Source organism: Comamonas sp. MYb69 (assembly GCF_037479315.1).
Lineage (GTDB): Bacteria > Pseudomonadota > Gammaproteobacteria > Burkholderiales > Burkholderiaceae_C > Comamonas.
This window is the reverse complement of record NZ_JBBGZG010000019.1, coordinates 1-57,300: the sequence shown is the minus strand read 5'-3', so window position 1 is coordinate 57,300 and position 57,300 is coordinate 1. Positions and strand designations below refer to the sequence as shown.

General features: G+C 63.0%; 51 protein-coding genes, 3 tRNA genes and 2 pseudogenes (1 of these 56 only partly in view). 23 read left to right on the top strand and 33 right to left on the bottom strand.

Annotated features, from left to right (window positions below; translation table 11 throughout):
- The 8 genes from WH303_RS21620 to WH303_RS21585 form a co-directional block, all read left to right on the top strand.
- Nucleotides 1-181 carry the 3' portion of a LysR family transcriptional regulator gene (locus WH303_RS21620; protein WP_339521063.1) on the top strand. 737 nt of this gene lie to the left of the window's left edge, so only the last 181 of its 918 coding nucleotides appear in the window; its start codon lies off the left edge, out of view; its stop codon occupies nt 179-181.
- Between the two features lie 4 nt (nt 182-185).
- Nucleotides 186-1,178 carry a Bug family tripartite tricarboxylate transporter substrate binding protein gene (locus tag WH303_RS21615; protein WP_339521062.1) on the top strand — a complete coding sequence of 331 codons (993 nt, stop codon included), beginning with the start codon at nt 186-188 and terminating at the stop codon, nt 1,176-1,178.
- Between the two features lie 323 nt (nt 1,179-1,501).
- The gene (locus WH303_RS21610) at nt 1,502-2,227 is read left to right on the top strand and encodes an OmpW/AlkL family protein (RefSeq protein WP_027010678.1); all 726 of its coding nucleotides are present in this window, start codon (nt 1,502-1,504) and stop codon (nt 2,225-2,227) included.
- A 214-nt stretch (nt 2,228-2,441) separates the two neighbouring features.
- Nucleotides 2,442-3,026, top strand: a complete 585-nt coding sequence (locus WH303_RS21605; protein ID WP_339521061.1) for a DJ-1/PfpI family protein — start codon at nt 2,442-2,444, stop codon at nt 3,024-3,026.
- Nucleotides 3,027-3,095: 69 nt separating this feature from the next.
- Entirely contained in the window at nt 3,096-3,533 is a 438-nt protein-coding gene (locus WH303_RS21600) for a hypothetical protein (RefSeq protein ID WP_339521060.1), read from the top strand.
- Nucleotides 3,534-3,642: 109 nt separating this feature from the next.
- On the top strand, nt 3,643-4,437 hold the full coding sequence (locus tag WH303_RS21595) for a MetQ/NlpA family ABC transporter substrate-binding protein (RefSeq protein ID WP_339521059.1): 795 nt from the start codon (nt 3,643-3,645) through the stop codon (nt 4,435-4,437).
- A gap of 79 nt (nt 4,438-4,516) precedes the next feature.
- Entirely contained in the window at nt 4,517-5,296 is a 780-nt protein-coding gene (locus WH303_RS21590; RefSeq protein WP_339521058.1) for an enoyl-CoA hydratase-related protein, read from the top strand.
- Nucleotides 5,297-5,304: 8 nt separating this feature from the next.
- Nucleotides 5,305-6,531, top strand: coding sequence for a CaiB/BaiF CoA transferase family protein (locus tag WH303_RS21585; protein WP_339521057.1), 1,227 nt, complete (start codon nt 5,305-5,307; stop codon nt 6,529-6,531).
- Nucleotides 6,532-6,574: 43 nt separating this feature from the next.
- Here WH303_RS21585 and ftrA read toward each other — a convergent pair whose 3' ends face one another.
- Nucleotides 6,575-7,540, bottom strand: coding sequence for a transcriptional regulator FtrA (gene ftrA / locus WH303_RS21580; RefSeq protein WP_339521056.1), 966 nt, complete (start codon nt 7,538-7,540; stop codon nt 6,575-6,577).
- A 92-nt stretch (nt 7,541-7,632) separates the two neighbouring features.
- Between ftrA and WH303_RS21575 the strand changes: the two genes are divergently transcribed.
- On the top strand, nt 7,633-8,031 hold the full coding sequence (locus tag WH303_RS21575) for a rhodanese-like domain-containing protein (protein WP_312989871.1): 399 nt from the start codon (nt 7,633-7,635) through the stop codon (nt 8,029-8,031).
- A 122-nt stretch (nt 8,032-8,153) separates the two neighbouring features.
- On the opposite strand, the gene WH303_RS21570 is transcribed toward WH303_RS21575, so the two are convergent.
- From WH303_RS21570 to WH303_RS21555, 4 genes are all read right to left on the bottom strand, one after another.
- Nucleotides 8,154-9,134 (bottom strand): siderophore ABC transporter substrate-binding protein, encoded by a 981-nt coding sequence (locus WH303_RS21570; protein ID WP_339521055.1) that lies wholly within the window; start codon nt 9,132-9,134, stop codon nt 8,154-8,156.
- A gap of 69 nt (nt 9,135-9,203) precedes the next feature.
- Entirely contained in the window at nt 9,204-11,258 is a 2,055-nt protein-coding gene (locus WH303_RS21565) for a ligand-gated channel protein (RefSeq protein ID WP_339521054.1), read from the bottom strand.
- Between the two features lie 395 nt (nt 11,259-11,653).
- The gene (locus WH303_RS21560; protein ID WP_339521053.1) at nt 11,654-13,723 is read right to left on the bottom strand and encodes a ligand-gated channel protein; all 2,070 of its coding nucleotides are present in this window, start codon (nt 13,721-13,723) and stop codon (nt 11,654-11,656) included.
- Between the two features lie 342 nt (nt 13,724-14,065).
- A complete protein-coding gene (locus WH303_RS21555; RefSeq protein WP_339521052.1) occupies nt 14,066-15,391 on the bottom strand; it encodes a DUF445 domain-containing protein in 1,326 nt (441 codons plus the stop codon).
- 171 nt (nt 15,392-15,562) lie between these two features.
- Here WH303_RS21555 and WH303_RS21550 point away from each other — a divergent pair, with 171 nt between their 5' ends.
- A complete protein-coding gene (locus tag WH303_RS21550) occupies nt 15,563-15,814 on the top strand; it encodes a DUF3297 family protein (protein WP_133858265.1) in 252 nt (83 codons plus the stop codon).
- A gap of 152 nt (nt 15,815-15,966) precedes the next feature.
- On the opposite strand, the gene hmpA is transcribed toward WH303_RS21550, so the two are convergent.
- Nucleotides 15,967-17,142 (bottom strand): NO-inducible flavohemoprotein, encoded by a 1,176-nt coding sequence (hmpA, locus tag WH303_RS21545; protein ID WP_339521050.1) that lies wholly within the window; start codon nt 17,140-17,142, stop codon nt 15,967-15,969.
- A 141-nt stretch (nt 17,143-17,283) separates the two neighbouring features.
- On the opposite strand from hmpA, the gene norR reads away from it, so the two are divergent.
- The 3 genes from norR to WH303_RS21530 are packed head-to-tail and all read left to right on the top strand — an operon-like array spanning nt 17,284 to nt 19,532.
- On the top strand, nt 17,284-18,903 hold the full coding sequence (gene norR, locus WH303_RS21540; RefSeq protein ID WP_339521049.1) for a nitric oxide reductase transcriptional regulator NorR: 1,620 nt from the start codon (nt 17,284-17,286) through the stop codon (nt 18,901-18,903).
- Nucleotides 18,904-18,930: 27 nt separating this feature from the next.
- The gene (locus WH303_RS21535; protein ID WP_339521048.1) at nt 18,931-19,236 is read left to right on the top strand and encodes a hypothetical protein; all 306 of its coding nucleotides are present in this window, start codon (nt 18,931-18,933) and stop codon (nt 19,234-19,236) included.
- Nucleotides 19,218-19,532 (top strand): hypothetical protein, encoded by a 315-nt coding sequence (locus WH303_RS21530; RefSeq protein WP_339521047.1) that lies wholly within the window; start codon nt 19,218-19,220, stop codon nt 19,530-19,532. Before WH303_RS21535 ends, WH303_RS21530 begins: the two co-directional genes overlap by 19 nt.
- A gap of 58 nt (nt 19,533-19,590) precedes the next feature.
- Here the strand turns inward: WH303_RS21530 and WH303_RS21525 are convergent, their stop codons facing one another.
- The 3 genes from WH303_RS21525 to WH303_RS21515 form a co-directional block, all read right to left on the bottom strand.
- Nucleotides 19,591-20,007 (bottom strand): FKBP-type peptidyl-prolyl cis-trans isomerase, encoded by a 417-nt coding sequence (locus WH303_RS21525; RefSeq protein WP_339521046.1) that lies wholly within the window; start codon nt 20,005-20,007, stop codon nt 19,591-19,593.
- Between the two features lie 82 nt (nt 20,008-20,089).
- On the bottom strand, nt 20,090-21,226 hold the full coding sequence (locus tag WH303_RS21520) for a pyridoxal-phosphate-dependent aminotransferase family protein (RefSeq protein WP_312989947.1): 1,137 nt from the start codon (nt 21,224-21,226) through the stop codon (nt 20,090-20,092).
- A gap of 106 nt (nt 21,227-21,332) precedes the next feature.
- Entirely contained in the window at nt 21,333-22,061 is a 729-nt protein-coding gene (locus tag WH303_RS21515; RefSeq protein WP_339521045.1) for a YggS family pyridoxal phosphate-dependent enzyme, read from the bottom strand.
- An 83-nt stretch (nt 22,062-22,144) separates the two neighbouring features.
- On the opposite strand from WH303_RS21515, the gene WH303_RS21510 reads away from it, so the two are divergent.
- From WH303_RS21510 to WH303_RS21495, 4 genes are all read left to right on the top strand, one after another.
- A complete protein-coding gene (locus tag WH303_RS21510) occupies nt 22,145-23,188 on the top strand; it encodes a type IV pilus twitching motility protein PilT (RefSeq protein ID WP_021027363.1) in 1,044 nt (347 codons plus the stop codon).
- 107 nt (nt 23,189-23,295) lie between these two features.
- Nucleotides 23,296-23,904 (top strand): cyclic nucleotide-binding domain-containing protein, encoded by a 609-nt coding sequence (locus tag WH303_RS21505; RefSeq protein ID WP_339521044.1) that lies wholly within the window; start codon nt 23,296-23,298, stop codon nt 23,902-23,904.
- A 73-nt stretch (nt 23,905-23,977) separates the two neighbouring features.
- Nucleotides 23,978-25,114, top strand: coding sequence for a PilT/PilU family type 4a pilus ATPase (locus WH303_RS21500; protein ID WP_021027361.1), 1,137 nt, complete (start codon nt 23,978-23,980; stop codon nt 25,112-25,114).
- A gap of 76 nt (nt 25,115-25,190) precedes the next feature.
- Entirely contained in the window at nt 25,191-26,117 is a 927-nt protein-coding gene (locus tag WH303_RS21495) for an NAD(P)-dependent oxidoreductase (protein ID WP_021027360.1), read from the top strand.
- A gap of 218 nt (nt 26,118-26,335) precedes the next feature.
- On the opposite strand, the pseudogene WH303_RS21490 reads toward WH303_RS21495, so the two are convergent.
- The 3 genes and pseudogenes from WH303_RS21490 to WH303_RS21480 all read right to left on the bottom strand — a co-directional run.
- A pseudogene (locus WH303_RS21490) lies at nt 26,336-26,995 on the bottom strand (BON domain-containing protein); the annotation flags it as partial.
- Entirely contained in the window at nt 26,995-27,594 is a 600-nt protein-coding gene (locus WH303_RS21485) for an SIS domain-containing protein (protein ID WP_339521043.1), read from the bottom strand. The pseudogene WH303_RS21490 and the gene WH303_RS21485, both read right to left, overlap by 1 nt.
- A 188-nt stretch (nt 27,595-27,782) precedes the next feature.
- Entirely contained in the window at nt 27,783-28,229 is a 447-nt protein-coding gene (locus WH303_RS21480) for a YraN family protein (protein ID WP_339521042.1), read from the bottom strand.
- Between WH303_RS21480 and rsmI the strand changes: the two genes are divergently transcribed.
- Nucleotides 28,220-29,152, top strand: coding sequence for a 16S rRNA (cytidine(1402)-2'-O)-methyltransferase (gene rsmI / locus WH303_RS21475; protein WP_339521041.1), 933 nt, complete (start codon nt 28,220-28,222; stop codon nt 29,150-29,152). The two genes, WH303_RS21480 and rsmI, sit on opposite strands and share 10 nt — an antisense overlap.
- Nucleotides 29,153-29,173: 21 nt before the next feature.
- Here rsmI and WH303_RS21470 read toward each other — a convergent pair whose 3' ends face one another.
- The gene (locus tag WH303_RS21470; protein WP_312989951.1) at nt 29,174-30,439 is read right to left on the bottom strand and encodes an Hsp70 family protein; all 1,266 of its coding nucleotides are present in this window, start codon (nt 30,437-30,439) and stop codon (nt 29,174-29,176) included.
- Between the two features lie 330 nt (nt 30,440-30,769).
- Between WH303_RS21470 and panC the strand changes: the two genes are divergently transcribed.
- Nucleotides 30,770-31,618, top strand: coding sequence for a pantoate--beta-alanine ligase (gene panC, locus WH303_RS21465; protein WP_339521040.1), 849 nt, complete (start codon nt 30,770-30,772; stop codon nt 31,616-31,618).
- Between the two features lie 444 nt (nt 31,619-32,062).
- Nucleotides 32,063-34,072, top strand: coding sequence for a DUF5979 domain-containing protein (locus WH303_RS21460; protein ID WP_339521039.1), 2,010 nt, complete (start codon nt 32,063-32,065; stop codon nt 34,070-34,072).
- Nucleotides 34,073-34,212: 140 nt separating this feature from the next.
- Here WH303_RS21460 and WH303_RS21455 read toward each other — a convergent pair whose 3' ends face one another.
- The 4 genes from WH303_RS21455 to WH303_RS21440 all read right to left on the bottom strand — a co-directional run bounded on the left by WH303_RS21455 (nt 34,213) and on the right by WH303_RS21440 (nt 37,614).
- The gene (locus WH303_RS21455; protein WP_339521038.1) at nt 34,213-35,175 is read right to left on the bottom strand and encodes a DUF7933 domain-containing protein; all 963 of its coding nucleotides are present in this window, start codon (nt 35,173-35,175) and stop codon (nt 34,213-34,215) included.
- 1,018 nt (nt 35,176-36,193) lie between these two features.
- Nucleotides 36,194-36,568: a hypothetical protein gene (locus WH303_RS21450; protein WP_021024631.1), complete on the bottom strand. Its 375-nt coding sequence runs from the start codon at nt 36,566-36,568 to the stop codon at nt 36,194-36,196.
- Between the two features lie 91 nt (nt 36,569-36,659).
- Nucleotides 36,660-37,211: a DNA-directed RNA polymerase subunit alpha C-terminal domain-containing protein gene (locus WH303_RS21445; protein ID WP_084635577.1), complete on the bottom strand. Its 552-nt coding sequence runs from the start codon at nt 37,209-37,211 to the stop codon at nt 36,660-36,662.
- 106 nt (nt 37,212-37,317) lie between these two features.
- Complete coding sequence (locus tag WH303_RS21440) at nt 37,318-37,614, bottom strand: hypothetical protein (RefSeq protein ID WP_339521037.1); 297 nt, start codon at nt 37,612-37,614, stop codon at nt 37,318-37,320.
- A 186-nt stretch (nt 37,615-37,800) separates the two neighbouring features.
- Here WH303_RS21440 and WH303_RS21435 point away from each other — a divergent pair, with 186 nt between their 5' ends.
- From WH303_RS21435 to WH303_RS21425, 3 genes are all read left to right on the top strand, one after another.
- A complete protein-coding gene (locus WH303_RS21435; protein WP_339521036.1) occupies nt 37,801-38,160 on the top strand; it encodes a helix-turn-helix domain-containing protein in 360 nt (119 codons plus the stop codon).
- 189 nt (nt 38,161-38,349) lie between these two features.
- Nucleotides 38,350-38,676, top strand: a complete 327-nt coding sequence (locus WH303_RS21430) for a helix-turn-helix domain-containing protein (RefSeq protein ID WP_339521035.1) — start codon at nt 38,350-38,352, stop codon at nt 38,674-38,676.
- An 87-nt stretch (nt 38,677-38,763) separates the two neighbouring features.
- On the top strand, nt 38,764-39,249 hold the full coding sequence (locus WH303_RS21425; protein WP_339521034.1) for an NUDIX hydrolase: 486 nt from the start codon (nt 38,764-38,766) through the stop codon (nt 39,247-39,249).
- 54 nt (nt 39,250-39,303) lie between these two features.
- Here the strand turns inward: WH303_RS21425 and WH303_RS21420 are convergent.
- The 16 genes and pseudogenes from WH303_RS21420 to WH303_RS21345 all read right to left on the bottom strand — a co-directional run.
- Nucleotides 39,304-39,379, bottom strand: a tRNA-Phe gene (locus tag WH303_RS21420).
- A 128-nt stretch (nt 39,380-39,507) separates the two neighbouring features.
- Nucleotides 39,508-39,583: transfer RNA gene (locus WH303_RS21415), tRNA-Phe, on the bottom strand.
- A 52-nt stretch (nt 39,584-39,635) separates the two neighbouring features.
- Entirely contained in the window at nt 39,636-40,328 is a 693-nt protein-coding gene (locus WH303_RS21410; protein WP_339521033.1) for a response regulator, read from the bottom strand.
- 39 nt (nt 40,329-40,367) lie between these two features.
- Complete coding sequence (locus WH303_RS21405; protein ID WP_339521085.1) at nt 40,368-42,635, bottom strand: sensor histidine kinase; 2,268 nt, start codon at nt 42,633-42,635, stop codon at nt 40,368-40,370.
- Nucleotides 42,636-42,655: 20 nt separating this feature from the next.
- Nucleotides 42,656-43,252: a DUF4390 domain-containing protein gene (locus WH303_RS21400; RefSeq protein ID WP_158400413.1), complete on the bottom strand. Its 597-nt coding sequence runs from the start codon at nt 43,250-43,252 to the stop codon at nt 42,656-42,658.
- 10 nt (nt 43,253-43,262) lie between these two features.
- Nucleotides 43,263-44,672, bottom strand: a complete 1,410-nt coding sequence (gene rsmB / locus WH303_RS21395) for a 16S rRNA (cytosine(967)-C(5))-methyltransferase RsmB (RefSeq protein WP_339521032.1) — start codon at nt 44,670-44,672, stop codon at nt 43,263-43,265.
- 270 nt (nt 44,673-44,942) lie between these two features.
- Entirely contained in the window at nt 44,943-49,172 is a 4,230-nt protein-coding gene (gene rpoC, locus WH303_RS21390; protein WP_021025384.1) for a DNA-directed RNA polymerase subunit beta', read from the bottom strand.
- A gap of 19 nt (nt 49,173-49,191) precedes the next feature.
- A complete protein-coding gene (rpoB, locus tag WH303_RS21385) occupies nt 49,192-53,304 on the bottom strand; it encodes a DNA-directed RNA polymerase subunit beta (protein WP_312990044.1) in 4,113 nt (1,370 codons plus the stop codon).
- A gap of 270 nt (nt 53,305-53,574) precedes the next feature.
- Entirely contained in the window at nt 53,575-53,949 is a 375-nt protein-coding gene (gene rplL / locus WH303_RS21380) for a 50S ribosomal protein L7/L12 (protein ID WP_021025386.1), read from the bottom strand.
- Nucleotides 53,950-53,986: 37 nt separating this feature from the next.
- The gene (gene rplJ / locus WH303_RS21375) at nt 53,987-54,505 is read right to left on the bottom strand and encodes a 50S ribosomal protein L10 (protein ID WP_021025387.1); all 519 of its coding nucleotides are present in this window, start codon (nt 54,503-54,505) and stop codon (nt 53,987-53,989) included.
- A 242-nt stretch (nt 54,506-54,747) separates the two neighbouring features.
- Nucleotides 54,748-55,443, bottom strand: coding sequence for a 50S ribosomal protein L1 (gene rplA, locus WH303_RS21370; protein WP_021025388.1), 696 nt, complete (start codon nt 55,441-55,443; stop codon nt 54,748-54,750).
- Between the two features lies 1 nt (nt 55,444).
- Nucleotides 55,445-55,876, bottom strand: coding sequence for a 50S ribosomal protein L11 (gene rplK, locus WH303_RS21365; protein ID WP_021025389.1), 432 nt, complete (start codon nt 55,874-55,876; stop codon nt 55,445-55,447).
- 102 nt (nt 55,877-55,978) lie between these two features.
- On the bottom strand, nt 55,979-56,572 hold the full coding sequence (gene nusG, locus WH303_RS21360; RefSeq protein ID WP_021025390.1) for a transcription termination/antitermination protein NusG: 594 nt from the start codon (nt 56,570-56,572) through the stop codon (nt 55,979-55,981).
- Nucleotides 56,572-56,955: a preprotein translocase subunit SecE gene (gene secE / locus WH303_RS21355; protein WP_021025391.1), complete on the bottom strand. Its 384-nt coding sequence runs from the start codon at nt 56,953-56,955 to the stop codon at nt 56,572-56,574. Before secE ends, nusG begins: the two co-directional genes overlap by 1 nt.
- A gap of 88 nt (nt 56,956-57,043) precedes the next feature.
- Nucleotides 57,044-57,119, bottom strand: a tRNA-Trp gene (locus WH303_RS21350).
- 13 nt (nt 57,120-57,132) lie between these two features.
- Nucleotides 57,133-57,300 (bottom strand): annotated as a pseudogene (locus WH303_RS21345) (hypothetical protein); the annotation flags it as partial.

Here is a 57,300-nt window from a genome sequence, read left to right as displayed (position 1 = left end):
TCCGGCATCGATCAAAGGATCGCATCGCCATGCGGTGGTGTACCGCTCGCTCGATCCGTCCCTCGATCTTTGGGCGCCGTTGACCTTGGTGTACCGCGCGCATGACTGCGATGGGCCGCTGGGCACGGTAATCGCCTTGGCCAAGAAGCTGGCCAAGCGCCATGCCTCCAAAAGCCGGTGAATCGATGTCCGAATGGCCCGAGCTGAGCCCGGCAAACGCCCCACCATGGTCGCGCAGGGCAATGCTGCTGAGCGGCTTAATGGGCGCATCGCTCGTGGCCACTGAGGGACTGGCCGCCCAGAAAAAGCCAGGCGCTGCGCTGAAGATTTTGGTGGCCTATCCCCCCGGCGGTGTCAGCGATCTGGTGGCACGGGCCTTGGCCAAAGCCATGGCCGATCAGCGCCAGGCGCCGGTGATCGTCGAGAACCGGCCCGGCGCGAGTGGAACCTTGGCGCTGGAACTCCTGCAACGCAGTCCGCCCGATGGCCAGATGCTGGTCTTTACCGCCGCCGCTGCCGTGGGCCTGCTGCGCCACGCGGCCGCGCGGCGTACCCGAACTCCAGCGGGTGCAGCGCCATTGCCGGTGCAGCCCGTGGCGGGTGTCATGCGCACGCCGCTGCTGTTGGTGGGCACCTCCGCGCTCCAAGCCTCCGCGTTCGCCGACATGATCGACGAGGCGCGCAAGCACCCCGGTATGCTGCGCTGGGCAACGACGGGTGAAGGCACGACCGGACACACCGTCTTGCAACGCGTGAGTCAGCTTGCGGGCGTGCGCATCAGCCATATTCCGTACAAGGGCGGCGGGCAGCAATTGACCGATGCGCTCGGTGGCCACTTCGAGCTGCTGTCGACCAACGTCGCACCAAACCAGCTCAGCGCCTTGCGTGACGGGCGCTTCAAGGCCTTGGCGGTAGGCGCACCGCATCGCCTGCCGGTGCTCCCTGAGGTGCCAACCCTCGCGGAACTGGGTTACCCATCCGCAAATCTGGATTCCCTGTTCGGGCTCTTCGCCCCACCGGATACCCCCTCCCAGGCGGTGCTGCATCTGCATGCATTGATCGAGCAAGCCCTTCGCTCGCCTGCCATTCGCCAGACCCTGCTCGATGCCAACAACCAGCCCTACGAGGGCTCGGTGCAGGACTTTGCACGGCAGGTGGAACACGAAACCGATCGTTGATCCAAGCTGGTTGCTATGACATGTTGGGGCCGGTGCATGGGGGTTGCGCATCCCGATCAGTCGAGCTTTACCCTCCATCTGCCTGGAAAATCCGCGCCGCTGATCCGCAGGCGCCTGCGTAAGAAAGGTGTGCTTTTACAACAAACTTCCACCCTTTCCCATCTGCATTTTCCCCAGATCGGCATAAATTAGAACGAGTGTGCTTTTTTTGCTGAAATTCAGCGCTTACCCTGTCGACATGGCCTGCCAGGCTTCCTATGCTCTGTCTTCGAGACAAGCCAGATTTGACGATCGTTCAAACAGCAACCCAAGGAGACAAAGCAATGAAACAAGCCAAGAAATGGATGTGGCTGGCGGCCACCGCCTTGCTCGCAAGCAGCGCTTACGCCCAAAAGGCAGGCGACTGGGTGTTAGGGGCCGGGGCGCTCAATTACTCGCCCCAGGACAAGAGCAAGCCGCTGACCTTTGTCGAGCCCTTTGAGCGCCAGATCCCTGGCTCGGGCGCCGATCTCAAGAGCGCCACCACCTTGGGCCTGAACGTGCACTACTTCCTGACCGACAACTGGGCAGTCGAAGGCGTGCTGGGCATTCCGCCACGTCTTAAGCTCCATGGCGCCGGCACCCTGGAGCCCATTGGTGAGCTGGGTAATGCGCGCCTGTATGCGCCTTCCTTGCTGGGCAAGTACTTCTTTGGCAATGCCGATGACAAGTTCCGCGTCTCGCTGGGCCTGGGTGTCACCTACTCGCAGTTCCGCAATGTGCGGCTGACCAGCGGCCTGCAAAACACGCTGGGCAGTGTGATCGGCGCGCCTCCAGGGGTTGCCAAGACCACCGCCAAGATCGACAGCCAGTGGGCGCCGGTCTTCAACATCGGTGCCAACTACGCGATCGACAAGAACTGGGGCATTACCTTCTCGGTGTCCTATGTGCCGATGAAGACCGATGCCAAGCTGACCACGACGGTCAATGGCAACAAGGTGGCGGTATCGCAGACCCGCCTGACGCTGGACCCGATCATTCCGTTCCTCTACGTCACCTACAAGTTCTGATTTTTCCGAGAGGAGAAGCCCGTAGCGCCTGCGCTGCGCCCAACAAGTGGCCTGTATCCATGAACGCCACAGCATGCGGTGGCTCCAAGCCATCTTTTGCCACCCTGCTCCACGAGCAGGGTTTTTTTTGCCCGCGCGCCGCCCTTGGCATCCGGGCCCACCCGGCCCACAATGGCGCAGGCAGACCCGCCTGAACCCAACCTTTGGAGACCCTATGCCGGCCAAGAAAATCCTGATGATCTGTGGTGACTACTGCGAGGACTACGAAACCATGGTGCCCTTCCAGACCTTGCTGGCCGTGGGCCACCAGGTCCACGCGGTCTGCCCCGACAAAAAAGCCGGCGACCAGATCAAGACGGCGATCCATGACTTTGAAGGTGCGCAGACCTACAGCGAAAAGCCCGGCCACAACTTCACGCTGAACGCTAGCTTTGCCGACGTCAAGGCAGAGGACTACGACGCGCTGGTGATCCCCGGCGGCCGTGGCCCCGAATACCTGCGCAACAACGAAGCGGTGCTGGCCGCCGTGCGCCATTTCTTCACGGCCAACAAGCCCGTCGCCGCCGTCTGCCACGGCGCGCAGCTGCTGGCCGGTGCCGGTGTACTGAAGGGCCGCACCTGCTCGGCCTATCCGGCCTGCAAGGCCGAGGTGGTGCTGGCCGGCGGCAGCTATGCCGACATTGCGGTGGACCAGGCCCATACCGATGGCAACCTGGTGAGCGCCCCTGCCTGGCCCGCCCACCCGCAGTGGCTGGCGCAGTTCCTGGCCTTGCTGGGCACCCGCATCCAGCACAGCTAAACCGTCGCTGCGGTGGCAAGTGCTGGGCCGCCTGCAAGCCCTTGCCATCGCTGCTACCATCGCAGCCCCATGACCGCAGACAGCTACAGCCACCACCTCGCCACCGGCCAGCACTTCGTTGCCGAGGCACAAAAGATTGCCACCACCGATTTCGCTGCCGCCCGCGCGCTGTGGCAGCAGGCGGGCCAGGCCTTTTACCGCGCCCACCAGGCCGACCGCAACCAGCCCGAGGCCGCGCTGCGCCTGGCCCAGGCCTGGATGGCCGAGGCCCATGCCTTGCACAAGGAAGGCTCGCCCAATGCCACGGTGATGTGGCAAAACGCAGCCGCCCAGAACGAGCTGGCCTTTGACCTGGACCCGCGCAATGCCCGCATCGCGATGGCTGCCGCGAGCTGCCACCACTTTGCCGGCGATGCCGAAGCCGCCCAAGCCTGGATGCAGATCGGCCAGCACCTGGCATCGGGCGGCGACCAGGCCCCAGAACCTGGCGACCAAACAGACGACTGACCAGCTCCATATAGCGAATGACGTCTTTGGTTATTCGATAATATTATTTTTTAATCTGAGCGATCAAACGTAGCATGTGGGCCCGTCTACTTGTCCCTGACTGCCTTCCATGCTCAAGCGCCATTTCACCCTCGCCGCCCTGCTGGCGGTTTCTGCCGCCTTTGCCGCGCCTGCCTTTGCGCAGGACAAGCCCCTCAAGCTGGGGGTGACGGCGGGCCCCCATGCGCAGATTGCCGAGGCCGTCAAACAAGCGGCCGCCAAAGAGGGCCTCAGCATCCAGGTGATCGAGTTCAGCGACTTCATCCAGCCCAATGCCGCGCTGGTCGCTGGCGATCTGGATGCCAATGCCTACCAGCACCACCCCTATCTGGACCAGCAGGTCAAGGACCGGGGCTACAAACTGGTGGCAGCGGCCAACACCGTGGTGCTGCCGATTGCGCTGTACTCCAAGAAGGTGAAGTCGCTGGCCGACCTGCCCGCCGGCGCGCAGATCGGTCTGCCCAATGACCCCACCAATGGTGGCCGCGCGCTGCTGCTGCTGCAAGAGCATGGCCTCATCAAGCTGCGCGCCTCGGCCGGCATCAAGGCCACGCCGCTCGATGTTGTTGACAATCCCAAGAAGCTGCGCCTGCGCGAGTTGGATGCCGCCCAGCTGGTGCATGCGCTCAATGACCTCGATGCCGCCGTCATCAACACCAGCTATGCGATTGCCGCCAAGCTCAACCCCAGCAAGGACGCCATTGCCCGCGAGTCGGCCAACTCCCCCTACACCAACCTGATTGCCGTGCGCCAGGCTGACAAGGACAAGCCCTGGGTGGCACGCCTGGTCAAGGCCTACCATTCGGACGAGGTGCGCCAGTTCATCGACAAGGAGTTCCAGGGCTCCATCGTCCCCGCGTTCTGACAGGGGCTAACACCCGTTCAACGCCAGCGGCGCGCAAACTGGCGCGCCTTTTTCCATCACCCTTTGACAAAGCCAGCCCATGAGTGGACAGATCACCCTTAGCCGCGACGGCCATGTCGCCACCTTGTTGATCGACAACGTGGCCAAACGCAACGCGATCAGCCACCAGATGTGGATCAGCCTGGCCGAGCAGCTGGAGGCGCTGGTGCAAGACAGCGATCTGCGCTGCATCGTGCTGCGCGGCGCAGGCACCCAGGCCTTTGGCAGCGGCGCCGATATCGATGAGTTCGAATCGCTGCGCTCGTCCAAGGAAAAGGGCATTGCCTTTGCCCAGCAGGCGCACCGGGCCATGGCCCTGCTGCGCCACTGCCCCATTCCCACCCTGGCAGCGATCCGTGGCGCCTGTGTGGGCGGCGGGCTGGAGCTGGCCGCCTGCTGCGACCTGCGCCTGGCCAGTGACGACGCCCGCTTTGGCATTCCGATTGGCCGCCTCGGTGGTGTGCTCGCCTACCCCGAGCTTGAAGCACTGCTGCATGTCGCAGGCCCGCAGGTGGCGCTGGAGCTGCTGCTCGAAGGCCGCCTGCTCGATGCGCAAGAGGCCCTCAGCAAAGGCCTGGTGACCCGCGTAGTGCCCCAAGCTGCCTGGGACGAGGAGCTGGTCCAGACCATCGCCCGCATCAGCGGCCTGGCGCCGCTGTCAGCGCGCTGGCACAAAAAATTCATCGCCCGGCTGCAAAGCGGCACGCCATTGACGGATGCCGACCAGCAAGAGGGCTACGCCTGCTTTGACACGCAGGATTTCATCGAAGGCTACCGCGCCTTTTTGGACAAGCGCAAGCCGGTATTCACAGGAAAGTAACAGCGTTCATGCAGCCCTCCCCTACCCCGCGCAAAGGCCCGCTGTCGGGCCTCGTTGTTGTTGAGCTCACCAATGTCATGGCAGGGCCTGTTGGCGGCTTGCTGCTGGCCGACATGGGCGCCGAGGTGGTCAAGGTCGAGCGCCTGCCCGGCGGCGACGACACCCGCCGCGCGATCCCGCCCGAGATCCAGGGCGAGTCCGCCACCTTCATGATCGTCAACCGCAACAAGCGCGGTATTGCGGTCGACCTCAAGCACCCCGATGGCCTGCAGGTGGTGCGCCGCCTCATCGACAAGGCCGATGTGGTGATCGAGAACTTCCGCCCCGGCACGATGGAAAAGCTCGGCCTGGGCTACGACGTGCTGCGCGCGAGCAACCCCGGCCTGATCTACTGCAAGATCACCGGTTTTGGCCTCAACGGCCCCTATGCCAAGCGCGCAGGCTATGACCTGATTGCGCAGGGCATGTCCGGCATCATGAGCCTGACTGGCGAAGGCCCGGGCCGCCCGCCCGTCAAGGTCGGCGTGCCGATTGGTGATGTGACCGCCGGCATCCTGGCCTCGACCGGCGTGCTGGCCGCCTACATCGAGCGGCTGCGCACTGGCGAAGGCCAGTATGTCGACACCTCGCTGTACGAGGCCTCGCTGGTCCACACCTACTGGCAGGTGGCGATGGCCTTTGCCACCGGTGAGTCGGCCGGCCCCATGGGCTCAGCCCACCCGGTGGCCGCGCCCTACCAGGCGATACCGACGCAGGACGGCTGGATCAATATCGGCGCGGTGAGCCAGGCCACCTGGGTCGGCATGACGCGCGTGCTGCAGCTCGAGCACCTGCTCGAAGACGAGCGCTTTGCCAGCAACCGCGAACGCATGGCCCACCGAGATCTGCTGATCTCGATCATCACCGAGGCCATGCGCAGCAACACGACCGACTACTGGGTCGAGAAGTTCGAGCAGGCCGGCGTGCCTGCCGGCCCGGTGCGCAAGATCAAGGACATGCTGGAAGACCCGCAGACGCTGGCGCGCGACATGGTGATCGAGGTCGACCACCCCGTCGCCGGCCAGGTGCAGGCGCTGGGCCTGCCGATCAAGTTCTCGCACGGCAATGGCGTCACGCGGCGCGGCGCGCCGCAGTATGGCGAGCACACCGCCGAGGTGCTGCAGGAGCTGGGCTACAGCAGCGAGGACATCGCCGCACTGTCCGCCAGCCAGGCGGTGCAGCTGCACGGGCGCTGAGACCTGCTCCCTGCCCGGCTCGCTGTAGCGGCGGGCTGGGGCGCTATGGCGTGGTGAATGATGCGCGGTATGCCCTGGGGGACACCCCCAGGCTGCGCTTGAACTGGTCGCGCAGCACCTGCACGCTGCGGTAGCCTGCCTGGTCGGCAATCTGCTCCACACGCAGGCTGGTGCTCTCCAGCAAACGCCGCACTTCCTCCATCCGCGCCTGCGCCAGCCAGGCGCTGGGCGCCATGCCGGTGCCTGCCGTGAAACGGCGCAAGAAGGTGCGCCGGCTCATTGCCAGCACCTCGGCCATCGCGGCCACCGTCCAGTCCCGCCGCAGATCGGCGCGTACCTGGTCCAGCAGCTGCGCCAGCTTGCCCGATGTATCGGCCACGAGCGGCTGCTCGATGAACTGCGCCTGCCCACCGCTGCGGTGCGCAGCAACCACCAGGCGCCGCGCAACGCTGTTGGCCGCCTGCACGCCAAAATCGCAGCGCACCAGATGCAGCATCAGGTCGAGGCCCGCCGCACTGCCCGCCGAGGTAAAGATGCGCCCATCCTGCACGTACAGCACCTGGGCATCCACGTCGATGGCCGGGTAGCGCTGCGCCAGCGCCTGGGCGTAGCGCCAGTGGGTGGCGGCACGGCGCCCGTCGAGCAAGCCGGCGGCGGCCAGCACAAAGGCGCCCGAGCATATCGATGCCAGGGTGGCCCCGCGCTGCGCCGCGCGCCGCAGGGCTTGTTGAAGCGCGGGCGGGACCGGCTCGTCCAGGCCGCGCCAGCCGGGCACCACGATCAGGTCCGCCTGCTCCAGCAAGGCCAGGTCGACACTGGCCTGCACCAGCAAGCCCCCCTGGGCCCGCAACGGGCCCGGCTCCACGGCCACGCTCGCAAAACGGTACCAGCCCTCACCCATCTCGGGCCGCTCCAGGCCAAACACCTCGGCCACCATCGAGAACTCAAAGGTGCAAAGACCGTTGTAGACCGGTGCGACGACCAGCGGGCCCAGCAAGCGTGCAGACATTGGCGCAAATCCTTCCCTTTATGTCTTCTGCGCCAATTGTAGACAACAGGGTCGATCCGCAAAATCGCTGGCATGTTTACCAGGAGTATTTCATGAGCCGCTATGTCAGCCAGATTCCCGCTGCCGCCAGTGCCGATGCCGTGGCGCATTTCTCCCGGTCCTTCACGTTCGAGACCGACTGCTGGGATGTGCACGATGCCCTAGGCCAAGGCCAGCCCGACTTTGTGCTGCTCGACGTGCGCAGCGCCGCGCTGTATGCACAGGGCCATGTCCCTGGCGCGCTGCATCTGCCGCACGGCAAGATCGTTGCGAGCAAGCTGGCGGCCTGGCCCGCCGATACGCTGTTTGTGACCTACTGCGCCGGCCCGCACTGCAATGGCGCGGCCCGGGGCGCCTTGCGCCTGGCGCAGTTGGGCAGGCCCGTGAAGATCATGGCCGGCGGCATCACCGGTTGGCTGGATGAGGGGTTTGCGCTGGCAACGGCACCCTGACAGCGCGCAACAAGGGATGCATGCAATGGCATCCCTTGTTGCGCAAGCTTCCATGCCCCCGTGCCCCATCGCGCTGGCACTGGGTCAGCCGCCGGGGGCAGGCACCCGGGATGCGCGCTTCCTCAGCGTTGGCCCCACACCTGCTTGAGCTGCGCCGTCGTCTGCAGCATCGCCTGCGGGCCGGCCACCCCCAACAGGTACCAGACCTGCGGATCCAAAAACACCACCCTGCCCTGCTGGCCCGCAGCGCTGTTGCGGATGGCCTCGTTGTTGAACAGCTCGGTGCTGGCGACGACAGGCTTGCCGTCGCGGCCGGTGGTGCTGCCGGTGCCGGCATTGCGGTCGATCACATAGAGCCAGGCGGGGTTGAGCTGGCGGATCTCTTCCATCTTCATCGGCACGCCGCGCGGCTTGCTGGCGTCGGCGGGCAGGGCAGGTTTGACACCCAGCACATCGTGCAGCAGGCCAAAGCGTGCGCCGGGAGGCTGGGCATTGAGCGTGGTGCTGATGGCCAGCACCAGGAGGCCGGGTGCCTGCTGCTGGGCCAGTGCGCGGGTGCTGTCCACCTCGGCGCGCACCCGCTGCATCAGCTGCTCGCCCTGGGCCTCTTTGCCCCACAGCGATGCGAGCGCCACCACATTGCGCTGCATATCGGCCAGCAGCTGCTGGTTGTTGACGCTCAGGTCCACGGTCGGCGCAATCTTGCTCAGGATCTCGTACTTGCCGGCGCTGCGGCCCGCCACGACGATCAGGTCCGGCTGGATGTGGCTGAGCGCATCAAAATCGGGCTCGAACAGGCTGCCCGCTGGCAGGTAGCGCGCATCGGCATAGGCCTGCATATAGCTGGGGAAGTTGGCCTTGGCCAGGGCAGTCACTGGCAGCTTCAGTGCCTGCATGGTGTCGAGCGATGCCAGGTCGTAGACCACGACTCGCTTGGGCGCCAAGGGCACCACGGTGCTGCCCTTGGCGTGTTGCACGGTGATCGTCGCCGGGGCCTTGGGGCTGGGGGCTTGCGCAAAGGCGGCAGGTGCGGCAAACAGCGACGTGGCGAGGGCGGCAGCGGCGCTGGCGCGCCAGCAGGCCGTGGTCAATGGCTGGGTCATGTCTTTCTCCAATGCATGTCAATCAAATTGAGGCGGCGCCCGCAGGCATGCGGGGCGCCGCGCGGTGGTTTAGAACTTCAGGTTCATGCCGACCCAGTAACGGCGCCCATCCTGCACGGTGGCGTAGTCTTCGTAGTACACGTCCTTGTCGAACAGGTTGTAGATGCCGGCAAAGAAGGTGGTGTTCTTGTTGTAGTGGAACGAGCCGCCCACATCGAACATCGCATAGCTGCCAGCGACCCAGGTGCGGGCCGAGCGGCCGCCAGTGGGCTGGCTTTCCTTGCCCCGGTACGAGAGCTTGGTCCAGCCGTTCCAGCGGTCCGAGGGCTTCCAGTCGAGCGCAACATTGAGCATGTGGCGCGGCAGCTGCGACAGCGGCTGGCCGGCAAACTCACCGCTCTTTTGCTCCGACCTGGTGAAGGTGTAGCTGGAGTTCAGGTCCAGGCTGCGCGCCAGCGGCATGGTCAGCGTTGCCTCGATGCCGCGCGTCACCGCCTTGTCGATATTGATATTGGTCGTGGGCGTGTTGCCGGACGAATTCAGCGGCCCACATTCGGGGCAGGCAATGCGGGTGATCTTGTCGCGGAAGTCGTTGTCAAACACCGTCAGGCCTGCCGACAGGCCGGCGCCATCGTTGTAGAGCACGCCCACTTCCTTGGACAGCGATTTTTCCGGCTTCAGGTCCGGGTTGCCGTAGATATTGCCGCCCCGGCTGGCCTGGCCCCAGTCGCCCAGGGTCTGGCGCAAGGATGGCGCGCGGAAGCCGGTGGAGACGCCGCCCTTGACGGTCCAGCGCGGGCTCAGGTTCCACACGCCATACAGGCGCGGGCTCCATTGCGAGCCGCCCTTGCTGTCGTGGTCATAGCGCAGGCCACCGGTCAGCGCAAAGTCCTCGCGCAGGCGCCATTCGTCTTCGGCAAACCAGGCGTACTGGGTCCGGTCGGCGGTGGTGCGGTTGCTGCCGGGCAAGGTGTTGGTGGTGGTGTCGGTCAGGTCCTGCTGGTTGTAGTACAGGCCGGTGCTGACGATGTGCGCCTCGCCCACCGGAATCACCCAGCTGCTGTTGGCCACCGTATTCTTGATGGTCATCTCGCGCGAGATATTGCGCGTCTTCTCATGCTGCACATAGGTATCGGACGAGGCCCAGCCCCAGCGGCCCTTGTGCTGCAGCGAGTAGTTCTCGCGCTCGAACTTGCGGTCGGACAGCGCACCGGTCTCCAGCAAGGTCTTGCCCGGGGTGGAGATGAAGTGCTGCTTGGCCGATCCCAGCTCGGCAATGATGTCGTGGTCCTTGTTGGGCGTGAGCGCAATGCGGGCGTTGAGCGCCTTGGTGTCGCTGTCGTTGTAGCCCTGGTAGATGCGGTCTTCGTCGCGCTTGCTGTAGTTGCCGTAGAGGCTGATGCCCAGCAGCTCTTCCTTGATCGGGCCCGAGAGGTAGAAGTTGCTCTGGTAGGCATTACCGGATGCGGAGCGCTCCTGCAAGGTCGCGTCGGCACGCAGCGAGCCGTGCCACTTTTTGGCCACCTTGCGCGTGATGATGTTGACCACGCCGCCCATCGCGTCCGAGCCGTAGAGCGAGGACATGGGCCCGCGCACCACCTCGATGCGTTCGATGGCCTCGAGCGGCGGCACCCAGCTTTGGTCGGTCCCCGTCGAGCCATTGGTCTGCGTCTCGCGCGTGCTCATGCGCTTGCCATCGACCAGGATCAAGGTGTAGTTGGCACCCATGCCGCGCAGGCTGATGTCGTTGGAGTTGTTGTCCGACGGCGTCATGATGACACCGGGCACATCGCGCAGCGCGTCATGCAGGTTGCTGTACGCGCCCTGCTCGAGCTTCTCGCGCGGAATCACGGTGATCGAGGCCGGCGCCTGGGTCACTTCCTGCTCAAAGCCTGCGGCTGTCACCACCACGGTGCCCAGCGTTTTGTCGCTGGCAGCTTGCTCGGCAACATCGGTGGCATCGGCCGCCTGCGCGGCCGCTGCGCCATGGACCAGCATGCCGGCCACCACGCCCGCGATGGCGCGCAGTGCATGGCGCTGGGGCGCCGATGGCAGTGGGTGGAAATCAAGACGCAGAGGCCGTGCTGGCGCGCGACCCGCTGCCAACGGGGCAGAGGAGGACATGGGAAAAATCGGTAATCAGGTAGACAACAGCACGCCCCAGGCGCCAGCAGATGGAGACCACCCGCAGGCACTGGCGGCGGGCCAGCGATGCTTCGCTTGTTGTGCAGGTCTGCGGTCACGGCGCTTGTCAGGGCACCGTCCCGGGAAGGCATGGCTGCGCTATCGCGCGATAGGCAGCAAGAGGGACGCGAGACGGTTATATGCGAATAGTTCTCATTATAGAGATTGATGAAGAATTGTTACGGTTTGCGAAGTTTCGCAACTGTAAAGTTATTTCGGGCGCAACCATGCCGCGCCGCCTGACTGCTGTGTGAAAGCCAGGGATGGCGCGGGTTTGCAAGCACTGGCGCCATCCTGCGGCACCAGCGCTTGGCTATGGTTTAAAAGCTACAAGCTTAGAAACCCACCGTCACCTTGGCCCAGTAACGGCGGCCGTCATAGACCGCGTCATAGGTGGCGCTATCGACCCGCTTGTCGAACAGGTTGTAGATGCCGGTGCTGAAACGCACATCCTTGCTGTAGGCATAGTTCAGGCCCAGGTCCATGAACGTAAAGGACGGCGTGCCCTTGGCCATCGAGGTGCGGCTGAGGTAATCCGAGCTCTTGCCCCGGAAGTTGAGGCGGCTCCAGACGCCCAGCTTGTCCGTGCCCTGCCAGTCCAGGGTGGCATTGAGCATGTGCTTGGGCATCTTGTTGAGCGGCTGGCCGGCAAAGTTGCCGCTCTTTTGCTCCGAACGGGTGAAGGTGTAGTTGGCGGCCAGGCGCAGCGCCTCGCTCGCCTTCCAGGTGGCGGTTGCCTCCACGCCGCGCATGGTGGCCTTGTCCACATTGGTGCGGTCGCTGATGAACTTGTAGGGCGTGCCCAGCACCGTGCAGTTGCCGGTGACGATGGCGCGGCCGCCGCCCTCGGTGTCCTCACAGCTGCGCACCTCGGTGATCTTGTCCTTGAAATCGGTGTTGAACAAGGTCAGGCTGCCGGTGAAATCGCGGCGGTTGTCCCAGATCACGCCCAGCTCCTGGCTGGTGCTTTTCTCGGGCTTGAGGTTTGGGTTGCCGCGGATGATGGCGGGGTCGCCACCGCCGCCGGTGATCTGGCCCCAATCGGCCACCGCAGCGCGCAGGCTGGGCGATTTGAAGCCGGTCGAGATACCGCCCTTGACGCTCCACTCGGGCGTTGCATGCCAGACGCCATAGACGCGCGGCGTCCAATCGGTGCCGTAGTTCTGGTCATGGTTCATGCGCAGGCCGGTGGTCAGCGCAATCGCATCGGTCACCTTCCATTCGTTCTCGGCAAACAGCGCCCACTGGTAGCGCTTGAGCGTGTTGATCGGGTTGTCCACCTTCATCTGGTTGCCGTTGTCCATCAGCTTTTCATGCTTGTAGCTCAGGCCCAAGGTGGTCAGGTTGCGCTCGCCGATCGGCAGCACGATCTGGCTGTTGAACTCGGTGTTCTTGAGGTTCATCTGGCGGCCGGGGTTGTCGATCTCCTCGTGCTGCAGGTAGGTGGTCGAGGTGCCAAAGCCCCAGCGCCCGGTGTGCGAGAGGGCGATGTGGTTGCGGGAGTAGTCCGAGAAGCTGGAGGCGCGGCTCGCGCTCTTGCCGGCCGTTGCATAGCGGTCCTGCAGGGTGCGGCCCACTTCGAGCGCCAGGTCGTGGTCCTTGTTGGGCGTGAGCGTGAGCTTGGCGGTGCCCGAGCTGCTGTCCTGCTCATTGAAGCCGCCAACAAACTTGTCCTCCAGGCGGCGCGATTTCTGGCCGTAGATCTGCAGGCCCAGCACCTCGCTCTTGATCGGGCCGGCCAGGTAGAAGTTGCTCTGGTAGATATCGCCCGACGATGAGGACTCCTGCTGCGTGGTCTCGGCGCTCAGGGTACCCGTCCACTGCTTGGCCACCTTGCGCGTGATGATGTTGACCACACCACCCATCGCGTCCGATCCGTAGAGCGAGGACATGGGGCCGCGCACCACCTCGATGCGCTCGATGGCGCTGAGCGGTGGCAACCAGCCTTGCTCGATGCCGGCGCCATCGCTGTTGGGGCGGGTCTCGCGCGAGTTTTGCGGCTTGCCGTCCACCAGGATCATCGTGTAGTTCGAGGCCATGCCCCGGATGCTGATGTCGCTGGAGCTGCCGCCGCCGGTGATGACCACGCCGGGCACATCGCGCAGCGCATCGGTCACATCGCGGTAGGCCTTTTTCTCGAGCTCCTGGCGCGGAATCACCGTGATCGAGGCCGGTGCATCTTCCACCGCCTGCTCAAAGCCCGAGGCCGTCACCACCACGGTCGACAAGGTCTTGTCGGCCTCCGCCTCGGTCTGCGCCAGCGCAGGGCCCGCAGCCAGCAGGGCAGCGGCCACCAGCGCCGTGGCGCGCCATGCATGGGGCACGGCACTGCGCGGCGATGGGCTGGCGTGCAGCAGCAAGGAATGGCGGGCAGCAAGGGCTGCACAGAGAGGGCGGGCGGTCATGGAAAAGCTCCGGTTCAGATGAAGGTATGGCATGCGGCAGCGCTACCTGCTCGCTCGTGACGGGCAGGCAAAAGCGCAGGCGCGGGGCCAGCGGTTATTCGCGGGGGTTGGCGCTGTCAGTCGCGGCGCGGCAGGGTCAGGACGGGCTGAGCCTGGGCCGCCCTGGCGTGCATGCCGGGCTGTGCGGCATGGAGATGGCTGGCGCCACCTGGCTGGGCAACGAAGAACGTGGATTGACGCTTAGCAAATGCGAATGCTTCTTATTATATAGAACGATAAAGAAGTGTTGACTAATGTGAAGCCGGCGTGAAGCATAGATGCCGCCCACTGTTGCGGTTTTGCCTACACGGAGCCCGCGCCCAGGTGGTTCACGAGCCAGCCCAGCCAGAACAGCGCAAAGCCAATCAGCCCGCCCACCAAGGTGCCATTGATGCGGATGTACTGCAGGTCGCGGCCAATGTTCCACTCGATCAGCTCGCCCAGCTCGCGCGCATCCCAGCGTTTGACGGTGTCGGCAATATGGGTGCCGAAGAACTGCGAAATCTCGGGCGCCAGCTCTCGCACCCACAGCTCCATGCGCGTATTGAGCGCGGTGCGCAGCGCCGGGTCGCCCGCTAGCGACTTGCCCAGCCACAGGCCCATGCCGCGCACATTGCGCGCCATCGCCGAATGCTCGTTGGCCAGGTCGGCCTGCAGGCTGGCGCGCAGGCTTTGCCACAGCTCCTGCACATACTGGCCGACAGCGGGGTCATGCTGCAGGTAGCGGCGCACTTCTTCGCCCTTGGCATGCCAGGCAGGATCCTGGGCCAGGCGCTCCACCCATTCCTGCATGGTCTGGTCAAACTTGGCGCGCAGCACATGGCTGGGGTTGTCGGCAATGGCGTCGAGCAGGTGCTCCAGGCTGCTGGCAATCATCGCCGAGCCCTTGTCACTGAGCCAGCCGGTGGGCAGCATTTTTTCCTTGAGCGGGTGCTCGGTCTTGAGCCAATGCGCAATGGTCTGCGCGATCAGGGCGCGGGTCTCGGCCTCGTGCAGCAGCTCAACGAGCTTGTCCAGCGCCTGCGCCAGCAGCACCTGGTGGCGGCCGTTGTGCGTCAGCACCGCCAGCACCTTGGACAGCGACTGCGACAGATCGATCTGGCCGAGCAAGGTGCGCAGCGCCAGCTTGATAAAGCGCTCGACCTGCGCATCCTGCACCGTGGCCAGCGCAGCGGCGGCCAGGCGCGCCACCTGGTGGCCCAGCAGCTCGGCATTGGCCGGCGACTTGAGCCACTGCGCCAGTTTGTCGGCCGGCTGGTGCGTGCGCACCAGTTGCACCAGCGAGTCGCCATCGAGAAAGCGCTCGCGCACAAAGACAGCCAGGTTCTCGCCAATGCGGTCCTTGTTGCGCGGGATGATGGCCGTGTGCCGCGAGATCCACGGTATCGGGATGTGCTTGAAGAGCGCGGCCACCGCAAACCAGTCGGCCAGCGCGCCGACCATGCCCGCCTCGGTCATCGCCCGCAGGCAGCGCAGCGCCAGCTGCCAGTGGCGTGACTGCGCGAAGGGCTGGCCCAGGCACCAGCTGGCCACGATGAACAGCAAGGCCACCAGCAGCAGCAGCAGCAAGGGGGTGAGCTTGGCGCGGCGCAGCAAACGCTGCTGCTCGTCGGTCAGTAGCAAAGGCATGGCGACCACTGTAGCGGCAAGCAGCGGGGCTTGCCAAGTCAGCCAACTGCGCGGTTTGTCTGCCTCTTGCCTGCCATCTCCCCTCGTTTCCCTCCACCATGCGAGGTGCCGCCAAAGTGTGGACAATGGCGGCCTGTGCGGCCCAGGGCCGCGTTCTCTTCTGCACCAACCATGACCGATACCACTGCCCGCCCCGAACTGCCCGACCACCTGTCTATCGACCCCAAGAGCCCGCACTTTGTGCGCGAGGTCTTCAACCATGACATCGGCATCCGCTTCAACGGCACCGAGCGCGTGGATGTCGAGGAATACTGCGTGAGCGAAGGCTGGGTCAAGGTGCCCGCCGGCAAGACCGTGGACCGCAAGGGCAAGCCCCTGCTGATCAAGCTCAAGGGCAAGGTCGAGGCCTATTACAAGGACTGAGTCCTGGCCTGATCGCCCCCGCTGGGCTGCATAGAATGCGGCCCGGTAAAACAAAAACCCGACCCAGGCGGGCCTTTCCAGGCAAGCATGGCTCGGGTTTTTGCATGTGGCGCGGTCGATGCCGCGCGCCTCAGCGCTTCAGATGCTTGCGATCAGGCCAGCGCCTCGGCTGGGCCAAAGAACTCATAGCGCACCTGGGCATCGGGCACGCCGAGCTTGCGCAGCGAGGCCTTGACCGAGCGCATAAAGGGCTTGGGGCCGAGAAAGTAGACATCGGCATCGCGCGATGCGGGCAGCCACTGGCCCAGCAGGTCCTCGGTCAGATGGCCCTGGGCAGCAACCGCCTCGCCGTCGGCCACCTTGTCGTACACATAGAGCGGCTGCAGCTGGCGGTGCGCCTGGGCCAGCGCATCGATCTGCGGGCGGAAGGCATGCACGGCGCTGTCCCGGGCGCAGTGGATAAAGGTGATGGGGCGCTCGGTCTGCAGCGCGGCTTCGAGCATCGGCAACGTGGGGGTGATGCCCACGCCGCCGCTGATCAGCACCAGCGGGCGCTCGCTCGCCTGCAAGGTGAAATGGCCGGCCGGTGCAAACAGCTCCAGGGTGTCGCCCACTTGCAGGTCATGCAGGTAGTTGGAGACCTTGCCACCGGGCTCGCGCTTGACGCTGATGCGGTAGCTGCGGCCATTGCTCGGGGCCGACAGCGAGTAGTTGCGGCGCTGCTCGGTGCCACCCACGATGGCGCGCAGGCCGATGTACTGGCCCGGCTGGTGGGCGATCACGGCCTTGCCGTCGACCGGCTCCAGGTAGAAGGAGCTGATCTCGGCGCTCTCGGCCACCTTTTGCACCAACTTGAAAGTACGCGCACCGCGCCAGCCGCCTTCCGTATGGGCAATGTCGTCATAGGCCTTGGCCTCGGCAGCGATCAGGATGTCGGCCAGCTGGGTGTAGGCAGCGGCCCAGGCATCGATCACCGCATCGGTGGCGATCTCGGCGCCCAGCACCTCGCGGATCGCGCGCAGCAGGCAGCTGCCAACGATCTGGTACTGGTCCGGCTGCACCTGCAGCGCCACATGCTTGTTGATGATCTGGGCGGGCAGGTCGCCCAGGTTCTCCAGCTTGTCGATGTGCTTGGCATACATCAACACGCTGTGCGCCAGTGCGCGGGGCTGGGCACCGCTTTGCTGGTGGGCCTGGTTGAACAGCGGGCGCACCTCGGGGTACTCGCTCAGCATCATCTGGTAGAAGTGCGTGGTCAGCGCCTCGCCGCCGGTCTCCAGCAGCGGGACGGTGGCCTGGATGATCTGTTTTTGGCTATCGCTCAGCATCTAACTCTCCTTGCATGTGGTTGGTCTTGACAATGCATGCAGCGTGCCAACACCGGGTTTGTGGAATATCAATATCTTGCACAATGCATGCAGTCATACTGACATCACCTAAATGCTGTGTTTTTGACACCTAGAGTCGTTTTGACATCCTCCAAAATTCTCAACGCCGTGATTCCGCTGGTGGCCGATCTGGCCCAGGAGCTGCCCGAGCGTGAGCGCCTGCGCCGCCTGCTCGCGGCCTTGCGCACCCTGCTGCCCGCCGATGCGGTGGCGCTGCTGCGCCTCAACGGCGAGTGGCTCGAGCCCGTGGCCATCGATGGCCTGGTGCCCGATACGCTGGGCCGGCGCTTCAAGGTGGCCGAGCATCCGCGCCTGGCCCAGCTGCTGGCCGCCGGCCAGGCCATGCGCTTTGCGCCCGACAGCCCCCTGCCCGACCCCTATGACGGCCTGATCACCACCCCGGACGAGCTGCATGTGCATGACTGCATGGGCTGCGTGCTGCAGACCGGGGGCCTCGCCTGGGGCCTGTTGACCCTGGATGCGCTGGAGCCCGACCGTTTTGCCGATGGCAATGCGCTCGAACTGCTGCAGGCCTTCAGCAACCTGGCCGCCGCCACCGTGGCCACGGCCGAGCGCGTGCAGCAGCTGTCCCAGGCCGCGCGCAGCGCCAGCGCGCCGGCGCCGCGCAGCCCGGGTGCGGATCGCAGCCGCCAGATCCTGGGCACCAGTCCGGCCATCCGCCAACTGCAAAGCAGCATTGCACTGGTCGCCGCCAGCGACCTGTGCGTGCTGATCACCGGCGAGACCGGCACCGGCAAGGAGCTGGTCGCCCAGGCCGTGCATGCGCAGTCGCCGCGCGCGGCACAACCGCTGGTCAGCATCAACTGCGCCGCGCTGCCCGACAACCTGGTCGAGAGCGAGCTGTTCGGCCATGTGCGCGGCGCCTTCACCGGCGCGTTGAGCGAGCGGCGCGGCAAGTTTGAGCAGGCCCAGCACGGCAGCCTGTTCCTCGACGAGGTCGGCGAGCTGTCGCTGTCGGTGCAGGCCAAGCTGCTGCGCGTGCTGCAAAGCGGCCAGCTGCAGCGCCTGGGCTCGGACCGCGAGCACCAGGTCGATGTGCGCGTGATCGCCGCCACCAACCGCGACCTGGCCGCCGAAGTGCAGGCCGGCCGTATGCGCGCCGATTTCTACCACCGCCTCTGCGTCTACCCGGTCGTGGTGCCGCCGCTGCGTGCGCGGGACAGCGACACCCTGGTCCTCGCCGGCTGCTTTCTCGAAGAGAACCGCGCCCGCCTGCAACTGGGCGGCCTGCGGCTCGATGCCGCCGCCCAGGCCGCCCTGCTGCGCTACCCCTGGCCCGGCAATGTGCGCGAGCTGGAGCACTGCATCAGCCGCGCCGTGCTCAAGGCGCTCAGCCGCACCCTGGGCCAGCGCAAGGACAGCAGCAAACCGCGCATGCTGAGCATTGGCGAGGAAGACCTCTGGGACGGCGCCGCCGCCGCACCGCTGCCGCCCGGCCAGCAGGCAACGGGCCTTATCGCGCCCCTGCGCGCGTCCGAAATGGCCGAAGTGGCCGAAGGGCTAGCCGCCAGCGCCGAGACCTTGGGCCTGCGCGCCCAGGTGGAACGCTACGAGCGCCGGCTGCTCAGCGCCAGCCTGGCCCGCCACAACGGCAACTGGGCGGCAGCAGCGCGCGAGCTGCAACTGGACCGCGCCAACCTGCAGCGGCTGGCCAAGCGACTGGGGATTGAGCGACACTAAGCCGGACAGCATCCGCACATGAGGCACATGAAAAAGAAAAAGCACAGCCAGTCAACTGACTTTGTACCGCACCCGCGCTATGGAAGTGCACCCATGCCATCGCATGTGCAAGGCGTCTCAGAAGAGGCCATTTTGCAGTGCCATTGGTCCTATAAATCCGAGGAGATTTTTCCAGAATCGGTGCTGATGGCGGATACCAGCAAGCAGAATTTCAGCATCTTCCCGCGCGAGTGCTATGTCGACATACGCAAAACCTGTCGCAATTGCCAGCGTCCCTTCCTCTTTTTGCGGCCGAACAAAGACACTGGTTTGAAGTGCTGCAGTTTTACGTAGACGCCGACTGCGTGCATTGCCCCGAATGCCGTGTGCAGCGAATGGCCGCCAAACGCGCGTTTCAACGCTATTCCGCTTTGACTCTGCTTGCCAAGCCGACCCCAGATGAGTTGCAGCAGTTGGTCGATGCATCGCTAACGCTGCATGCACAAGGCACGCTCAAGAGTCGTGATCGCTTAGGCCAGCTCAAAAATGCTGCGCTCCGGCTGATTCCGGACTACCCGGGCACCTTGGCCTTGGTCGAGGCGCTGCGCAACAAGGACGCATTGATGCCCACTGACAGTAAAAGCGACTAAATAAAAAGCCTCCGCGCCAGCAAGACGCGAAGGCTCTACAGCGTGTGGGAAGCGCGGCTTAGCGGCCCTTGACGCCCAGCAGTTCCACTTCAAAGTTCAAGGTGGCGTTCGGCGGGATCACGCCGCCCGCGCCACGGGCGCCATAGGCGATGGAGGCCGGGCAGGTCAGCTTGGCCTTGCCGCCAACCTTCATCAGCTGCAGACCTTCGGTCCAGCAGGGGATCACGCCACCCAGCGAGAATTCGATCGGTTCACCGCGCTTGTAGGAGCTGTCGAACTCCTTGCCGCTGTCGGGGAAGGTGCCCTTGTAGTGCACCTTGACGGTATCTTCCTTCTTGGGGCTGACGCCGGTGCCGTCCTTGATGCTTTCAAACACCAGGCCGCTCTTGGTCGTCACAGGCTTGCTTTGTGCCTGGGCAAAGCCAGCGGTCAGGGCGATGGCAGCGAACAGGGCGCTGGCGGTCAATGCTTTCATGGCGAAATCCAATCCAATGTTCTTCAGAAAAACCAGCATTCTGCACCCGGATAGCAGGCGCAGAACGCGTTAAAAACACAAGTTAACCCTTGATACCCAAACCATCGAGCGCCTGGCGCAGATGGCCCACGGTGCGATCGACGTTGTGCCATTTGTCCAGGCCAAACAGGCCGATGCGGAAGGTCTTGAACTCCGGCCCTTCGTCGCACATCAGCGGCACGCCAGCGGCGGTCTGCAGGCCCACGCTGGCGAACTTCTTGCTGTTCTGGATCTCGGGGTCGGTGGTGAAGCTGACGACCACGCCGGGCGCCTCAAAACCTGGCGCCGCCACGCTCGGAAAGCCGCGTGCCTTGAGCAGTGCGCGCACTTCCTTGCCCAGCTGGGTCTGCTCCTCGCGCAGCTTGTCCAGGCCATAGGCCTCGGCCTCCTGCATCACCTTGCTCAGCTGCACCAGCGAATCGGTGGGCATGGTCGCGTGGTAGGCATGCTGGCCCTTTTCATAGCCCTCGGCAATCTGCATCCACTTCTTCAGGTCGCAAGAGAAGCTGCTGCTCTTGGTGTCTTCGATGGCCTTGCGCGCGCGCTCGGACAGCATCACCATCGCGCAGCAAGGCGGGCCGCTCCAGCCCTTTTGCGGCGCGGTGATCAGCACATCGACACCGGTCTTTTGCATGTCCACCCAGATGGCGCCGCTGGCCACGCAGTCGAGCACCATCAGCGCGCCGACCTCATGCGCGGCGGCGCTGATGGTCTGGATGTAGTCGTCGGGCAGCACAATGCCGCTGGCCGTCTCGACATGCGGGGCAAACACCACCTGGGGCTTTTCCTTGCGGATCGCGGCGGCCACTTCTTCGGCCGGGCAGGGGGCCCAGGCATCCTGCGGGCCCGTGCCCTGGGGGCGGGCCTTGCAGATCACCGCGCTGCCGCCCAGGCCGCCTTCGTCGAAAATCTGCGTCCAGCGGTAGCTGAACCAGCCATTGCGCACAATCAGCACCTTGGCGCGGTTGGCAAACTGGCGGGCGACGGCCTCCATGCCAAAGGTGCCGCTACCCGGCACGATCACGGCCGTGTGTGCGTGGTAGGTGGTCTTGAGGATGCGCAGCACCTCGCCCATCACACCAATGAAGCGGTGCGACATGTGGTTGAGCGCGCGGTCGGTGTAGACCACCGAAAACTCCAACAGGCCATCGGGGTCAACGTCGGGTAGCAATCCTGGCATGGAGGTCTCCTGTCTATTTGAGGGGGTACACAGAACAATCGGGGGCCAGCTTAGCACGCAGCTTCAAGCGCTGCTGCGGGGCTGGCGGGTTGGCAGAGGGGGCCCTTCAGTGGGCGCTGCCGTAGTCGCGCTGGCCAAAGATGCCGCTGCCCACACGCACCATCGTCGAGCCGGCCTCAACGGCGGCCTGCAGATCAGCCGTCATGCCCAGCGAGATGGTGTCCCACTGCGCCAGCTGCGGCAGGCCCAGTGCGGCGATGTCATCGAACACGGCCTTGACGCGCTGGTGCACGGCCAGCTGGGCGGCAAAGTCGGGCAGCACATCGGGGATGCTCATCACGCCGCGCAGCTGCAGCTGGGGCAGCCGCGCAATCTGCTGCACCAGCGCCGCGGCTTCGGCCGGCGCGACGCCAGACTTGGTGATGCCGCCATCGACATTGAGCTGGATGCAGATCTGCAGCGGTGCCAGCTGCGCGGGCCGCTGGGCGGAGAGGCGCTCGGCCGTCTTGAGCCGGTCCACCGTATGCACCCAGTCAAAGTGCTCGGCCACCAGGCGCGTCTTGTTGCTCTGGATCGGGCCAATGCAGTGCCAGATGAGGCCCTGGTCCTTCCAGCTGTCATGCTCGGCAAAGTAGCGGATCTTCTCGACCGCTTCCTGGATGTAGTTTTCGCCAAAGGCGCGCTGGCCGGTTTCGGCCGCCTCGGCAATGGCGTCCACGCCAAAGGTCTTGGAGACGGCCAGCAGCTGCACGCTGCCCTCGGGCCGGCCGCTGGCACGACAGGCGTTGTCGATTTGCAGGCGAACCTGCTGAATTTTTTCGGGAATCGTGCTCATAATGTAAAAATATGCACGGCCTTGGAACTGGTTGACAACGAGGCCTTGCACGCAAAGCGTACCAAAACAACGAGGGAACTGCAGTGGATATCACCCAATTGCTGGCATTCAGTGTCAAAAATAAAGCGTCGGACTTGCACCTGTCTGCAGGCCTGCCGCCGATGATCCGGGTCCATGGCGATGTGCGCCGCATCAATGTCGATCCGCTGGACCACAAACAGGTCCATGCGATGGTCTACGACATCATGAGCGATGCCCAGCGCAAGCAGTATGAAGAGTTTCTCGAAGTCGACTTCTCGTTCGAGATCGAAGGCCTGGCCCGTTTCCGCGTCAATGCCTTCAACCAGAACCGCGGCTCCGGTGCCGTGTTCCGGACCATTCCGAGCAAGATCCTGACCCTGGAGCAGCTCAACGCCCCCAAGATCTTTGCCGACCTGTCGCTCAAGCCGCGCGGCCTGGTGCTGGTGACCGGGCCGACCGGCTCGGGCAAGTCCACCACCTTGGCGGCCATGGTCAACTACCTCAACGAAAACGAGTACGGCCACATCCTGACGGTGGAAGACCCGATCGAATTCGTGCACGAGTCCAAGAAATGCCTGATCAACCAGCGCGAAGTGGGCCCGCAGACGCTGTCGTTCAGCGCAGCGCTGCGCTCTGCGCTGCGTGAAGACCCGGACGCGATCCTGGTGGGCGAAATGCGTGACCTGGAAACCATCCGCCTGGCGATGACGGCCGCAGAAACCGGCCACTTGGTGTTCGGCACCCTGCACACCTCCAGCGCCGCCAAGACCATTGACCGGATCATCGACGTCTTCCCCGCCGAAGAAAAGGAAATGGTCCGCGCGATGCTGTCCGAATCGCTGCAGGCCGTGATCTCCCAGACCCTGTGCAAGACCAAGGACGGTCAGGGCCGCGTGGCCGCGCACGAGATCATGCTGGGCACCCCCGCCATCCGCAACCTGATCCGCGAGGCCAAGGTCGCGCAGATGTATTCCACCATCCAGACCAGCAATAGCATGGGCATGCAGACGCTGGACCAGAACCTGACCGACCTGGTGCGCCGCAATGTGATCAGCCCGGCCGAGGCCCGCGCCAAGGCGAAGACGCCGGAGAACTTCCCGGGCTGATCGCCGCAGTCACCAACTGACAAACGGTTGCACGAAGGGCACCAGCGGTCATTGCCAGTACCGCAGGTGCCCTTTATGCTTTGCGGGATCAAAGGAGACCCTGGGCCATGAACCGCTTGCATTCCGCATCCCCGGCAGACGATGCCGCCGAGGCAGACACCGGCTTCTTCCTCCATGGTTTCCAGCAGGCCAGCACGTCGGAGGTCCCCTATGTGCTGTGGAGCCAGCGCCGCAAAGCCATCCACGCCCAGCTGCTGGCCCCGGCCGACCCGGCCACGGCGCTGCGCATGGTCTGGGCCCAGGATGCGGCACTGTCCTTGCTGCAATCGCCCTTTATCGACCAGATGGTGCAGTACCTGGAGTTCTACCAGGTGCCGGCCGGGCAAACCCTGATCCAGCAAGGCGAGCTGGGCGACTACCTGCTGATCGTGCTGAGCGGCCAGGTGCGGGTCGATCGGCAACTCGCCAATGGTCAGACTGTGCATCTGGCCGACACCCACCCCGGCGAAGTGCTGGGCGAAATGTCTCTGTTTGACAGCAGTCCGCGTTTTTCTTCGTGCACCACCACCACCGACTGTGCACTGGCCGTGCTGAAGGCCGATACACTGGATGCCATGATGGAGTTGGACGCGTCCACGGCCGCCTATTTGCTGGCCCTGTTCACGCGCAAACTCTCCACGCGGCTGCGGCAGACCAGCGCCCGGATCGAGCCCTGAGCCCCTCAGGGCGGCCGTTTCCAGGGCGCTTCTGCTGCATCCGCAACAATAACGGAGCGCAGAGAGGATTGTCATGGAACGGGATCAGGCCAGTAAGTTCATCAACGACCTGTTGAAGCTGATGGTGCAGCGCAATGGCAGCGATTTGTTCATCACCGCTGACTTTCCGCCGGCCATCAAGATCGATGGCAAGGTCACCAAGGTCTCCAGCCAGCCGCTGTCGCCCACCCACTCGCTGACGCTGGCCCGCTCGATCATGAGCGACAAGCAGGTCGCCGAGTTCGAAAAGACCAAGGAATGCAATTTCGCGATCTCGCCCTCGGGCATCGGGCGCTTCCGGGTCAATGCCTTCATGCAGCAAGGCCATGTGGGTCTCGTGCTGCGGACCATTCCATTGACCCTGCCAACGATTGACGGCCTGGGCGTGCCCCAGGTGCTCAAGGACCTGGCGATGACCAAGCGCGGCCTGTGCATCATGGTGGGCGCCACCGGCTCGGGCAAGTCCACCACCTTGGCGGCGATGGTCGACTGGCGCAACGAGAACTCCCACGGCCACATCATCACCGTCGAAGACCCGGTGGAATTTGTCCACCCGCACAAGAACTGCATCGTGACCCAGCGCGAAGTGGGCCTGGACACCGACAACTGGGAGGCGGCGCTGAAAAACACCTTGCGCCAGGCGCCCGACGTCATCCTGATGGGCGAAATCCGCGACCGCGAAACCATGGAGCACGCGGTGGCCTTTGCCGAAACCGGTCACCTGTGCCTGGCCACCCTGCACGCCAACAGCGCCAATCAGGCGCTCGACCGGATCATCAACTTCTTCCCCGAAGAACGCCGCGCGCAGCTGCTGATGGACCTGTCGCTCAACCTGCGCGGCCTGGTGTCGCAGCGCCTTTTGAGCAAGCAGGACAGCAAGGGCCGGGTGGCTGCGGTGGAAGTGATGCTCAACTCGCCGCTGATCTCCGACATGATCTTCAAGGGCGAGGTGGGCGAGATCAAGGAGATCATGAAAAAGAGCCGCAACCTGGGCATGCAGACCTTTGACCAGGCGCTGTTTGACCTCTACGAGGCCAACATGATCACCTACGAAGACGCGCTGCGCAACGCTGACTCGGTCAACGACCTGCGCCTGCAGATCAAGCTGGGCAGCCAGCGCGCCAAGCGCAGCGACCTGGCCGAGGGCACGGAGCACCTGACAATCGTTTAAGCTGTCAGCGTTTTGGGTTTTCAGCGACACGGCACCCAGGCCCGCCTTGGGTGCCGCTCTTTTTGGAGTCACCACAATGGCATCGAGTATTCAAGCACGCAGCTATGACAGCACCCCTTCCCTGAACGTCGCCTTCCTGGGCCTGGGCGTCATGGGCTACCCCATGGCGGGCCACTTGGCCCAGGCCGGGCACGCGGTCACCGTCTACAACCGCACCGCGCAAAAGGCGCAAGGCTGGTGCGACGAATTTGCCAGCTCCAAGGCACCCCGCCATGCGGCCACGCCGCGCGAGGCCGTTGCCGGCGCCGACATCGTGTTCTGCTGCGTCGGCAATGACGATGACCTGCGCTCGGTCGTACTGGGCGCCGATGGCGCGCTGGCCGGCATGAAGCCCGGCGCCATCTTTGTCGACCACACCACCGCCTCGGCCAATGTGGCCCGCGAGCTGTATGCCGCGGCCCAGGCCCAGGGCCTGCACTTTATCGATGCGCCCGTCTCCGGCGGCCAGGCCGGTGCCGTCAACGGCCAGCTCACCGTCATGTGCGGTGGCGATGAGGCCGTGTTCAACACCGTCAAGCCGGTGGCCATGGCCTTCTCGCGCGCCTTCACCTTGCTGGGCAGCAGCGGCGCGGGCCAGCTGGCCAAGATGGTCAACCAGATCTGCATCGCCGGTGTCGTGCAAGGCCTGTCCGAGGCGATTGCCTTTGGCATGAATGCCGGCCTGGACATGCCCCAGGTGCTGGATGTGGTCAGCAAGGGCGCAGCGCAAAGCTGGCAGATGGAAAACCGGGGCAAGACCATGGTCGAGGGCAAGTTCGACTTTGGCTTTGCCGTGGACTGGATGCGCAAGGACCTGGGCCTGGTGCTCGACGAGGCCAAGCGCAATGGCTCGCGGCTGCCGCTCACGGCCCTGGTCGACCAGTTCTATGCCGATGTGCAGCAATCGGGCGGCAACCGCTGGGATACGTCGAGCCTGATCACCCGCCTGGGCAAGAAGGCCTGAAACGGATCACCCCATGCAAAAAGGCCGCTGATGCGGCCTTTTTGCTGGAGGATCTGTGCAGATCAGGGCTTGGTCGTGAAACCATCGTTGAGCGGTTGCACCGGCGTGGTGTTGACCGGCGAGGTGGTCACGCCCGTCGACACGGGTGCTGCCGCAGGCGCTGCCGGTGCGGCGGCAGGCGCGGGCACCACGGTCGCAGGCTGGGTGGTGATGGCCGATGCGCTGCTGTCGTTGACGACCGGGGCGGCATTGCCGGTGCTGCGGTTGTTGCTGAGGGACTTGAGCTCTTCCTCGCTGATCACCTCGAACACGCGCACCACCTTTTGCACATTGGCCACGCCCCGGGCGATTTCGGCCGCGCGCTTGGATTCGCGCTCGGTCACGCGGCCCATCAGGTAGACCACATTGCGCTCGGTCACCACCTTGATGGCGCTGGAGCTCAGGTCCTTGGCATCGATGATGCTCGCGCGCACCTTGCCGGTGATCAGCGTATCGGTCGAGCGCTGCGACAGGCTGGAGTTGAACATCACACCCACGTCGTTGACGACGGAGCGCACATTCTGCGCGGTCTTGGCGGCCTCTTCGGCCTTTTGCTTGAAGGCCTCGTTGGGCGCTTCACCGGTCAGCAGCACCTGGCGGTTGTAGCTGGTGACATTGATATGCCCGTCATTGCCGGCACGCTCGCGGATGGCGCTGGCCACGCGCATCTCAATGCTCTCGTCCTCCACCTGGATGCCGGCGGTGCGGCGGTCGATCGCCATCACCGTGCCGCCGACGGCAGCGCCGCCGATCACCAGCGGAACGCAGCCGGACACGGCCCCAGCGACGGCGCCAGCCGCCACCAGACACAGGGTCAATCGCTTCCAAGACACAGGCATCATTCCTCTTCTCCTAACAATTGGGTATCGATTCCGTCAATCAGACAGTGCAGCACCAGCTGGTGCACCTCGCGCACGCGGGTGCTGCGGTCATGCGGCACGCGCATCAGTACATCGGTTTCGCTCAAGGCATTGGCCAGCAGGCCACCGCTGCGACCGGTCAGCACCACGGCCGACATGTCGCGCTCATGCGCCGCCTCGATCGCAGCCAACAGGGCCCTGTCATGGCCATCGGCACTGATGACCAGCAGTAGATCGCCAAGCTGGCCCAAAGTTCGCACCTGGCGCGCCAGCGCCTGCGGCAGGCCTTCGGGCGTGAGGCTGCTGCCCAGCTGGGCCTGCGCCAGTGCATCGTTGTCGAGCACCAAGGCCGCCAGCTCGGGGCGCTCGCGCTCCATGCCGCTGACGCACATGGCGGCAAATTGCGCCGCCTGCGCCCAGGACAGGCCATTGCCGCAGCACATCACCTTGTTGCCGCTGGTCACACAGGCGAGCAGCGCGTAGACCGCGCTGGCGACGCTTTCGCTCATCTCCTGTGACACCTGGTAGTGGAGATCGGCGCTATCGATAAAGTGCTGTTGGATGTGTTGCTCAAGCATGGAGGCCCGATGATAACCTTGGCCGGTTTCCCCCTCGGGTCGGGATGATGACTTTTCTCGGTCTCCATGCGCATGCAAAGCCCAGCAACTGCGCGCTTCAGGGCCCTTTGCACCACCCTCGCCACATGGGATGGGCGCGGATCGCCCGAGCCCGCGTTCAGATCCAGCAGCGAATTTCGCAGAGGGCCCTAGCCCCCTTCGGGCACATCAAAGGCCGCCCGCAGCCAGACGATCTCCTGCTCGACCAGCACCGCATCGAAACGGCAGGCCGGCTGCTGGCGCAGGCTGGCCAGGTAGTGGCGGGCGGCCAGGATGATGCGCCGCTGCTTGGTGCTGCCAATGCTGCCGCCCGCACCGCCAAAGCCGCTGTGCTGGCGCTGGCGCACCTCGACAAACACGACGGTTCCATCGCGCTCCTGCATCACCAGATCGATCTCCCCGCCGCCGCGCCCGGGCGTGCGGTAATTGCGCGCCAAAAGGCGCAGCCCCTGTTGTTGGAGATAATGGAGCGCGGCATCTTCTGCCTGCTGGCCACGCAGCTTGCTGTTGTCTGCCCCTTCGCTGGTGGCGCCGGGCGATGCAGCAGACGGGCCCTGGCCGCGCCATTTTTCAAGGATCTTCCACGGTGTCTGCATCTTTCACCTCCGCTTTGCAAGCAGCCCAGGCTGCCGCCGGCACCCAGCACTACCCTGCCTCCACCCTGTATGTGGTGGCCACGCCCATCGGCAACCTGGCCGACATCACCCTGCGCGCGCTGCATGTGCTGGAGCTGGCCGATGCCGTCGCCTGCGAGGACACCCGCCACACCCACAGCATGCTACGCGCCTATGGCGTTGGCAAGTCGGGCGGCCAGCTGATTGCGCTGCACCAGCACAACGAGGCCGAGGCGGCCGAGCAGGTCATCCACCGCCTGCAGCAAGGCCAGCGCATTGCCTATGTGAGCGATGCCGGCACGCCCGGCGTCAGCGACCCGGGCGCACGCCTGGCGGCGGCTGTTGCACGCGCGGGCCTGCGCGTGAGCCCCCTGCCCGGCGCCAGCAGCGTGACCGCGCTGGTCAGCGCTGCCGGTGCAGTGGCCGGCGAAGGCGCCAGCAGCGGCTTTGCGTTTATCGGTTTTCTGCCCACCAAGGCGCAGGAGCGCCAGCAGGCCGTCGCCCAACTGGCGCAGGACCCGCGCACCCTCGTGCTGCTGGAGGCGCCCCACCGCATTGCCGATCTGGCCCAGGCGCTGGCCGTGCTGCAGGACCGGTCCGTGACCTTGGGCCGCGAGCTGACCAAGCAGTTTGAAGACATTGCCACCATGCCTGCGGCCGATGTGCCCGGCTGGCTGGCGGCCGACCCGCACCGCAGCAAGGGCGAGTTTGCACTGCTGCTGCACCCGCAGGCGGTGCAAACCGATGGCCTGGCCGATGCCCACCGCGTGCTGGCGCTGCTGCTGGCCGAGCTGCCGACCAAGACCGCCGTCAAGCTGGCCGCCGATATCACGGGCGCGCCGCGCAATGCGCTGTATGACACGGCACTGGCCTGGAAGCGCGATGCCGAGCAAGGCGACGACTGATCGCCGCTGCTGCGCTGAGGTTTAAAGCGCCTGGCCGTGCACCAGGCCCGCCGCCACACCGCCAAACAGATCGCCCTCGACCTGTGGGGTATCCGGAAAAGCCTGCGCCAGCGCTGCGCGCAGCGGCTGCAATGCCGACGAACCGCCGGTCAGGTAGATCGCATCGATCTGCCCTTGCTGCAGGCCGGCGGCCTGCACGCAATCGAGCGCGCACTGCGCCACCTGGGCCAGCAAGGCCTGCAGGCATTGCTGCAGATCGTCGGGCCAGACCTCGGGACTCAGGCCCGGCTCCAGCCAGTCGACTTCCAGCTTTTGCACGCGCTGGTGGTTGGACAGGCCGATCTTGGTCTCTTCGACCGCATTGGCCAGGCGGTGGCCCCAGTGCTCTTGCAAGAGCCGCACCAGCCGGTCATGCAGTGCCGTATCGCTGTAGCTGCTGCGCAGCGCCTGCACCTCGCGCTGGCGCTGCGGGCTGTACAGCCACTGGATCAGGTGCCAGGTCGACAAGTCATGGAAGACCGCGCTGGGCACCTCGCGCCCGCTGGGCCCCACATGCTGCAGGCCCAGAAGCGGCATGGCCGCCATCAGGCTCAGGCGCCGGTCAAAATCGGTGCCGCCAATGTGCACGCCGGTGGTGGCCAGAATGTCGCTGCTGCGCTCGGGCTTGTTGCGGCGCTCGGGGCCCAGGCGCACCACGGTGAAGTCCGAGGTACCGCCGCCAATGTCGACCACCAGCACCAGCGCCTCGTTGGCAATGCGCTGCTCATAGTCCAGCGCTGCGGCAATGGGCTCCAGCTGAAAGCGCACATCCTTGAAGCCTGCTGCCTGCGCGGCATGCTGCAGGGCCGTTTGCGCCGCTTGGTCACGCCCCGCGTCCTCATCGACAAAATGCACCGGCCGGCCCATGACGACGGTGCTGGGCAGATGGCCCATCTGGCGCTCGGCCGTGGCCGCCAGCTGCTGCACAAACAGCGCCACGATGTCCTGGTAGGCCACCAGCTTGCCGTGCACCACCGTTTTCTCCTGCATCAGCGCGCTGCCCAGCAGGCTTTTGAGCGAGCGCATCAGCCGCCCTTCAGTGCCCTCCAGATAGCGCGAGACGGCATCGCGCCCGTAGTGGGTGCTGTGGTCCTCGGTGTTGAAGAACACGGCCGTCGGCATCGCTTGCGAAGCGCCCTCGGCCTGCAACAGCGTGGAAGGCCCGGGCGCAGCCAGGTCGGCCTTGAACGCCATGGCCGAATTGGAAGTGCCGAAATCAATGCCCAAGATGGCGGATGCAGATGACATAAAGACCAGGTCCGACGCGGGGATCGGACGAAAAAATCAAGGCATGCCGGTTGCAAAAATGCAGATCCGGTGCCGGTATAAAAAGGGAAAAGCCTCTGTACCCTAGCGGATGCAGAGGCCCAAATGCGACTGGCCTGACACGGAGTCGGTTGACCCAGGCGTGCGCTGCAAGAACAGTGTTTGCGCGCCGCGACCGGAAAATTATAGGGCAAGCGCATGCGGCGACCGCAGGCAAACCATAGACCCCTCTAATAGCCCTATACAAAACCCATGGGTGTACTGCTATGCTCGGCGCTCCCTGCACCACCGCTGGCAACGCCCATGCCCACCATGCAAGTCACCCATACCATCGCAGAACTCCGACAAGCCCTGGCCGAGCGCGGCCGGCCCGCCTTTGTGCCCACCATGGGCAATCTGCATGCAGGCCATATCTCGCTGGTGCATGAGGCCAAACGCCATGGCGCGGTGACGGTGGCGAGCATCTTTGTCAACCGCCTGCAGTTCCTGCCGACCGAAGATTTCGACAGCTATCCCCGCACCTGGGAGGGCGACTGCAACCAGCTGCAGGCGGCCGGCTGCGACATCCTGTTTGCCCCGCGCGAGAAGGACCTGTACCCCGAGCCCCAGCTGTTCAAGGTGCAGCCTGACCCGGCACTGGCCGACATTCTGGAGGGCGAGTTCCGCCCCGGCTTTTTCACGGGGGTCTGCACCGTCGTGATGAAGCTGTTCAGCTGCGTATTTGCCAGCACCGGCGGGGGCGCGGCCATTTTTGGCTGGAAGGACTACCAGCAGCTGATGGTCATCCGCCGCATGGTGGCGCAGTTTGCGCTGCCCATCGAGATCATCGGCTGCCCCACCGCGCGCGCCGACGACGGCCTGGCACTGAGCTCGCGCAATGGCTACCTGAGCGCCGCCGAGCGCCAGCAGGCCATGGCCCTGTCCCAAGCATTGAAGGCGCTGGCCGCCGCCGCCCGCAACGCGCCCGCCAACCTGCCTGCGCTCGAAGCCCAGGCCATGCAGTCGCTGCGGGCCCTGGGCTGGGAGCCCGATTACCTGACCGTGCGCCAGCGCCACAACCTGCTGGCACCGGCCGACGGCGAGCTGGCCAGCGCGCCGCTGGTGGCGCTGGGCGCGGCACGCCTGGGCAGTACGCGGCTGATCGATAACCTGGAGTTTTAAGGCGCTGCGCCAGCCCCAGCGCGGTGGCCGATGGGCCAGCAGCCCGGCTGTGGTCTGGGCAGCCAGAGTGTGATGGGCGCACCAAGGACCTGCGGCGGGCAGGGCAGACATTTCCAACCTTAAAACGCTCCACTTTTGATAGCAATCAAGAAAGCAGGCAGGCGGCAGTGAAGGCTGCCTCTGGGCTGACAATTGTTTGCTGCATTCGCGCTGCAGGCGGGCAAAAACATACACGCCCAATCATCAATAGACAGTACATTCCCATTTAATTAATCAATACATGACCTGGATTGAAGGTCCATGCATGGCTTTGTCGAGCGCCTGCATCGGCCATTACACGCCTGGTTTATGATTCATATTGATACATATAGCATCTACTAGTTACATTGCTGGATGAGGCTATGTGCTGCGTTTTGTGGCTGAGCAGATTCCATGGGAAGAGACATGACCAATCCATTGATGTTTTTCAGGCTGCTGCTGGCAGCTTTTTTGTTGTGCCTGGGTGCGCAGCATGCGCTGGCACAACAGGTTTTGCTGCTGACCACCAACTCGGATCCCGCAGGGCCCAATCCTGAAGACGCCGATGCCATCGCGGCCTACCAAAATCTTGAGAACGAATTTACCAATGCACTGCCCAGCTCTGGCCAACTGACACGCAGGTCCGTGCTGGGCAATGCCAATGCGATCTCCGCGGCAACCTTTACCGCCGCGTCTGGCTCAGCCTATGACATCGTGATTGTGGCGAGCACCTACCGGGCGGTCGACCCGAGCAACTGGGCCGTGCTGCAGACGGCGGTGGCCAATCGCTGGGCCAACTCCATCGTCTTCTTTGTCGATGGCTGTTGCGAGAACCGAAACGCCCAAAATGCCCAGCGAATGGTGGATACGCTCAATGCCGGCACCCAGTCCACGTTTAGCTTGGGCACCACCGTCAATGCATATGGCGCTTTCCCGTTGAACACCAACTCGCCCTATGCGGGCTCGTTCACAGCGCTCAACCCCTTGCAGGGCGGCTACATCACCTACATCAATAACGTGCCCGCCAACAACGCACTGTACGTAGCCGGAGCGCTGCCACCGGCAGGCACAACGCCAACCAATAATGTCTATGGGCTGTTGATTCCCACCGTGCAATCCAATGCCGGCCGAGGCGCTTGCGTGTTTGCCGTGGTCGATATCTCGATTTTCTACGGCCCACCCTGGACCACCAACCAAGGCAAGGTCGCGCCCGCCTTCCTCAATGCCGCTACCTCGGAAAGCGGCGCCTGCGGCCTGCCCAAGGTCAGCAAGAGCTTTGACAAAACGGACCTCTCTCTGGGTGGCAGTGACAACACCACGCTGCTGACGATCACGCTGTCCAACAGCACATCGCAGGACATCAGCAACGTGACGCTGAGCGACAAACTGCCTGCCCCCCTGGTGGTGGCACCGGGCGCCGTGAGCAACTCCTGCACCGCTGGCACGTTCAGTGCCGTGCCAGGCTCGGACATCATCAGCGATAGTGGCATGACCATTCCTGGTGGCGGTTGCACCATCACCGTGCCCGTGCAATGGCCCAACACCGATGCCGGCCGCCAGGCATGCATCAGCACCCCGTCGGTGACCAACACCATCACGCCAGGTACCGACTTTGTCTCGCCCACCGGCCAGGTCAATACGCCAGCGACCGCAAGCCTCGCCTGCCATGCCGCGCAGCTTGCCATCTCCAAGCAGGTGGTCTGGCCCGTCAACGTCACGCCCGTGGATCTGACGGGCAGCAGCTTCCCCGTCTCGGTGGTCTGCACCGGCAGCGACGGCGTGGTCGCGCCAGCGATCAACACCTCGATCACGCTGGACACGGCCACCACCGGCAGCGTCTCCACCACGCCGGTGATCGCCAGCGGCAGCTGCGTGGTGACCGAGGGCACGCGCCCCACGCCGCCCGCCAACCATCTCTGGGTGGAAGACCCCGCGCCCATCGTCTCCGTCACGATGGCAGCGCCCCCAGCGGCCAATAGCGCGCAGCTGGTCAACACCTTGGCGCGCGCCAACACCGATATCACGATCAGCAAGGCCGTGGCCGGCGGCCCGGCAGCGGGCATCAGCGGCAGCTTCAGCTTTAGCGCCAACTGCGGTGCAGACGGCAGCTTTACTACGGCAGTGAGCTTGAGCGGCAGCAACGCAGGGGCCATCGCCATCACCAACGTGCCCCAGGGCGCCAGCTGCACCGTGAGCGAAGCGCCCACCATGCCCGAGGCGCCGGCAGGCTACACCTGGAGCACCAGCCTGCCCGCGCCAGTGACGCTGGTCACCGCAGCCAATGGCAACACGGCCTCCTTCGTCAACACGCTGGTGCGCACGGCGCCTGCTGTGCCCGCTGCAGTGCCTGCGCTGGATACCATCAAGCTGCTGCTGATGGTGGCCGCCATGGCGCTGTTGGGCATGCTGGTGCTGCGACGCGCGCAGCGCCGCTGAGAGGCTGGCGGCGCGAGCCGCTGGTAGTGGTACAGCGTCCGCCGATAAAAAAAGGCCTGGGTTCGGCATGGTGCTGAACCCAGGCCTTGTGCCTTGGTGGAGGGAGCTAACCCGGTGCTGCGCTGGCGCAGCGCGCCAGATCAGGCGCGGTTGCGAGCGGCCCGCAAGCTGGCAAAGCCTGCGACCAAGGCCGACAGCAGCAGCACGCCCCAAGGCGCATTGGCGGGAACCGGTGTTGGGTTGGATGGCGTGCTGGGCGCAGTGAAGGTCACGGTGGACACCTGCGGTGGGTTCAAGCCCGCCGATTCAATGTTGTCCGGGCCATTGGCATAGGCGCCGGCCGTGGCGGATGTGACGCTGACGGACACCGTGCAGGACTCCATCGCATCGGCCAGATTGCCGGTCACATCGATGCTGGTGGCACCAGCTGCTGCCGTCACGACGCCGCTGGGGCAGGTCGTGGCGGTTGCCGGTGTGGGCGCCACCACCAGGCCGGCGGGCAGGTTGTCGGTGAACGACCAGCCGGCCTTGGCACCCAGCTCCGTCGTATTGGTGATCGTGAAGGTCAGCACACTCACGCCGCCTACTGGCTGGGTTGCCGGGCTGAACGATTTATCCAGGGTCGGGCTGACATCCAGCAACTGGATATTGTCAAAGGCATGGTCATTGCCACCGCCACTGCCATTGGCATTGGTCATGCGGATGCCGACGGAGGCGCTGTTGACCAGTACACCGCCACTGGTATAGGTGCCCACCCGCGCACCTTGCCCCGCCGTCGCGGCGCCAGCAGCGCCCAGCGCCGGCATGTCCTGCAACGTGCCGCCACATCCATTGATCTGACCACCGGCAGCAACTGGGGTGCCATCATCGAGCAAAGCGAACTGCAACTGTGGTGCGCTGGCCCGGTAGCAGTTGGCGGCTGCCACATCGATACCCACGGCGATGAAGCGGCTGGGGATCGGCAGCGTCAGCGGTGTCACTGTTTCAAACTCCACATTGCCCGCGCCAGGATTGTTGGAGGTATAGGCCGACACGGCGAAATTGGTCGCGGGGGTCGCCTGGCCCTTGAAGGTGCCAATCGCCTGTGCCAGCTGCTGGGTCACATTCCATGGCTCTTGGCCGCCACAGCTGGCTGCCTGACCATCCGCTCCCGCAACCGGCTGGTCTGCCGATGACATCAGCCCGTTGCAGCCTGTGAGCCAAGACGGGGCTGCCGTATAGGTTTGGCCCGTTACACCCACATAATCCGTCAGAATATCCCCGCTGGTGGCTGGTTCGATATTCTGAAAGTCTTCTGTGAATATCACAGACGGTGCCTGCGGCACCCCCGGCACTGCATTAGCAGCACCCGATGCCAGCAATGCCGATCCACCTAATGCGCACAGGCTTAAATAAGAAGCCAGGCGCGATGGGATGCCAGGAAAAGCAACGCCGGCAATACCAGCGGACTGCGTGCTAGATTTAATCATGCGCATCCTTTGAAATTGAAATTACCAAACAAATACAGAGCAGAAGCGCTCACAGTCACCTGCCAGAGGAGATCGCTGCAAGAGAGCAAATAGCCAATTCCTATGCCGCCTCTTCATTACTATTTCGCACTGCTTACATTGCCATACAACTGCAAAAATGGTCAAGCGCTATAGCGATTGCTGTCCATTTCCAGAGCTGCTTGTTCAAATTTGCCACAGTCGGATGCGATTATTATTTGGTAAATATCAATTTCCTTTGTTTTATTGCAAAGGTCATTTTATTGAATTTATAAATTAATCATCGATAGGGCATCGGCTGCACTTAATCATGCCTGTCGAGGAATGGACTTTTAGCGCATTTATTGCGCCAGGATTCCTGTCCGCGTCACCGGGACCAGCGCGCAGATAGCGCTGCACACCGCTGGCATGCCGTAGCACAACAAGCACATGGGGCGGGATGGGAGGGGAGCTAAGCAGGGGAAGCCAGCAGCGCCATACCCGAGGCGGGCTCAGCAACGCTGCTTGTCCAGAGTGAGGTGTGGGGGGGCGCAGAGGATAGAGGTCAGCGCAGACGCAGACGCAGACGCACCGGTCAGCGCAACCGTAGTCGGCAGCGCTGCTGCAAATAGGACAACAAAGACAACTGTCCCGATTAGCGGATTTTTCCGTTGCCTGGCGGCACGTAGCGCTGGCCTGGAAAGTAGACGCGCTCAATCTCGCGCAGCGAGCCCTCGCCCAGCGAGCGAATCTTCAGCAGTTCATGGGGGTAGGCCTGGCGCAGTTGCTCGGGGGTGGTGATATCGCCGCGCGCCAGTGCACGCACGATGGCCACGGGCAGCGAGCCATTGAGACAAGAGCCGGAGACAAAGGGCAGCTCGGGCATCGCATGCAAGGGAACATAGGACTGGCCGGGCAAAAAGGCCTTTTCAATCTTGCGCAGGCGCAGCAGGCCGATGCCCTTGATGGCGAGCAGCCCCAGCGGGTAAGCCTTGCGCACCGCCTCGACGCTATCGATGCCGTGGTGCACAAGAATCCGTACCAATGGCGCAGGCAGCTTCCCTTCTAGTGAAGTGCCAGGGTGTGACGCGGAACCATTTGCCATATTGATGAAATCATAATCATCTTTGCTTAATCGTGTTACTTATGGTTTTTCTTGATTTCATCGGCTCAAAGCGCTGCCCATCAAAAAACGTGGCCTCCACTTCGCGCAGCGCCTTGATACCAAAGCCCGTTATCTCCACCAGGCGCCGGGGATAGGCGGCGACCAGCTGCTGCACGGTCTTGATGCCATGCCGGCGCAGGGTGATCAATACGCGCCGGGACACCAGGCCTTCGAGCGAGGTCCCCTCCAGATCTTCTGTCTCGATCGGTGCCAGCACAGGCACCTCATAGCGCCGCCCGGGGAAAAGCAGCGCCTCGATCTGCCGAAAACGCACCGGCCCCAGGTAATGGATTTTCAACAGCTTGGCCGGATACAGCGCTTCAACCTGGGCCAGCGTGGTGATGTCGTGCCTGGCCAGCAGCTTCCACAGATCTGGCGGCAGCAGACCCTGGAGCGACTTATCGGCATGGGCAGACGGAGGGGATGGTGATGTAGTCATCTGTAACCATCGTAGCCCCTTGGCCTTGCAAAATATTACATGGGCGGCTGAAATTAGATTTGTTGACATGTCTTATACACAGAGCAGCATGTCCGCATGCTTTTTTCCTGCCGCCATCGCTGTGGTTGGCGATGCCCAGCGCCAACAACCGCCTCATTCGGAAGGCGTAGTGGACTTAGCGCTTACCGCTGCCTTGCGGCGCCCTACGGCGCCTGGCTACCTTGACCATGTACATCGCCCCCAGAACGCACAGGCTCAGCGCCGGCCAGCCCACCAGGTACAGGCCCCAAAGACCTTCGACAAAGAACAGCACGCAAATGCCAATCTGTATCGCGCCAAACCGGCGCTGCGCAGTGGCTGCCGGCTTGGCAGCCGGCCTTGCTGCGGTGCTGCCGGTCTGCATCACGGCCTTGCGCCCAGCCGTCTTGTCGCTCGCTGGGCGGTGGCGCTTGTGCGGCGGTGCCTGCTCCATGGCGCGGAATTCCTTTCTTTAGGTGATATGCATGCCGGGATGCCCTGAAACCGTGCCTGCATGTCCTCCGGTAGCGCTCGGCAGGAGCAACACATATAGCGAAATTGCATTGGATTCCACATATTGCATTCTGGCCCATTCCGCACCGGCACACAACCATGACTGTTGGATTTGAACTAGACAGATATGATCAATAAGAAGCTTGCCGAGAAGCCCTTGGCCCAACTGCTGGGCCAGCGCATTGCCCAGCTGCGCAAGTCGCGCCAATGGACGCAGGCGCAGCTGGCAGAGCGTCTGCAGGTGGAGCCCGAGACCATCAGCCGCTTTGAGCGCGGGGCCTCCGTGCCCTCACTGCATACGCTCGAAAGCCTTGCCTCGATCCTGCGCGTGGGCATCGCCGATCTGCTCGCCCACAGCTCCACCGCCCCCGATGACCAGGCCATGCGGATCAGCGCCTGGCTGTCCGAGCTGGAACCGGCGGACCGCGCCTTTGTCACCGGCATCGTGCAGCAGCTTTGTGAGCGGCTGCGTTCACACAGTGCTTGATCTAGGCGTCTTGTCGGCCGCAGCACTGCTGTGTGCCGCCCACGCCCTCCCTTCAACACAAGGCCGCACTCGTTGGCCATAGATCCATCGCTCACCTTTTGAGCTCCTTTCCCAAGCCATCTCCTCCCTGCCTCTCCATGTCACGCTTTTCGTGACGACAGCTTACCACAAAGTCACGAGACTCGTGACATGCCTTCCCTCCTTACGCCTACCTCGACCGTTCTAGGCCGCCGCATGCGAGCCCGACGCGAAAACTTGGGTTGGTCGCAAGAAAAAGTGGGCGTGTTGATTGGCATCGATGAATCCGCAAGCCGTGCGCGCATCAGCCGCTATGAGCTGGGCACGCATGAGCCACCCATCAAAACGGCACGTCTGATCGCCGATGCGCTGCAAGTGCCGCTGGCCTATCTGTACTGCGAAGATGATGACTCCGCTCGGCTGCTACTGGCCCTGGGAGCCATGAGCAAAACAAAACGGGGCAAAGCGCTGGCACATTGGCTGAGTGAGATCGCCTGAATCCTTGAAGCCGAGACAGATAGATGAAGCGAATGCCCCGCTTCAGCATCCACACCCGTACGCCCTAGCCTTTAGCAAGAAACAAGCATGTCTGTCACCCCATGGCGCCCACCCCAGCACATCAAAGTCAAAGCCATTGGCCTGCACTGGCGCAATGGCCAATTGCTGGCGACCGAGGTCCTCGATGATGCGGGCCGCCTGACAGGGGTGCGCCCCCTTGGCGGCGGCGTCGAGTTTGGCGAGCGCTGGCAGGCAGCGCTGCAACGCGAGTTCCACGAGGAGCTGGGCGTGGCGGTGCAAGTCCAGGGACCGCCCATCGTGATGGAGAACCTCTACACGCACCACGGGGCGGCAGGCCACGAGGTGCTGTTTATCGCCAATGTCGTGTTTGATGCAGCGCCCTTTGCGCATCTGGACCAGATCCGCTTTCGCGAAAACAACGGCACCTGGTGCACGGCACGCTGGTTTGATGTGGCGGCGCTGGACATGCCGGGCGGCCCGGCGCTCTTCCCGGCAGGGCTCAAGCAGCTGCTGCTTGACAGGGCTGCCGGCACGGCGCCGCCCAGCCGCTGAGCCCGCGCCAGACGCAAAAAAGCCCATCACAGAGGATGGGCTTGGGAATGCGTTTGGTGGCCTGGCGCGGAATCGAACCACGGACACGCGGATTTTCAATCCGCTGCTCTACCAACTGAGCTACCGGGCCAACACAAGCTAGCATTATAGCCTGTGCCGCGCGCCCGTTCGGAAATTTGGGGGAATTGCTGCACATGCGATGCAGGTGCAGATACAAGAAAGCCTCTGCACCATCACTGATGCAGAGGCTTGTTGTTTTGGTGGCCTGGCGCGGAATCGAACCACGGACACGCGGATTTTCAATCCGCTGCTCTACCAACTGAGCTACCGGGCCCACGAGTTGAATTATAGCCCGAAAAAAAGGGCGCTTTTTCAAAAAACTGAAATCAGTTCTTTTTATTGCGGCTCAGGTCCACGCCCAGCTGGCGCAGCTTGCGGTAGAGGTGGGTGCGCTCCAGGCCGGTCTTCTCGGCCACGCGGGTCATCGAGCCGCCTTCGCGCGCCAGGTGAAACTCGAAGTAGGCCTTCTCGAAGCCGTCCCGTGCCTCGCGCAGCGGCCGGTCCAGGTCAAAGCCCTGGTGGGCATTGGGCGCGGCGTCCGCTGCAGCTGCGGTGGCTACCGAGGCAACCACCGGCGCGCTGTAGCCGCTGGGGCTGAAGGATGGCACCGCCTTGCCCGGTACGGCAGCCGCTGGCGCCGCAGCGGGTGCGGGCACATTGCGCTGCAAGCCCTGCTCGACTGCCTTGAGCAGCTTTTGCATCGTGATGGGCTTTTCCAAAAAAGAGAACGCGCCAATGCGCGTTGCTTCGACGGCGGTATCAATGGTGGCGTGGCCACTCATCATGATCACGGGCATCGTGAGCAGGCCGGTCATCGACCACTCTTTGAGCAGCGACACACCATCGGTGTCGGGCATCCAGATGTCGAGCAGCACCAGGTCGTAGCCGCTTTCGTTGCGGGCCAAGCGCGCCTGTGTGGCGTTCTCCGCAACGTCCACGCTGTGGCCTTCATCGTTCAAGATCTCCGACAGGAGATCCCGAATTCCCAATTCGTCATCGACAACCAGAATATTTGCCATATTTTTTGAAAATCCAGTGCAGCAGGTGTGAGAGTTATTTCAAATCATCAACTCTTTTTCGATAGAGAATGATAACGACACTTGGGCACCTAAGATTTTTTCCCCCTCGACTCGATTAGAGATTTCTACGCGAGCGCCATGCTCGTCCGCAATTTTCTTGACGACGGCCAGGCCCAGGCCGGTACCTCGGGGCTTGGTCGTCACGTAGGGCTCAAATGCCTTTTGTAATATATGTTCTGGAAAACCGCAACCGCAGTCAGCAATTGTCAAACGCACGCGTTTGCTGTTGCCACTGAACCGGGTGGAGATCCGCACCGCCGGTGCTGATGCCTCCTGGCCCACCCAGGCCTGTTGTGTTGCATCCTGCGCATTTTGCAGCAAGTTATGGATGACCTGCCGCAACTGCTGCGCATCGCCCATGATACGTGGGGCCGCACTGTCCAGCTCTGCCTCCACTGGTATCACAGCATTTTCCGCGCCATATAAATGCAGCACGTCCATCACCAGTGCATTGAGGTCCACGGCCTGCAGCTCGGCGGCCGGCAGGCGGGCATAGTCGCGGAACTCGTTGACCAGGCGCTTCATCGCATCGACCTGGTCGACGATGGTGGTGACAGACTTTTTCAAAATCGCCTGGTCCTGGCCTTCGAGCTTGTTGCCCAGCTTGATCTCCAGCCGCTCGGCCGACAGCTGGATCGGTGTCAGCGGGTTCTTGATCTCATGGGCCAGGCGCCTGGCCACCTCGCCCCAGGCCTGGGCGCGCTGCGCCGAGACGATTTCGGAGATGTCGTCGAACACCAGCAGGCGGCGGTTGTCGGGCAAGGTGGCACCGCGCGCCACCAGGTTGATGCTGTTCTGGTTGGGCAGCTGGCTGTCGCCATGGAGCTCATAGGGCTGCTGCCAGTGGTCCAGGTAGTGCTCGTCGGTCACATCGTGCAGGCGGGCAAACTGGCGGTCCACCTCTTGCGCAAAGGCCTGCAGCCCGGGCAGATCGCGCAGCGGGCGGCCTTCAAACGCGGCCAGCGGCGCACGCAGAATGCGGGTGGCCCCGGGGTTGCTGGAGTGGATGACGCCCTCTCCATCAAGCACGATGACGCCGGCGGTGAGGTTGTCCAGAATGGTCTGCAGGCTCTGGCGCGCCTCATCGGTCTGGCGCATGCCGCGCTCGACGGCACGGCGCGCGTCGAGCAACTGCTGGGTCATCTCGGCAAAGGAGCGGGTCAGGCCGCTTAACTCGTCCTTGCTGGGCAGCACCGGTTTGGGTCGCAGATTGCCCGATGCCACCTCGCGCACGCCCTCGGCCAGCACCAAAAGCGGGCGCACCAGCTGGTTGCCCAGCAAGGCGGCCAGCACCACGGCGCCGAAGACGGCCAGGAACAGGCTCAAGGTGAGCGTGCCGATGTACATGCGGCGCAGGCCGTCCCGCGCCAGCGCGCGCTCCTGGTATTCGCGGTTGGCCTCCTGCACCTTGAGGGCGTTGACCACCAAGGCCGCTGGCAGCGGCATGGTGGCCTGCAAAAAGCGGCCATCGGGGATCACCCCCACATCGCCATTGGCGACCTGCACCAGGGTTTTGACGCGCACCTTGGACGGGTCGCCGGTGATGGCGCCGTTGATGTCGGACACCTCTTCGAGGCCATCGATCTGATAGGCGCGCTGCTGCTGGGTGGCGGTGCGCAGCAAGGCGGCCGAGGGCTTGTCGGGGTTGAGCACAAAGCGCGACTGGCCGGTGCTGGCAATGGCCTGGGAGCTGGCCGACCACAGCACCACGTCATCGGCGCCGAGCTGGTCCTTGATGCGTTCGAGCACCAGGCCGGATGCGGCATCCGATATCTGGGACAGCTGGCTGCTGGCCGTGCGGGTGCGCTCGGCCATCGCCGTGGAGGTGGTGTCGAGCGTGATGCGCGCGAGGTTGACCCCGGCGTCCAGCGCGCCTTCGACCTTGACATCGAACCAGCTCTCGATCGAGCGCGAGACGAACTGGTAGGAGACGAAATAGATCACCACGCCGGGCAGCACGCCCACCAGCGCAAAGGTGGCGGCCAGCTTGAGCAGCAGCTTGCTGCCAAAGCGCCGGGCCACAAGGCGCCGCACCAGGATGGCTACGCCCCACAGCACCACCATGCTGAGCACACAGGCCACGCCGATGTTCACGCCCAGCAGCACGCCGTAGTAGCGCTCGTAGAGCACGCGGTTGTTGGTGGCGAAAGACAGCAGGAAGAGCAGCACCAGGCCGATGCCGATCATCGCCGACAGGCCCACGATCACCGACCAGCGCGCACGGCTGGGCGTGTAGGCCACGCGCATCGACGATGATTTTTCGATTTTCACTGCGCGCTCGCCTCGGGCAGCGGCAGCTGGCTTCTGAGCTGCAGGTTCAGGCCGCCATTGCTGAACGGCGCGAACTGGAAGATGCGCGGCAGCTGGCTGCTGTCGAGCCGGAAGCTGAACTTGACCAGGTAGTCCCCATCGCTTGCGAGCTCATCGGCGCTGGCGATCTTCCAGTTGCGCACGCGCTTGACCACGAGCATCACTTCTTCGAGGCTGTCAAAGCTCTGGCCCAGCGAGGTCACCGCGCCGGCGTCGGTCAGCGGCATGCTCGAGACATGCAGGCGCCAGCGCCGGGTCAGCGGCTGGTAGCTCACGCGCAGGTAGCGGGCGGTTTTCTTGACGGTCTTGTCGCGCCAGTACCAGCGCTCGGAGATGATCTCAGCCTCTTGCACAAAGTACAGCGCCACGCCTTTGTTCAGGGCATCTTCGATCTGGTCGGGCAGCGCAAACTGCAGCGCCACCGTGGCAAAGGCACCATCGGCATTGCGCACCAGCTGCAGCTCGACCTTTTTCTCATTCTCCGACGCCATGGCCGGTGCCGCTGCGGCACAGCACAGCATCAGCGCAAGGAGGAAATGGTGGATCAATCGCATACGGACGGGCTCAACGAAGCGGCTTGTGCAGCAGCGCGTAGTAAAAACCGTCATGGTCGCGCGCCAGGCTGCCCAGGCTATTGTGACCGGCCTCGCGCAACTGTGGCAACAAATGCCCTGGCGCAGGCAGGCGTTGGGCATCGGCGTGGCGGCTGAGGAACTGCGCCACCTGGCCCTCGCCCTCTTCATGGAAGACCGAGCAGGTGCAGTACAGCAGCCGGCCACCGGGCACGACCAGGGGCCACAGGGCTTCGAGCAGCTGGCGCTGGATGGCGGCGAGCTGCGCGATGTCGGTCGCGCGGCGCAGCCAGCGCACATCGGGCTGGCGGCGCACGATGCCCGAGGCCGAGCAAGGCGCATCCAACAAAATTGCATCAAATTGCTGCATTCCGTGGCGCGCTTGCACCGCCGGCAGCCAGCTGGCCACTTCGCTGCCGCTGGCCACCACCACATCGGCCTGCAGCGACAGCCGCGCCAAGGTATCGCCAATGCGTTCAGCACGCTTGGCATCGATCTCCAGCGCCACCATGTCGATGGGGCGCTGGGGCGTGGCGGCTTCCAACAGATGCGCGGTCTTGCCGCCGGGCGCGGCGCAGGCATCGAGCACATGCAGCGCGCGGCCATCGTGCGGCTGCAAGCCATCGAGCAGCAGCGGCGCGGCCATCTGCGCGGCGCTGTCCTGCACCGAGACCCAGCCCTGCGCAAACTGCGGCAGCTGGTCCACCGGCACGCCACGCGTCAGCACCAGGCCGGCCTCGCCCACGCCCACCACGGCCTCGATGCCCGCTTCATCCAGCAGCGCCAAATAATCGGCGCGGCTGCAGCGCTGCAGGTTCACGCGCAAGGCCATCGGCGCCTGCGCATTGTTGGCCGCCACAATGGCTTGCCAATCCTGCGGATAGTCCTGCTGCAAGCGTTTGAGCCACCACTGCGGGTGGTTGTACTGCGCCACCGGCTCCTGGGCCACAGCGCGCAGCAGGTCTTCGCGCTCACGCAAAAAGCTGCGCAGGCAGCCGTTGATGAAGGCCGATTGCGACTTGGTGGCCGAGCGCTTCTTGGCCGCATCCACCGCCTGGTTCACCACGGTGAAGGCGTCGTAGCGCGGCACCTCGGGCAGCAGCAAGGCCAGCGCCGTGCACAGCAAGGCATCGACCGCGCTGGCGGGCTTGCGCGGGGCCAGCTCGGCACGCAGCGCCTCTGCGGTGCCCAGCACGCGCAGCACATCCATCAACAGGGCCTGCACGCCGGCGCGCAGCGCGGGCTCCACCCCGCCCAACACGGCGCGGGCAGATTGGCCCTGGCGCACGTCCTGCAAGGCGCGCGCCACCGCCAGCAGCTGGGCGGACAGGCTGGGGCCCTGGTTGGTCGTGGGCGCTGTGGCGGCCCGGGAGGGTTGTCGTGGACGGGAAGGGAGGTTCATGCCAAAGGAGTGCAAAGGCCTGGGAGCCTCTGCGGATCAAAAGGAATACTAATCGATATGCCCCAGGAGGCCTCTGCGCGTGCAGAGCCTGCCTGGTAAAGACGCTGTGCAAAGCGCCCTGCCCGGCTCCAAAGGCGGATCCGGAAGGAAGCTTGGCACAGAGCCATCTCCATCCTGCGGGACATTAAAAAACCCGTAATTCCGCGGCGCGAAATTACGGGTCTTGCTCATCCCAACCTGACCGGCTTGCACCGGTCAGGGATTGGCGGCTTAGTCAGCAGCAGGGTCTGCAGCGCTGTCGGCAGCGGCCACCGCTTCTTCCGACACACCGGCCAGATCGGCCGCTTCTGCATCGGCGATGGCGCGGCGCTCGGCCTCGTCCATCTCGTCCTTGGCCTTGCGTGCCTGGTGGTAAGCCAGACCGGTACCCGCAGGGATCAGACGACCCACGATGACGTTTTCCTTCAGGCCACGCAGCTCGTCGCGCTTGCCCATGATGGCAGCCTCGGTCAGCACGCGGGTCGTTTCCTGGAAGGAAGCAGCCGAGATGAAGGAGTCGGTCGACAGCGAAGCCTTGGTAATACCCAGCAACACGTTGGAGTAGACCGCTGGGATCTTGCCATCGCGCTGTGCAGCTTCGTTGGTGTTGAGCACTTCGGAGCGCTCGACCTGCTCACCCTGGATGTAGGAGGTATCACCTGGGGCTTCGATGACCACGCGGCGCAGCATCTGGCGAACGATCACCTCGATGTGCTTGTCGTTGATCTTCACGCCTTGCAAGCGGTACACGTCCTGCACTTCGTCGACGATGTAGCGCGACAGCTCTTCGATACCCAGCAGGCGCAGGATGTCCTGCGGATCGGCTGGGCCGTCGACGATCAGCTCGCCCTTGTTGACCACCTGGCCTTCGTGCACCAGGATGTTGCGTTCCTTTGGAACCAGCTCTTCCCAGACCTTGCCTTCCAGATCGGTGATCTGCAGGCGCACCTTGCCCTTGGTTTCCTTACCGTAGGACACGGTACCGGTCATCTCGGCCAGCGCACCCTTGTCCTTCGGCGTACGGGCTTCGAACAGCTCGGCCACACGTGGCAGACCACCGGTAATGTCGCGGGTCTTCTGGCCTTCCATAGGAATACGGGCCAGCACTTCGCCGGGGCCCACTTCCTGGCCATCACGCACCTGCAGCAGAGCGCCGACCTGGAAGCCGATCGTCACCGCGTGGTCGGTACCAGGAATCTTGACTTCCTGGCCGTTGGCATCTGCCAGCTTGACCTGCGGACGCACCACCTTGGCAGAGCCACGGTGCTTCGGATCGATCACCACCAGGGTGGACAGACCGGTCACTTCGTCGACCTGCTTGGCCACGGTCAGACCTTCTTCCACATTCTCGAACTTCACCTGACCGGCGTATTCGGTAATGATGGGTCGGGTCAGCGGATCCCAGTTGGCCAGCACGGTGCCTGCCTTGATCTGTTGATCAGGCTTGATCGACAAGATAGCGCCGTAAGGCATCTTGTGGCGCTCGCGCTCGCGGCCGTACTCGTCCTGGATCACGATTTCGCCGGAGCGGGAAATCACGACCAGTTCGCCCTTGTTGTTGGTCACATAGCGCATCTGTGGGTTGAAGCCCACGATACCGTTGGACTTGGCTTCCACGCTGGAGGCCACAGCCGCACGCGAAGCCGCACCACCGATGTGGAACGTACGCATGGTCAGCTGCGTGCCAGGCTCACCGATCGACTGTGCAGCGATCACACCGACGGCTTCGCCGAGGTTGATCATGCCGCCACGGCCCAGGTCGCGGCCGTAGCAGGTAGCGCACAGACCAAAGCGGGTTTCGCAGGTCAGTGCCGTGCGCACCTTTACTTCGTCCACGCCAGCCGCTTCCAGATCTTCGATCAGGTCTTCGTCCAGCAGGTCGCCGGCCTTGGCCAGCACCGCGCGGGTCTCAGGGTGCAGCACTTCGTCCGCAGCGGTACGGCCGAGGATACGGTCGCGCAGCGATTCGATCACTTCACCACCTTCGACCACAGCGCGCATCAGGGTGCCGTTGTGCGTGCCGCAGTCGAGCTCGGTGATCACCAAGTCCTGCGTCACGTCCACCAGACGACGCGTGAGGTAACCGGAGTTAGCCGTCTTCAGCGCCGTGTCGGCCAGACCCTTACGGGCACCGTGGGTGGAGATGAAGTACTGCAACACGTTGAGGCCTTCGCGGAAGTTCGCGGTAATAGGCGTCTCAATGATCGAGCCATCGGGCTTGGCCATCAGACCACGCATACCTGCCAGCTGGCGGATCTGCGCGGCCGAGCCACGGGCGCCGGAGTCGGCCATCATGTAAATCGCGTTGAACGATTCCTGATCGACTTCGTTGCCATGGCGGTCAATGACCTTTTCCTTGGCCAGCTGGGCCATCATGACCTTGGAGACTTCGTCACCGGCCTTGCCCCAGATGTCCACCACCTTGTTGTAGCGCTCGCCAGCCGTGACCAGACCGGAGACGTACTGCTGCTCGATTTCCTTCACTTCGGATTCGGAGCGGGCAATGATCTCGGCCTTTTGCGGCGGCACCAGCATGTCGCCAATGGCGATCGAGATACCGGAGCGGGTTGCCAGACGGAAGCCGTTTTGCAGCAGCTTGTCGGCGAACACCACGGTTTCCTTCAAGCCACACTTGCGGAACGAGATGTTGATCAGCTTGGAGATTTCCTTCTTCTTCAACGTCTTGTTGATCGAAGAGAAAGGCATACCCTTGGGCAGAATCTCGGACAGCAGCGCGCGGCCCACGGTGGTTTCCACCAGCTTGGTCGTCGGCTCGAACTCACCCGAAGCCTTGTTCTTGTTCCACTCGGTCAGACGCACGCTGATCTTGGTGGCGCGCTCGACTTGCTCGGCATCCAGTGCGCGTTGCACTTCGCCGATGTCGGAGAACACCATGCCTTCGCCCTTGCCGTTGATCCGCTCGCGGGTGGCCTGGTACAAGCCCAGCACCACGTCCTGAGAAGGAACGATCGAGGGTTCGCCCGAAGCGGGGAACAGCACGTTGTTGGAGGCCAGCATCAAGGTGCGGGCTTCCATCTGTGCTTCCACCGACAGCGGCACGTGAACAGCCATCTGGTCACCGTCGAAGTCAGCGTTGAATGCCGCGCAAACCAGCGGGTGCAGTTGCAGGGCCTTGCCTTCGATCAGGATAGGCTCGAACGCCTGGATACCCAGACGGTGCAGCGTAGGCGCACGGTTGAGCATGATCGGATGCTCGCGGATCACCTCTTCCAGGATGTCCCACACCACGGGGGTGCCGGTTTCCACTTCCTTCTTGGCGGCCTTGATGGTCGTGGCAATGCCACGCGCTTCGAGCTGCGCGAAGATGAAAGGCTTGAACAGCTCCAGCGCCATCAGCTTGGGCAGACCGCACTGGTGCAGCTTGAGCGTTGGGCCCACGGTAATCACGGAACGACCGGAGTAGTCGACGCGCTTACCCAGCAAGTTCTGACGGAAACGACCGCTCTTACCCTTGATCATGTCGGCCAGCGACTTGAGGGCACGCTTGTTCGCGCCGGTCATGGCCTTGCCACGGCGGCCGTTGTCCAGCAGCGAGTCGACCGCTTCTTGCAGCATGCGCTTTTCATTGCGGGCAATGATCTCTGGGGCCTTGAGCTCCAGCAGGCGGCGCAGACGCGAGTTACGGTTGATGACGCGGCGGTACAGGTCGTTCAGGTCGGAGGTCGCAAAGCGGCCGCCGTCCAGCGGCACCAGAGGACGCAGATCGGGAGGCAGCACAGGCAGCACTTCCATCACCATCCAACCGGGCTTGATGCCGGACTTCTTGAACGCTTCGAGCAACTTCAGGCGCTTGGCGTTCTTCTTGACCTTGACTTCGGAGCCGGTCAGGTCGTTGCGCAGGCGCTCGATTTCCGAGTCGATCTCGATGCCTTCGAGCAGGTCCTTGATGCCTTCGGCGCCCATCTTGGCCACGAATTCATCACCGTACTCTTCGACGTTCTTGTCGTACTCGTCTTCCGACATGATGCTGAACTTCTTCAGCGGGGTCATGCCGGGGTCGGTCACCACATAGGCTTCGAAGTACAGCACGCGCTCGATGTCGCGCAGGGTCATGTCCAGCACCAGGCCCAGGCGCGAAGGCAGGGACTTGAGGAACCAGATATGGGCGCAAGGCGCGGCCAGGTCGATGTGACCCATGCGCTCGCGGCGCACCTTGGTCTGCGTGACTTCAACGCCGCACTTCTCGCAGATCACACCGCGGTGCTTCAAGCGCTTGTACTTGCCGCACAGGCATTCGTAGTCCTTGATCGGGCCAAAGATCTTGGCGCAGAACAGACCATCGCGCTCGGGCTTGAAGGTACGGTAGTTGATGGTCTCGGGCTTCTTCACTTCACCGAAAGACCACGAACGGATCTTTTCGGGCGAAGCCAGGCCGATTTTGATGGCATCGAAATGCTCATCAGGCGTGAATTGTTTGAACAGGTCGAGTAGCGATTTCATAGACTCTTTCCCCCTTCAATTAAGAACGTTCCAGTTCGATGTCCAGGCCCAGGGAACGGATTTCCTTGACCAGCACATTGAACGACTCCGGCATGCCGGCTTCGATAGCGTGTTCGCCCTTGACGATGGATTCGTACACCTTGGTACGGCCCACCACGTCATCGGACTTCACGGTCAGCATTTCCTGCAGCACATAAGCGGCGCCATAGGCTTCCAGCGCCCACACTTCCATTTCACCGAAACGCTGACCACCGAACTGGGCCTTACCGCCCAGAGGTTGTTGCGTCACCAGCGAGTAAGGACCGGTGGAGCGGGCGTGCATCTTGTCATCGACCAAGTGGTGCAGCTTGAGGTAGTGCATGTAGCCGATGGTGGTGGGACGCTCGAAGCGCTCACCGGTGCGGCCGTCATACAGGTAGGCCTGGGTGCGTGGCTCGGTCAGACCCTTGCGTGCCTGGATGTCATCCGGGTACGCCAGCTTGAGCATGTCCTTGATTTCCTGCTCGGAAGCACCGTCGAACACCGGCGTTGCGAAAGGCACGCCGTTCTTCAGGTTCTCCGCCATGAACATGATCTGGTCATCAGACAGTTGCTTGAGGTCTTCCTTGCGACCGCGGCTGTTGTACACCTCTTCCAGGAAGGAGCGCACTTCAGCGGCACGGGCTTCGGCCTGCAGCATGTCACCGATACGCTGGCCCAGGCCCTTGCCGGCCCAGCCCAGGTGGACTTCGAGCACCTGACCGATGTTCATGCGCGAAGGCACGCCCAGCGGGTTCAGCACGATGTCGGCGGTGGTGCCATCGGCCATGAAAGGCATGTCTTCCACCGGGACGATCTTGGAAACCACACCCTTGTTACCGTGACGGCCGGCCATCTTGTCGCCAGGCTGCAGACGGCGCTTGACGGCCAGGTAGACCTTGACCATCTTGAGCACGCCAGCAGGCAACTCGTCGCCTTGCGTGAGCTTCTTGCGCTTTTCTTCGAAAGCCAGGTCGAAGTTGTGGCGTTGCTGCTCGATGGAGTTCTTGATGGACTCCAGCTGGGCTGCGACGTCGTCTTCGGCAGGGCGGATATCGAACCAGTGGAACTTCTCCACGCCGTCCAGATAGGCCTTGTCGATCTTGGTGCCCTTGGCCAGCTTTTGTGGGCCGCCATTGGCCACGCGGCCATTGAGCAGCTTGGCGATACGGTCGAACGCATCGGCTTCCACAATACGCAGCTGGTCGTTCAGGTCCAGACGGAAGCGCTTGAGCTCGTCGTCGATGATCTGCTGGGCGCGCTTGTCGCGCGTGATGCCTTCACGGGTGAAGACCTGCACATCGATCACGGTACCTTGCGAGCCTTGGTCCACGCGCAGCGAGGTGTCCTTCACGTCGGACGCCTTCTCACCGAAGATGGCGCGCAGCAGCTTCTCTTCTGGGGTCAAGGTGGTCTCGCCCTTTGGCGTGACCTTGCCCACCAGCACATCGCCGGGCTGCACTTCTGCACCCACGTAGATGATGCCGGACTCGTCCAGACGGTTGAGTTGCTGCTCGGACAGGTTCGGGATGTCGCGCGTGATTTCCTCGGCACCCAGCTTGGTGTCACGGGCCATCACCACCAACTCCTCGATGTGGATCGAGGTGTAGCGGTCTTCGGCGACCACGCGTTCGGAGATCAGGATCGAGTCTTCGAAGTTGTAGCCGTTCCAGGTCATGAAGGCGATCAGCATGTTCTGACCAATGGCGATTTCGCCCAGGTCGGTCGATGCACCGTCGGCAATCACGTCACCCTTGGCCAGCTTGTCGCCGCGGCGAACCACGGGACGCTGGTGGATGTTGGTGTTCTGGTTGGAACGCTGGTACTTGATGAGGTTGTAGATGTCCACACCCACTTCACCGGCCACGGCTTCTTCGTCGTTCACACGGATCACGATACGGGTCGCGTCCACGTAGTCGACGATACCGCCACGGGTAGCCGTCACGACGGTGCCCGAGTCGACCGCAGCAACGCGCTCGATACCGGTACCGACCATGGGCTTTTCAGGGCGCAGCACAGGCACGGCCTGGCGCGACATGTTGGCACCCATCAATGCGCGGTTCGCGTCATCGTGCTCGAGGAACGGAATCAGCGACGCAGCCACCGACACGATCTGTGCGGGCGACACGTCCATGTACTGCACGCGCTCGGCGGACAGCAGGGTCGATTCACCGTTTTCACGGGCAGAGACCAGGTCACCGGTCAGGCGGCCTTCGGCGTCGAGCTCGGCATTGGCCTGCGCGATCACGTACTTGCCTTCTTCGATGGCCGAGAGGTAGTCCATCTGGTCGGTCACCTTGCCATCGATCACGCGACGGTAAGGGGTTTCGATGAAACCGTACTCGTTCAGACGCGCGTACAGAGCCAGCGAGTTGATCAGACCAATGTTGGGACCTTCAGGCGTTTCGATCGGGCAGACGCGGCCGTAGTGGGTCACGTGCACGTCACGCACTTCGAAGCCTGCGCGTTCGCGGGTCAGACCGCCTGGGCCCAGAGCGGAAACACGGCGCTTGTGCGTGATTTCAGCCAGCGGGTTGGTCTGGTCCATGAACTGCGACAGCTGCGAGGCGCCGAAGAATTCCTTCAGCGCAGCCGAGATCGGCTTGCTGTTGATCAGGTCGTGCGGCATCAGGGGCTCTTGCTCAGCCTGGCCCAGACGCTCCTTCACAGCCTTTTCGATACGTGCCAGACCGGTGCGGTACTGGTTTTCGGCCAGCTCGCCCACGCAACGCACGCGGCGGTTACCCAAGTGGTCGATGTCATCGACTTCACCCTTGCCGTTGCGCAGATCGACCAGGATCTTCACGACTTCGAGGATGTCTTCGTTGGACAGCACCATGGGGCCGATCGCGGTGTCGCGGCCGATCTTGGCGTTGAACTTCATACGGCCGACACGCGACAGATCGTAGGTGTCTTCGTTGTAGAACAAACGCTGGAACAGCGCCTGCACGGCGTCCTCGGTGGGAGGCTCACCAGGGCGCATCATGCGGTAGATGGCAACGCGTGCAGCGAACTCGTCAGCGGTTTCATCGGTGCGCAGGGTCTGCGAGATGTAGGCGCCGTGGCTCAGCTCGTTCGTGTAGATGCAAGCCAGATCCTGGATGCCGGCTGCGCGCAGCTTCTTGAGCAGCGCTTCGGTCATCTCTTCGTTGGCCTTGGCGATGATTTCACCGGTGTCAGGGTCAACGATGTTCTTGGCAGCGACGCGGCCGAGCAGGAAGTCTTCAGGCACGCTGATGAACTTGGTGCCCGATTGCTCCATCTCGCGGGTGTGGCGCGCGGTGATGCGCTTGTCCTTGGCGACGACGACCTTGCCCGACTTGTCGGTGATGTCAAAGCGCGCAACTTCACCCTTGAGGCGGTCAGCCACAAATTCCATTTGCGCGCCGCTGTCCATCAGGCGGAAGTTGTCGTTCTCGTAGAACGTCGCCAGGATGGACTCGGGCGTCATGCCGATGGCCTTGAGCAGAATCGACACCGGCATCTTGCGGCGGCGGTCCACACGGAAGAACAGCAGGTCCTTGGGGTCGAACTCGAAGTCCAGCCAGGAGCCGCGGTAAGGGATGATGCGTGCCGAGAACAGCAGCTTGCCCGAGCTGTGCGTCTTGCCCTTGTCGTGTTCAAAGAACACGCCTGGCGAGCGGTGCAGCTGCGAGACGATCACACGCTCGGTGCCGTTGACGATGAATGAACCTTTGTCCGTCATCAGGGGCACTTCGCCCATGTAGACTTCCTGCTCCTTCACTTCCTTGACCACCTTGGATTGGGGCGTGGAGGATTCACGGTCATAGATAATCAACTGCACCTTGGCGCGCACAGCGGACGAGAAGGTCAGACCACGGGTCTGGCATTCGCGCACGTCGAAAGCGGGCCTGGCGAGGTTGTACTCGACAAACTTCATCTCCACAAAACCGTTGTGCGAGACGATGGGGAAAGCCGAGTTGAAGGCAGCTTGCAAGCCTTCATCAGTACGCTTTTTGGGGGCCGAGTCTGCTTGCAAAAATGCGGTGTAAGCATCTTTTTGCATTTGCAGCAGGTAAGGCACTTCGAGCACGCTATCGCGGCTGCCGAAACTTTTGCGGATTCGCTTGCGTTCGGTGTAAGAATAGGCCATGAGATCTCCGGGCAAAGACATGAGTCCTGGGTCTTCGACGACACCCCCGCGAGGGGGTTGCAGCTTGGTGGGTTGGCCACTACCAACCATGGCAGACGGTGGTGCATTGCACACCACCCGAACCAAGGGGTTTTCTAGTGTCGGATGTTAGAAAACACTAAAAATCAGCCATCAACGGCCAGTTTTTGGTGTGCTCTAGCGAACGATATTCCAGAAGCGCCAAAGGCTGGAGCACCTTTTCGGGTACTCCAGCCTTGAAAAAGCCCTCAATTACTTGAGTTCGGCCTTTGCACCAGCGTCCACCAGCTTCTTAGCAGCGGCTTCAGCGTCAGCCTTAGGCATAGCTTCCTTCAGAACCTTAGGAGCGCCATCGACCATGTCCTTGGCTTCCTTCAGACCCAGACCGGTGATTTCACGCACGGCCTTGATCACGCCAACCTTGTTAGCGCCGGCTTCCAGCAGCACCAGGTTGAACTCGGTCTTTTCTTCAGCAGCAGCAGCGGCACCGCCACCACCAGCAGCAGGAGCGGCCATAGCAGCAGCGCTCACGCCAAACTTCTCTTCAATTGCCTTGACCAGGTCGTTCAGTTCCAGAACAGTCATGCTGTCCAGGGAGGTCAAGAATGCGTCTTTATCGAATGCCATTTTGATTTCCTAAATATATCGGTTGGTTTTGCCGCGCTTAAGCTGCAGCGACTTCGGCGACTTCCGCGCCTTCGCCCTTTTTGGCCGCCAGTGCGCCCAGCACAACGGCCGTACGCGAGATTGGCGACATGAGCAAGCCACACAATTGGGCCAGCAGCACTTCCTTGGAAGGCACGCTTGCCAGTTGCTTAACGCTGTTAGCGTCCAACGCCTTTCCTTCGAATGCACCACCGCGAATCACCAACTTGTCGTTGGTCTTCGCGAAATCGGCCACTACCTTGGCAGCGGCGATTGCATCTTCAGAGAAACCGTAGATCAGCGGGCCGGTCATCTGGTCAGCGACCACTTCAAAGCTGCTACCAGCAACAGCGCGACGAGCCAGGGTGTTCTTCAGAACACTCAGCGTCACGCCTTGCTTGCGTGCTTCCACACGCAGCTTCGTCATGTCAGCGACCGTGATGCCGCGGTATTCCGCGAACACAAGCGTTTGAGCTTTAGCGGCGAGGCTGGTCACTTCATTGATGACCGCTTCTTTCTCACTGCGATTCAGACTCAAGGTCTACTCCTTCAAATGCGCATTAGGAGCGAACTCCACCTGCGCGCTCTTGTTGCAGCGACCAACTGTTTTGGAAATTCATCCATCTGCAGCGGGATCGCCATCTGCGTTGGCAAAAAGATTTAAGTGATCGAATCACACCAACGGTCTTGGATGGCCTGGCATGGCGTTTTTTTCAAAACCCCTTGCCAGCCCACCACACCAGACAGGTGCAAGCACCTGCCTGACGATTTTTTTAGCAATTACGCTGCGATGGTCTGTGCATCGACGCGCACGCCGATACCCATCGTCGACGACACCGCCACCTTGCGCAGGTACAGACCCTTGCTGGTAGCTGGCTTTGCCTTGTTCAGAGCGTCGATCAGGGCTGCCAGGTTGCCTTGCAGCTTGTCGTTCTCGAACGAGCGGCGGCCGATGGTCGAGTGAACGATACCAGCCTTGTCAACGCGGAACTGCACCTGACCTGCCTTGGCGTTCTTCACAGCCGTAGCGACGTCGGGAGTCACGGTGCCCACCTTGGGGTTAGGCATCAGACCACGTGGGCCCAGGATTTGACCCAGGGTACCAACGATACGCATGGCATCAGGCGCAGCGATCACGATGTCGAAAGGCATGTCACCAGCCTTGACCATCGCGGCCAGCTCGTCCATACCCACGATATCGGCACCAGCGGCCTTGGCTTCTTCAGCCTTGGCGCCTTGTGCGAACACGGCCACGCGGGTGGTCTTGCCGGTGCCGTTAGGCAGCACGACAGCGCCACGAACCACTTGGTCCGACTTCTTGGCGTCCACGCCCAGCTGGATAGCCACGTCGATGGATTCGTCGAACTTGGCCGTTGCTGCGTCCTTGACGATTGCAACTGCATCAGCGAATGCGTACAGCTTGGTGGTGTCCACCTTGCCTTGCAGGGCCTTTTGCTTCTTGGTCAACTTTGCCATCTTAGAGGCCCTCCACCGTAACGCCCATCGAACGGGCGGAACCAGCCAGCGTGCGCACAGCGGCGTCAACGTCAGCAGCGTTCATGTCCTTCAGCTTGGTCTTGGCGATCTCTTCCAGCTGAGCGCGGGTGATCTTGCCGACCTTCGTGGCCAGAGGGTTCGAAGAACCCTTGTCCAGCTTGATCGCCTTCTTGATCAGCACCGTTGCGGGTGGGGTCTTGATGACGAACGTGAAGCTCTTGTCCGCGAAAGCGGTGATCACCACAGGCAGTGGCAGACCTGGCTCGACACCTTGGGTCTGGGCGTTGAACGCCTTGCAGAATTCCATGATGTTGAGACCACGTTGACCCAGCGCTGGACCAATGGGTGGCGATGGATTGGCTTTACCAGCTGGCACTTGCAGCTTGATGAAGCCGACAATTTTCTTTGCCATTTATAGCTCCTTACGGGTAAAAACGCCCGCACTGCATAGCGCGGGCTCCCCGGGGGTTAAGACTCTGTTTAGGCACCGAGTCCGTAAGTGCATGAAAATGAATCAGGTTTTTTCGACCTGCGCAAATTCCAGCTCAACCGGAGTTGAACGGCCAAAGATCATAACAGAAACGCGAAGTCGACTCTTTTCGTAGTTTACTTCTTCGACAGATCCGTTGAAGTCCGTGAACGGACCTTCCTTGACGCGGATGAATTCGCCCACGGTGAATTCGATCTTGTGGCGCGGCTTGTCCGAGCCTTCTTCCATCTGCAGAACGATCTTCTGAACTTCTGCTTCGGAGATGGGAGCCGGACGGTTCTTGGCACCGCCCACAAAACCCGTCACCTTGCTGGTGTGCTTGACCAAGTGCCAGGTGTCGTCGTCCATGACCATCTCGACGAACACATAACCGGGGAACAGGCGGCGCTCGGTGGTCTTCTTCTGACCATTGCGCACTTCCACCACTTCCTCGGTAGGCACCAGGATGCGACCGAACTTGCTTTGCATGTCCGAGCGGTGAATGCGCTCCAGGATATTGCGCTCGACGGCCTTCTCCATGCCCGAGTAGGCATGCACGATGTACCAGCGCAGATCGGGATTAGCAGCACTCATAGGCGCCTCAGCGCCTGTGTTGGTTGTTTCGTCCGTGTTCGACATTACTTCCTCCAGCCCAGAACCAGGTCATACAAGACCCATTCCAGCGTTTTATCAGTCATCCACAAGAACAAAGACATGATGACCACAAACGCGAACACGTAGGCGGTCATCTGCAGCGTCTCTTTACGCGAAGGCCAAACAACCTTCTTGACTTCACGCCAGGAGTCCTTGGCAAAACCAACAAATTGCTTACCTGGTTCAGACACCAGAAAAACGGTGACAGCCGCAATGAGAGCCACAATCAGTACGGCCCACTGGGCAATCGCACCTTGTTTGGCCAACAGGTAAAAGCCGGCGATACCGGCGATAACCAATGCAGCTACGGCGAACAGCTTGAGCTTGTCCGCACCAGAACTAACAGTTTCAACTTGTGTAGCAGCCATGTCGACAATTCAGAGATGAAAATAGGCATCACTCAAGACGCCGAAGCCCGCCTTGTAATCAGGCGGGCTTGGTTGACCACTTATTCAGTGGCAGGGGCAGTAGGAATCGAACCTACAACCTTCGGTTTTGGAGACCGACGCTCTGCCAATTGAGCTATACCCCTACGAAATCAATACTTACGCAATGATCTTGGCAACCACGCCAGCGCCCACGGTACGGCCGCCTTCGCGAATAGCGAAACGCAGACCTTCTTCCATAGCGATGGGGTTGATCAGCTTGACGGTGATCGACACGTTATCGCCAGGCATCACCATTTCCTTGTCAGCTGGCAGCTCGATGGCGCC

Coding starts and splice junctions, on each gene's coding strand:
- WH303_RS21615 (WP_339521062.1), top strand. CDS start 186: ATGTCCGAATGGCCCGAGCTGAGCCCGGCAAACGCCCCACCATGGTCG.
- WH303_RS21610 (WP_027010678.1), top strand. CDS start 1,502: ATGAAACAAGCCAAGAAATGGATGTGGCTGGCGGCCACCGCCTTGCTC.
- WH303_RS21605 (WP_339521061.1), top strand. CDS start 2,442: ATGCCGGCCAAGAAAATCCTGATGATCTGTGGTGACTACTGCGAGGAC.
- WH303_RS21600 (WP_339521060.1), top strand. CDS start 3,096: ATGACCGCAGACAGCTACAGCCACCACCTCGCCACCGGCCAGCACTTC.
- WH303_RS21595 (WP_339521059.1), top strand. CDS start 3,643: ATGCTCAAGCGCCATTTCACCCTCGCCGCCCTGCTGGCGGTTTCTGCC.
- WH303_RS21590 (WP_339521058.1), top strand. CDS start 4,517: ATGAGTGGACAGATCACCCTTAGCCGCGACGGCCATGTCGCCACCTTG.
- WH303_RS21585 (WP_339521057.1), top strand. CDS start 5,305: ATGCAGCCCTCCCCTACCCCGCGCAAAGGCCCGCTGTCGGGCCTCGTT.
- ftrA (WP_339521056.1), bottom strand. CDS start 7,540: ATGTCTGCACGCTTGCTGGGCCCGCTGGTCGTCGCACCGGTCTACAAC.
- WH303_RS21575 (WP_312989871.1), top strand. CDS start 7,633: ATGAGCCGCTATGTCAGCCAGATTCCCGCTGCCGCCAGTGCCGATGCC.
- WH303_RS21570 (WP_339521055.1), bottom strand. CDS start 9,134: ATGACCCAGCCATTGACCACGGCCTGCTGGCGCGCCAGCGCCGCTGCC.
- WH303_RS21565 (WP_339521054.1), bottom strand. CDS start 11,258: ATGTCCTCCTCTGCCCCGTTGGCAGCGGGTCGCGCGCCAGCACGGCCT.
- WH303_RS21560 (WP_339521053.1), bottom strand. CDS start 13,723: ATGACCGCCCGCCCTCTCTGTGCAGCCCTTGCTGCCCGCCATTCCTTG.
- WH303_RS21555 (WP_339521052.1), bottom strand. CDS start 15,391: ATGCCTTTGCTACTGACCGACGAGCAGCAGCGTTTGCTGCGCCGCGCC.
- WH303_RS21550 (WP_133858265.1), top strand. CDS start 15,563: ATGACCGATACCACTGCCCGCCCCGAACTGCCCGACCACCTGTCTATC.
- hmpA (WP_339521050.1), bottom strand. CDS start 17,142: ATGCTGAGCGATAGCCAAAAACAGATCATCCAGGCCACCGTCCCGCTG.
- WH303_RS21535 (WP_339521048.1), top strand. CDS start 18,931: ATGAAAAAGAAAAAGCACAGCCAGTCAACTGACTTTGTACCGCACCCG.
- WH303_RS21525 (WP_339521046.1), bottom strand. CDS start 20,007: ATGAAAGCATTGACCGCCAGCGCCCTGTTCGCTGCCATCGCCCTGACC.
- WH303_RS21520 (WP_312989947.1), bottom strand. CDS start 21,226: ATGCCAGGATTGCTACCCGACGTTGACCCCGATGGCCTGTTGGAGTTT.
- WH303_RS21515 (WP_339521045.1), bottom strand. CDS start 22,061: ATGAGCACGATTCCCGAAAAAATTCAGCAGGTTCGCCTGCAAATCGAC.
- WH303_RS21505 (WP_339521044.1), top strand. CDS start 23,296: ATGAACCGCTTGCATTCCGCATCCCCGGCAGACGATGCCGCCGAGGCA.
- WH303_RS21500 (WP_021027361.1), top strand. CDS start 23,978: ATGGAACGGGATCAGGCCAGTAAGTTCATCAACGACCTGTTGAAGCTG.
- WH303_RS21495 (WP_021027360.1), top strand. CDS start 25,191: ATGGCATCGAGTATTCAAGCACGCAGCTATGACAGCACCCCTTCCCTG.
- WH303_RS21485 (WP_339521043.1), bottom strand. CDS start 27,594: ATGCTTGAGCAACACATCCAACAGCACTTTATCGATAGCGCCGATCTC.
- WH303_RS21480 (WP_339521042.1), bottom strand. CDS start 28,229: ATGCAGACACCGTGGAAGATCCTTGAAAAATGGCGCGGCCAGGGCCCG.
- WH303_RS21470 (WP_312989951.1), bottom strand. CDS start 30,439: ATGTCATCTGCATCCGCCATCTTGGGCATTGATTTCGGCACTTCCAAT.
- panC (WP_339521040.1), top strand. CDS start 30,770: ATGCAAGTCACCCATACCATCGCAGAACTCCGACAAGCCCTGGCCGAG.
- WH303_RS21460 (WP_339521039.1), top strand. CDS start 32,063: ATGACCAATCCATTGATGTTTTTCAGGCTGCTGCTGGCAGCTTTTTTG.
- WH303_RS21445 (WP_084635577.1), bottom strand. CDS start 37,211: ATGTCAACAAATCTAATTTCAGCCGCCCATGTAATATTTTGCAAGGCC.
- WH303_RS21440 (WP_339521037.1), bottom strand. CDS start 37,614: ATGGAGCAGGCACCGCCGCACAAGCGCCACCGCCCAGCGAGCGACAAG.
- WH303_RS21435 (WP_339521036.1), top strand. CDS start 37,801: ATGATCAATAAGAAGCTTGCCGAGAAGCCCTTGGCCCAACTGCTGGGC.
- WH303_RS21430 (WP_339521035.1), top strand. CDS start 38,350: ATGCCTTCCCTCCTTACGCCTACCTCGACCGTTCTAGGCCGCCGCATG.
- WH303_RS21425 (WP_339521034.1), top strand. CDS start 38,764: ATGTCTGTCACCCCATGGCGCCCACCCCAGCACATCAAAGTCAAAGCC.
- WH303_RS21410 (WP_339521033.1), bottom strand. CDS start 40,328: ATGGCAAATATTCTGGTTGTCGATGACGAATTGGGAATTCGGGATCTC.
- WH303_RS21405 (WP_339521085.1), bottom strand. CDS start 42,635: ATGCGCGTGGCCTACACGCCCAGCCGTGCGCGCTGGTCGGTGATCGTG.
- WH303_RS21400 (WP_158400413.1), bottom strand. CDS start 43,252: ATGCGATTGATCCACCATTTCCTCCTTGCGCTGATGCTGTGCTGTGCC.
- rsmB (WP_339521032.1), bottom strand. CDS start 44,672: ATGAACCTCCCTTCCCGTCCACGACAACCCTCCCGGGCCGCCACAGCG.
- rpoC (WP_021025384.1), bottom strand. CDS start 49,172: ATGAAATCGCTACTCGACCTGTTCAAACAATTCACGCCTGATGAGCAT.
- rpoB (WP_312990044.1), bottom strand. CDS start 53,304: ATGGCCTATTCTTACACCGAACGCAAGCGAATCCGCAAAAGTTTCGGC.
- rplL (WP_021025386.1), bottom strand. CDS start 53,949: ATGGCATTCGATAAAGACGCATTCTTGACCTCCCTGGACAGCATGACT.
- rplA (WP_021025388.1), bottom strand. CDS start 55,443: ATGGCAAAGTTGACCAAGAAGCAAAAGGCCCTGCAAGGCAAGGTGGAC.
- rplK (WP_021025389.1), bottom strand. CDS start 55,876: ATGGCAAAGAAAATTGTCGGCTTCATCAAGCTGCAAGTGCCAGCTGGT.
- nusG (WP_021025390.1), bottom strand. CDS start 56,572: ATGTCGAACACGGACGAAACAACCAACACAGGCGCTGAGGCGCCTATG.
- secE (WP_021025391.1), bottom strand. CDS start 56,955: ATGGCTGCTACACAAGTTGAAACTGTTAGTTCTGGTGCGGACAAGCTC.